Here is a 43,900-nt window from a genome sequence, read left to right on the forward strand (position 1 = left end):
ACACGGCCCGGCTCGCGTACGAAGGGGGGACGGCCGTCGCGCGCGGCCGTCGGCCGACGGGCCCACGCCGCCGAGACGGCCACCCTCGCCCGGTGCCGGGTCAGCTCCAATGCGTCCGCACAGTCGGCCGCGTCGATGCGCTGCGGTAGAGTCCGGAGCGAGCATGTGGCACACCGTGCGGCGTCGGCGCGGTCGAAAGCTCGGCCCGGCGGTCGAGGTGAGGATCGAAATCCCAGAGAACGGCATCCCGGTGCCCGCAACCGAGCGGGGCACCGGCCCCGTATCGATGCGATCAGGAGATCCCGTGACGCTCAACGACAGCCGTAACACCCCCGGATACGTCTGCGGACGCATCATCGCCGCGTACGAACTCATCGCCGCTCAGGTCGGCCAGAACCTGCCCCTGAACGACCTCAACCTGTCGGCCACGCACCCGGTGCACACCATCCCGCGCCTGCGAGCCGGGCAAATCCGCAAGGCACTCGCCCGGACACGCGAGCAGAATCCCGAAGGGGTCGCCCGGGTCGAGGCATATATCGCCGACCTGGTCGCCAGGCTGGATCACTTCCCTCAAAGTCTCGACTCGGAGCAGCGGGCCGAGTACGTCCTTGGAGAAGCGCACCAGAAGGTCGTCGGCCTGCCCTTCTGACCCTCCCGGCCCGCAGGGCAGACGGCTTTGTGGGCCCCGAAGCTGGATTCGGCGACGTCGAGATCCACCCCGGCGGCCGGCGGAGGCACGTCCACCTCGGCCAGCAGGTCCTCCGCCGCCGAGCGCACACGCCATGGCACCATCCGCAGGCCGATTGAACCCTCCCCGGTCACGGTCAGCGTGCGGACCGGGGGACGGCGGGCCGTGTCCGCACGGTCCCGCGCGAGCACGGCCTGGAGGGCCTCGGCGGCCGTGTAGGCGCCGATCTCTGCCATGCCGCCGATACTCAAGGCGGCACGAACTCAGTCCCCAGGAGTGAGTGCGATGAGGGCGGCGCAGGCTGGGCCCCCGGCTCTGAGATCGCGCATCAGGGCCCGCTTGGTCCGGTGGGCGGCGATGAACCCGGCGTAGCGTTCGGCGAAGGCGGCCGTGGCGTCATCTCTGTCGGCGAGGGCGGCAAGATCGCCCAGGAGGCGGACGACCTCCGGGTAGTGGCGGGTGCCGCGCCGTGTGAGGAGTTCTCCCACACGCTGCCAGGCGGCCCCGGGATCGTGCCGAAGGTCGGCCAGCCGCCGGTTCTGGGCTTCCTGCTGCGCCCTTGCTGCCCGCTCCCGTTCGTCGGCTTCCTGCTGTTCCTCACAGGCGATCCGCCGTGCCTTCTGGGCGGGGACCGCGGCGCGGAGCTCGGCGACCGTCCGGCGTGCGCAAGCGGGAGCAGCGGGCGTCTGGGTGTCCTGGAAGCGCCGGCGCAGCTCGTACAGGGGCTGGAGATCGCCGCTGTGCAGGAGCGTGGCCAGGACGGTGTCCTTGTCTCCCGCTTCGAGGGCGGCGATCCAGTCCCGGTGGGCAGCGAGCGGAGGGCGCGGGGCGGGGCGGGACGAACGCTGGGCCGCCGCTGCGATGAGGTCGTCGTCGATGCGCAGGAACTCGGCCAGGTCTGCCAGCGGCTCGGGGAGGTCACCCAGTCCCGGTGGGACGGGCGGCTCCAGTTCGTCGTCGTCGAGTTCGCCGCCTTGCGCGCACAGCAGCCACGCGAGATACGGCAGCCGTAGGTCTCCCTCGGCGACGTGCCGGCGGGCGCGGTTGATGGACGGCAGCCACTGCTCGTCCCGGTCCCCGTCGTCGCCGAAGAGGTCGTTGAAGTCCTCCGGGTCGTCCTCGTTGTCGGACTCCAGGGCGATCAGGACGTACTCGCCGCTCTCCCAGCTGTCTGCCGAGTCGCCGACGCAATACGTTTCCGCGGTGTCCAGGGAGAGAGCGGCGGCGGGCCACCGCAGGATAAGCCGCCGGGTGCCCCAGTTCGCGAAGTAGAGATGGGCGTCGTAGTGCGTCTCCACCAGCAGCTGCGCATCCCCCTTGAAGTCACCCCAGCCGTAGGTGTTCACGAAGCTGTGCCGGGTCAGGCGTGCCCTGGTCGTCAGCGCCCTGATCTCCGCCAGTTGCCCGTCGGTCAACGGGGCATCGACTGTGAACTGGTAGTGCTGATGTTCCGACATGGCCTGGTCCTCCTGTTCCCGGACAAAGTCGTAGCAGTTCCGCCGGATCGCTGTGGCGGGAACGGGCGCTGCCCGCACGGCACTTCGGCGGCTGTGGTCGCGGCGTGGCAGGCGGGTGGCCCAGGGCACGCGGGGCGGGTCCCGGGCAGCCGCCGCATGTAGGCCGGTAGCGTCCGAACACCGGTCTGTGAAGAACTGGACCATTCGTCGTCGCTGTCCCGGGCGCTCCGCATCGACAGAGAGTGTGGGACACCCACTCCATGTGCTCTTGGTTGTCCTCCATGACATGTATCGCGTGGTGACCCAGCTGGCTGGCCGGCGCCGAAGGACTCACTGTGCCCCGCCTCATCAGCTCTCGGCGCTCGCGGGTCAGCAGCTCGTACGCCAGCCGATCCCGGATCCTGCGGTGTCCTGCGGTGTCCTGCGCCAACAGTGCTCAAGGCCTGGCTGGTTCGGCTGGTTCCTGCCGGAGCAGATCGGGGCGAGCGTCGGCGAGATCGAAGGCCCGCTTCAGACCTTCCACGAGGACGGGCTCGATCCGGTAGGCGCGTATACGGTCATCGAGTTCGAGCACGTTGGTCTTGCTGCCCGGGCCGATCCTGCGCCGCACCGCCCGGATGCTCGTGAGTGTCCCGCCGATCCTCCCGCGCGGAATCGGCATGTCAGGGTGGTAGGCGAAGTGCTCCTGAACGTCGTCGTAGGAGGCAGTGCCGCCCAGCTCGACGAGGCGGCGCAGCACGGCGCGGGCACCGGGCATCACTGCGGCGATCGTCTGGAACAGCAACTGGTCCGTCCAACCCTCCCAGAGATCCTCACCACTCAGGTCCTCTGGACCCGGCCGGGGCTCCAAAGCGGGAGCCTCTGGCCAACTGCTCGCCACGGCAGCGGGTTTGAATCCGTAGGCGGCCTGCACCGCCGCGATCGCCTGCTCGTAGGTGTCGGTTTCGGTGTCAATGATCAGCTGCACATTCTCCCCTGGATCCCCACCTCGGCCCCGCCACTATCTCACCGGGCCGCACCGCAGGACGACACCCGCGTCCCGTGGGCTGGATCGTCGAGCTGGGCATCCGCGACGGGGCGCCGTGCGACCGCCGAGGGAGCGCGCGGTACTTGCCCGCGTAGTCCGCGCGGTCATACCGCAGTTGGAGAACCGCGGTCCCACCCGGGGTTGTGAGCAGCACCAGGCCGGGGCACTCTCAGGACAGAAGGGCGCAACACCCGGCAGCTCCGGGCCCGCCCTGAGGGCGAAGCGGATCACGCGTCCGCGCGCTGCACGGTGGCTGGTCCACTGGCTGTGGTGCGTTCCGGGAGGCACCGCTTCGGCTACATCGGTGAGCGTCAGGCAGGTCGGTCGGGCAGGGGTATGCGCCCGACGAGTTCGTGCCATCGCTCGATCGGCCACACCAGAATGCTGGCGCGGTCGGAGGACATACGCAGGAGGACCTCCTCGCCGCCCGGCAGCAGGGCGAATTCGGCGTGATCTTCGCCCCAGGTGCCGACCGGGTAGTACCAGTCGAGCCCATCGTCGTCCTTGACCGTGGCGGCAACACCGACTTGGACGGCCGCGGCCAGCGCCCGCGCGGCGGCTTTCGGGAACCTGACGATGGCTATCTCCGGTTCGGGTTTGTCCGTCAAATTACCCATTCCTTCCGTACGTCGTTGATGGCGGTCCGGTCCCCTCGGCCCACGCCTGACGGCCGTCTCGTCAGGGTCTGGCGGCATGTTCCTGCTGGACCTGATGGGCAAGGTCCAGGAGGGTGTCGAGCTGTATTTCGATCGTCTGCTGACAGGCGCTCCACTCCCCTGGGGCGAGCTGGGAGGGCGGGGTGCATCCCGTGGCGAGTGAGTGCAGCTCGGCGTGCAGCCGGACTGCAGCCTCCGTGACGGCTGGGACGTTGATGGCCTGGAGTGCGGGCAGGGCCCGGTCGAGCTGTTCCAGCGCCCTGCTCAGGACCTTCGGGTCCTCGTGGTGCGGGAGTGTCGATTCCGGCGTGTGCACTTTCCACGCCGTGGTGGCGGCATTTCGGACCGCGAGGGCCGCGGTGGTGAAGTCCACGAGCGGCGTACTGCGGGAAGCGGCGGCCCGCAGCCGTCCCTTGCGGGTGAGCGGGTAGGCCAGCTCCAGATCCGCGAGAACCAGCGCGGTGACCCACAGCGCGGCCGTCAGGCCAAGGCCGCCCCCCGCCGCTGCGGGAATCGCCAAGCCGACGGTCGCCAGAACAACGATCAGCACGGCGGCACACGCCACCATCACACCGGCCGACTTGACCAGTTGGCGTCTGTTGCCTCGCATTGCTTCCCATCTGTCCTGTCCCCGTAGGCCACTTCGAGGAACCTGTTGGCCTGGTGCAGAGCGGCCCATCGATCTGCACCAGGCGCTTGTGTCCGCGCGGTCTCGATCATCCTGCGAGTGGCGTGCCGACCGCCAGACCCACAGCCATGTGGATTGACCGAGGACCGCCCGACCTGCTCCGCCAGATGCTCGGGGCGCGGACCGTCGCGGGGTGGACCGGCCGTCTACCGGCGCACGCGGTCAGTCCCGGCCCGCGCACCGTTGTCGGTACTCGCCGAGGTCGATGACCGTGGCATCGAGCAACTGCGGGGTGTGCGGCCCGCCAGCACGGTGGAGGTCGACCGGATGCTGGTCAATGGCATGGCGGATCTGGGCGAGGGCCGCTCCGCTGGGATAGAAGGGTTCGATGAGCTGGCCGAGCTGGTCTTCCAACTCCGACAGTATGGCGCGCAGTTCGCGGTCATCGGATGTATCGGAAGCGTCCTGCGGGGCGCTGCTGGCGGTGGAGATCAATTTCAGGGTTCTCACGTCGGCACCTCTGTCCTTCATTCCGTGGCTCGGCTGGCCCCCTGTAGACCTGGTCGGGCGCCGAAACGTCTAGAGCGGCCCAGGAGGTATCGAGGCCGCTCCGATCCACGGACCGGAGGCCGGCCCGGAAGTGGGGGCCGTTGGTCGGTCCCGGTCTCAGCGAGCGGCCCGATTTCAGGTGCGGTCTCCAACAGCGCTGGGCTGAAGCTGGACCAGGGGTCCAGGCGCGGACTCAGCGCAGGATGACCGGCTGGTCCGGCATCCCGTGGTCGAGGAAGGTGGTGATCAGGTCGGCGAGACCGATGGGGTAGACCCTCTGGTGCGTGGTCCTCAGTTCCTTCCGCGTCCACCAACGGTGGGCCCGGATGTTGTCGGTCTGCGTGGCGCTGGCCGGGTTGATGGCGGCGGGCGTGAGGCGGGCGAGGAAGTACTGCTCGACTTGGCGGACGTCGTGGCCTGCGACGGCATGACTCTGGCTGCGTTCTGCGAGCTGGCCACTCAGTTTGACGTCCTTCTCCGCGATGCCGAGTTCTTCGTTGAGTTCACGTCGGGCGGCGGAGGCGTGGTCTTCGTCCTCTTCCAGGGAACCGCCGGGGGTGGCCCAGAAGCCACCGTTCTCGGCGTAGTGGAGCAGTAGTACACGCTGGTCGTCGTCGAGAATGATGACTCGGCCGGCTTCCCGAAGAGGTGCGGTGCTCATGCCTCCAGTGTGCTGATTCAGTCCTGTGTGACGTGCTGGTCCACGGATTGGCGGTCCCGCCCGTTTGAGATGCCGCTGGAAGCGAGGACCTCGCGGCCGCCGGGTCGGTGCCCGGCAGTCGGCCATCTTCTTGCAGGTCGTTTCGGTCTCGGCGGAAGCACTGTGGGGCGCTGGGGCTGGCGTTCTCTTCAGGCGCGGTCGATCTGGGTGAAGGGGCTGATGGTGCCGTTGGACAGGGGATAGGCGAGTCCGTACGCCACTGACAGGCGAGGGCCGGCGCTGCCGTGGTGGTGCGTGATGACGGCGCGGTCGAGGGTGCTGGTGGCGATGAAGAGTTGCTCGGCTTCCCCGTGGAGGAATGCTGCTGCCCAGGGCGGCAGGCCGATGCTGTCGCGGATGCGAGTGTCGAGTGAGTCGATCGCCTGGTACCAGGTGTCGAGCATGTCCAGGTGGGCGCGTACGAAGCCGTCGACGGCTGCCGCGGGGTCCAAGCCGTCGGTGCCGGGCTCGGCGAGTGCGAGAAGCGGCCTCTCGTCCAGTCCGCCGAAGCAGTCGGGGATTCCGGCAATGTCCGTGTAGTAGGTGACGACAAGGGTTCGGTCACCGTGCGGGACCGCGTCGAGCGGCGGCAGGCTCCAGTCGATCCAGCGTTCGATGTCGGCGGCAGTCGGTGGGCGCAGCTCGGCTTCCATGAACCGCATACTGCCGTGCGCTCGGCCTTCGAAGGCACGCACCCTCGCCCGCCACGGTTGCTGAAGCTCACTCAATCGCCCGCATGAACGAGGCCCGACATTGCTGGTGACCTGCGCAGCGGCACCTCGTTCGCATTACGGAAGGCTCGGGGCGCCATGCGCAGGCCGCCAGCCACTCCCTCTTGCACGGTCCGGGGGCAATGCCGGCCCGGCAGCCGGAGCGGTGGACCACATGCTGAGGCCCAGCACACCGTGTGTGCTGGGCCTCAGACGGGCAGGACGTGCGCCAACACGGCCTCCGGGGTGTCCTGATGCGGCGGAATCGCGACCCGTACAGCTCAGGAGCGCCGCCGACTGGAGCCGGTCGGCGGATGCCACGCATCATGAACCCGGCCCTCGTCCCGGGGCAAGCAGGTCTGGAACACGGATGACCATCGTCGTGGCTGACCGTAGCCGAAGTGGGGCCGGGGTTGCTGGTCGTGACGCGGCAGATCCGTATCAGGCCCTCCAGGACCGAAGCCCGGTGTCACTGCGTGATGTCCGTCGTTGGAACGGCCCTGACCAGCCATAGGACATTTAGGGCAATCAGGGGAGGCGGTGCGGCGCCGCGCCGTGGCATGCTCTGGCGCACCGGCCCCGCGTACGGCAGCGCCAACTGCCCGCGGATGCCGGTCCATTGCGACCCGTCCATCTTCGGCGGCCCGCTCCCCGCGTGCGGGCGGGCCTGCCTCATGCCCCAGGAGCACCCGCGTGCCTCATGTCGTTCCCGTTTCGCCTCCCGAACCTGCGCCTGACGGCCGTGTCCGTCCCAGCGCGGCGGCGCAGGTCGCCGGTGTCGTGGCCTTTCCCGTCATCGGCGGCGTGCTCGCCATGACCGGCATGCCGGTGGGCGACGTCCTCTCCCTTGTGTGCGGCTGCGGCGTGATCGGCGCCGGGTCCGTCGTCGCGTGCGTCCGCCTCACCGGCTGGCCCGTGGCCGGCCGCCTCGTCGGCGCGCTCGCGGCGGCCGCCGTCCGCGCGGCGCAGGAGTCCCGGACGTGAGCGTACGCAGCGGCAAGCCGCCCGCCCGGGAACGGACAGCCCTCGGCATCTACCTCAACTCACTGCACTGGATATACGGCCCGAGCTGGACCGAACTCTCCCGCCGCACGGGCCTGTCGGTGTCCACCCTGCAGCGCACCGCCCGCAAATCCGGCCCGGTGTCACGCGAGGAGAACGTGATCGCCTACGTCGAAGGGATCACCGACGACCCCCGGTCCGTCGCCGACGCGATGCGGCTGTGGCGCCGGGCGCGGATCGAGGAACGCAGCCGGCTACACAGCCTCAACGCACCCGCGCCCGCGTACGTACGCAACGAGGCCGACCTCCTGGCCGCGCTCGCCGCCGCCTACGAGAAGGACGGCGCCCCGCCCCTGCGGACCCTCCAACGCCGTGCCGGAAACGCCGGCAACGAGGTACTCGTCCTTCCGCTCGCCAACGCCTCCCGCATCGTCAACCGCGTACGCCTGCCCACCGACCAGCGCCAGTACGAGGCCTTCCTCACCGGCTGCGGCATTCCCGACCACGCCCTCGGCCCCTGGCTCGAGGCATGGCACCGCGCCCGGAGCGCACAGCCCGCCACCACCCGGCCCGCTCCGCAGCACCACGGGACCTGAACCGCTCTCCGCGCCGATCACGGCAGCACAGGGGCGAGCAGCAACACCACGATCGGCCTGGGGCGGGGCGCCACGAGACAACATGTCAGGCTGGCACCGAGGCCGCACTTCCAGTCCGGGGCGCGGCCAAGACCCGTACGGACGCGCGTGAGCTCGTCCGGCTCCTCGACGAGTCGAGCGGGCCTCGGCCTCTCCTGTTCGACCTGCCCAGCGACGACCTGTACCAGCCCCCTTGCCCCGCGGTCATCACTGGTATCGACTCGCCAGCCGATGCCGCCGGCCCCGCCGGGCCCCAAGGTCTTCGACGCGATCACGAGGGCCTTCGGCATGGGGGAGGACTCTGGCGCGGGCACGCCGCCGCACGAGTAGCGCAGCAGCGGCCCATCAGCCGGCCGCGGCGCGGGCCACCGGGTTGGCGGGGTTGTCTACCCGCGTCCGGCACCGGGGACTGCCGCTCGGGCTCTGCGGGCGGGCAGTCCACTGGCGGGAGAATGCTCGGGGCGGGTAAGGGTGCGCGACTGCCGGTTAGACGGCGAGCTTACGCATCAGCGCTTCTCTGATTTCTTGCCTGCACCAGGCGGTAGCGGGGACGAACACGATGCACGCACAGCCCCGTCTCACACGACACGCCTGCGGCGGGTAGTGGGGCACGCCTCCTTCAGGATCGGGCCGCACGTGCGATCCGAGGCCGTGACCGCACCGGCCGCACGTCCTCGCGAGCTTCGCCCGTACCCGCTCGACCACCACGCTCATACCGGTCCAACGCCCCTTCCTCGACATGTCATGGCCTTGTCCAGGCGCCGCCGACGCGGGCCCCCGAGCCGAGCCGACCGAGGTTCGGCGCCGGCCCGGTGCGCTACAGCCTCCGGACGGCACCGAAGCAGCCAGGCCGGTATAGAGCAGCGGCACCGTGACTCAGGCAGCGTTCGAGGCCTCCACCGGTACGTAGCCGTGGACGAGGGCATGCTCAAGGAAGGCGTCCAGCGCTGTCTCAAGGCAGCGCCCGTCGTCCGTATCGGGCATCTCTGGACGGCTCGTCCAGTCCCGCAGTACCGCCAGCTGGAGGCCGCCCAGGCGGCCCCCAGGATCCCATCCCCCGGAGGACCTCTCGGCGTTGGAGACCAGACTCCGCAGATCCTGACGCAGCCCCATGGGCAACTCCTCCGGTCGGTCCGTGAAGGCGCCAGCCGCTTCCACAAGGCGGGCCGTGGCCTGCCGGCCGTCCTCGTCCCCGAACGCGTGGCCCGGGTGGAATGGCGGTGTGGGTAGATCGGTCAGCCGGGCACGTGCCGCATCGACCTCGAAGGCCGCCTCGGCCACCGTGCCCACGTCCCGCTCAGCGACCTCGGCGCGCCAGCCTCCCCAGGTGCGCCTCAAGGTCACGGTCACATCGGCGTCGAGTTCGGTGAGCAGGTCGCTGTCGTCGGTGTCGAGGACGGTTAGTACCGCCACCTCGCGGGCCCGGGCGAGGTGGGTCAGGGCTTGCACGGTCTCGACGATTCCGGCCTGTCCGGACATCGGCCGGCGGGGGTCGCGGGTGGCGTGCAGCCGGTCGACGACGACCAGGGCAAGGCCGGGGACGTTCCCGGCGAGGCCCGCCAGCACGCCGGCGTCCAGGTTCGGTCCGTCGTCGATCCGCAGGAGTGCGGCTGCCGGCTGCGCGCTCAGCTCGGTCACCGCAGCGTGATCCGGTTCTTCCAACTTCCCGTCCCGCAGGGCGATGTAGTCGATGTCGAGGTGGGAGGCCATCACCCGGGCGGCGATGTCTTGGCGGGAGGGCCCGCACGCCCCGTACAGAACGCCCCGGCCGTCATCGAAGACCGCGGCGCGCGCGGCACCGGTGGGCAGCAGGCCCACGCCCGCTTCCTGATCGCCGACGACCAGGTACAGCCGGCCGGGATGAAGGCCTCCGCCGAGAGCGGCATCCAGCGCGCTCACCGACGTCGACAGACGTTCCTGTCCGGCGAGCACGGCCTGCACCGTCTCACCGAGCCCGGCCGTCTCGCGCGGCGGTGGACCGGCCTCGCCCCCATGAGAAGCGGGGGCATCGGGGTCGGGATTGGCGGAGGACGGCATGACGGCAAACACCTCGCGATTCAGCAGGCCGAAGGCATTCGCTCCAGGGCGGAGCGGGAGGTCGCGGGCGCCACGGTACTCAGGCCGGCAGACCCACGGGCGGAGAACGGGACGACGACCACACCTTCGTGTGCCGTGTCTCCGCACCGACCGGCACACCCGTCTCATCCCTCACCCGCACCCCCGGCTCCAGGGCCGCGCCGTGGACGGCAGACCGTCGTCCGGCCGCTGGGCAGCCAACCGCCGTTGTCGTCGCTCTCCTCCATCTCCCCCTCGACCTCCCGGGCCGTCTGCATCAGCGCCAGGGCCTCCCGACGCAGGTCGCTGGCGCGCTCGCGCAGCTGCTTCACACGCCGACGCTGCTGCTCGGGTCCGTACTCATTGACGTACTGTCCGCGCGGCCCCACCAACACCCCCTCGGTGACCAGCCGGCGCACCGCGGCCGCTGCCTCCTTCGTGCCGACCTGGAACGTGCGCGCGATCTCGTCACGGTTCATGAACCGCTCGCCCGGCAGGAAACTGCGGTGGATCGCGGTCCGAATGATCCGGTAGGTCCGCTCGGCCGGGGACATCGTGCCCACGCTGTAGAGGCGGTAGCCCTCGTGGAGGGTCACCAGCTCCTCGGCGGCGAGGCATTCCAGGGCCGAGCGGACAACGCCTGTCGGAAGTTGGAGCTGCTGCGAGATCGTGGCCAGAGCCGGCAGATGAGTACCCGGCTCAGTGCACGACAGCCGCACCCACCGGCGTACCGCCTCCACGTCCTCCTCGCCTGCCATCACCTCGTCCACAACCGCCATCCCCGCACACTCCCTGCCAACTTGTCCGATGTCGGCACCAGCCTGACGGGCCACGCGACACCGGCGCCACGAGGTTGCAGCGAATTGCGCGAACCAGCCCCGCACAGGCGGCATACGGGGGCATATGGGTTCCCCGCCCGCTGCCTCCCGACGTACTCACCAGGCCGGCAGCGTCCATCACCGGGGCCGCCGGAACGGCTGTGCCGGACGGCAGACAGTACGGGGAGAGCCTCTACGGCGAGCAGCCGATCAGAAGCCACCTATCGACGCCCCTGAGCAATGCTCTGGCCACGATAAAAGGCGGACGATGTAAACATTTTCCCACCACACCGGTCCGGGGGATCCCGCCGACTGGCGGCGGGGACGGAGCGGCAGGTGGTCCAACCGCCCCTGCAGCGGACGGGTTACCGCATCCGGACGGACGAAGCCCTTAGCCGCTGGCCACCAACAGATGCCGGACCGAAGGTGCCACGCCGCTGGCGTGCCACCTGGTTTCCGATGTCGGGCGGGCAGTGGCTGATAGCGCGCGTCACAGCGTTGGTCAGCGCACTCAGTCCCCCAACGGCTCCGTGATGCGCTCTACGGCATACAGGATGGACACCTTGCCGCTTTCGATCTCGGCGTCAGTTGCATGGATCTGCCCGGTATGAACGATGCGGAAGCCTCCCTCACTTGTGTGAAAGGTCGTTCCCACCGGGAGTGGCCGATCGAAGGGCTTGGGCACCGTGGCTACGTTGAAGATCGCCGTGTTGTACCCGTCCGATCCTTGTCGCTCCGACGGGGGGAGGATCGTGAGGCCTTCCAAGCACCTACTCCATTCAGGACCTGCGGCGAAATGAGACCCGAGTCCAGCGGCGCGGCAACGGCGGGCAGAGACCCCCGACCAACAGCTTGTCCCCGCGCAGCAACACCTCCCGCGACGCGCCCAGCGCCCGAGCCTCCGGTTCTGTGGTCAGGGCTGGTGCCGGTGCGAGAAGAGGGAGTTGAGGTAGGCGAGCACGCGAGAGCGGGCTTCGGCGTTCAGCGGGGCCAAGCCCACAACGCCGTCCGTCAGCTCCAGGGCCTCGGCCTCGCTCATCCACCGGGGGACGGGGATCACGAACCCCGTCTCCTCGGGCCCGGCGAAGTCCTGCCCGGCCTCGTCGGGCCATGCCCCCTCAATACGTCGAGCCGTCTTCAATGCCTCGGCGTACTCACCGCCTTGTCCGTGGTCGGGCTCGGACGGAACGTCAAGGTAGGCCTGGAGCCGGGCGCGGGAGTCCTCGCTAAGTGCGGCGTGCAGCTCGTCGAGCACCCGGTCCCGAGAGGCTTCGCCCAGGGTCGCCAGTCGCACAGCGTATCCGGCCAGCCGCCTCACTTCGTCCACGGCCGGCAGCCGCGCAGCCCGGGCCTCCGAGCCGCCGCCCTCAGGATCAGGCTCGGGAAGCCGGGCCGCCACGGCGGCGCCGAGGAGCTCGAACGCGTCGTTCGACGACGGCAGAACGGGCTTGCGGCGATGACGCGTGGTGACGTGATGGACCATGAACAGCACCCTAACCCCCGCCACCGACAACCAACCGCCAGCCGGTCGGGGCGCAGACGCTGCGGGCAACAAGAGGAAGCACCAGCAGCATGCGAGGTGCCCCGCGTCGCTTGGCGGAGTGGCGTGGGAACGGACTGCCGTCGGCCGGCTCGCACCTTCTGGGTGTCGAATGAGTCAGGTTGAAGTGTGTTACGAGGGTTGTGAAGTGGCGAAGGACCGTGGTCGATAGGGTGGTTCGCTGGTGGGCTTGGTGGGTTCTGTGGTTCACCGGATCTTCCAGGTGGGACGGGTCTTTGATGCTCAGTGGCCAGCGTGATCCCCGGCAGGTTGTTCGGGATCTTGTTCAGACGGTTGTCCCGTTCGATGAGCGGGAGGCCGCGGACCGGCGGTGGATGACCGACTGGATCGACTCGGGCAGTCAGCTTTTCCGCACAGCTAGACCGGCTACGCCCGATCAGCATTTGGCGGTTTACGCCGCGCTTGTCGACGAGGCGGCGGGGGCCATCATGCTCGTGGACCATGCCAAGGCCAAGGCGTGGTTGATGCCTGGGGGTCATGTGGATCCCGACGAGGACCCGCGAGTGACGGTCGTTCGGGAGCTGGATGAGGAACTGAAGGTTGATCCGCCGTTCCATTCCCGCTTCGGCTCCGATCCCTTCTTCTTGACTGTGACGGAAACCCGTCCGCCGCACGTGCACACCGATGTGACGATGTGGTTCGTGTTCGCCGCTGACCGTAACCAGAAGGTCGTCCCTGATCCTGCGGAGTTCTCGCAGTGCTGCTGGTTCTCTCTGGGCGACCCGACGGCGTGGGTGGGCAATTTCGACCCGCAGATGTCCCGGTTCATGGAGAAACTGTCTACTGTGCTGGGCCTGGTACCGGCCGGCTCGTCGGGCACGGCACTGCCTGCTGAAGGTCGTCCAGGAGTGGAAGATCGAGATCAGCGTGGGGGGCCGCCCAACGTGGCCGCCGGATCGGCTGGCGCCTCTGCCGCACCGGGAGTGGACAACAGGTCGTCCATGAGCATCAGGTAGCGCTCGAGATCTCCGGCCCAGCCGGGGACGACGAGGTATTGGACCGTGCTAAGCGCGATCGCGGCCTCGCCGAGCCGCCCGGCCGGCGCGACGCCTCCGACACGGACCCACTGGTCCCACATCGAATCGTCCATCAGCGTCGCCAGGATCTCCGGCTCGTCGCCGGCCCGTTCCATCAAGAGCTTCATCAAGGCTCCGCTCCCCTTGGTGCAGGCGCGTACCGCCGCACACAGCAGCCGGTCATCCGCCTTCTCAACCGCGTGGAGCAGTCCACGCAGGCCGTCGGCCAGGGGAGAGCGCGCATGCAGGTCAACGCCGGAGCGGTCGGCGGCGACGTGGACAGCGCGGATCCGTTCAATGTGCTCCGGCTCCCCGGCCCAGACGCTCTCCCACGCCTCGGTCAGCTCCTCCAGGCTGACGTCGTCCGCGCCGCCGACCATGAGGCGGGCCCCCACCTTGACCAGGGCTTGGTCGAAGGGATTGGACACCGTACGTAGGGCGGGCAGGTCGATGCCAGCGGCGGCCGCGTGCGTGCGCAGGATCCCGTCGAGGTCCCGTCCGATAGCGCGCCGCCCGATCAGGAGCTGGGCCGCCATCGCCTGCCGGGCCGCGAAGGCGTCGTCGTCATCCCCCTGGGGGATCTGCGTGACATCCACGCCCGCCCGCTGGAAGGGCCGTTGGAGCGTCTCGGTCAGAGCCTCGCGCAGCAGTCCGGCGGACTGCGGAGTGTCGTCGATCGCCCAGAACACCCAGCCGACCCAACTGATACTGCTGCCGGCCCTGGCCAAGGCCCCGAGCCAAGCGACCCGGTGGATCGCCGAAATGAACGCCATCGCCCTGGCATAGCGCATCGGGCTCTTCAGCCTGGATCGCGGCGCGTGCTGGACGTTGAGTCCTGACTCTCGGCAGGTCGGCGGCGGAGGCATCGTGGAGCGGGTACGGCACCACTGGACCGACTCGACGTCTGGGTCCGGAACCGCTCCGGGCCCCGCGTCCTCGCCGGTACGTTCTGGCTCATGAGCCTCTTGAGCATCGCAGGGCAGTACTTCGGGGAGCACGACTCGAATCGCCGTATGAACATCACCTCCGCCGAGAGCCTGTGGGAGTGGGTGAAAGGCGGTGCGGCAGACCGGCTCGCCTCACACAAGTGGCAGCTGACGCCCGGGGAGGACCTCTTCTTCCGCGGGCAGCCCAACATCGGATACGGCCTGTCCTCCAGCCTCTACCGTGTCTGCCGCGCGCGCCGCACCGACCCGGAGGCCGGCACTCCCAGACGCGTGGACGAGCTGGTGATGGCGCGAACCGAGCGCGCGATCATCCAGACCATGCGGGCCGAAGGCATCGGCCGGCGCATGACCGACGGGCAGCTCCTCGCCGTACTGCAACACCACGGCATCCCCACCCGGCTCATTGACGTCTCCGAGTCACCCCTCGAAGCCCTCTTCTTCGCCGTCGACCAGGAGCACGGCGTCGCCGGACGACTGTTCATGCTCCACCTCCACCACAATGCCTCCCAGCAGGTCAACACCATCGACTTCTCCCAGGAGTCACTGGGCTGGGCCGACGCCACACGTGGACGGCTGCAGGCCAAGGGCGAGTGGACACAGCAGGTCGCCCTCGTGGGCCAGGCACCGCTCGATCCCCGGATGCAGGCGCAGCGCGGGCGCTTCCTTGTCGGCGGCCTCAACCGCCGCTACCGCGGCCGGTCCTACCTGATCGACAACCGAAACGTCTCGGGCGAGCAGTTCACCGACATCTCAACCCTGGGGGTCAACTTCCTCAACAGCGCCACCGGCCAGCCGAACACACACTGGTCCGCAACCGGGTGGACCGTACGAATCGACGCAGTCTGGAAGCCGGAGCTGCTGCAGCGCCTCGCGGGAGAGGGCATCCACCACGATTCCATGTACCCGCCCCTCGGCGAGGTCCGCCGCCTTGCTCTCAAGGTGGCCGGGGACATCGTGGATCAACTCACCTGACCGATGGGCGCGGGATGCAGAGGAGCCGGTAGATGATGGCGTCCTCCAGCTCCGCGCAGACATCGCACTCCTGCTCGCCGGGCTTGGCGGGGCTTGCTCAAGTCGAGGCCGCGCCGGAGCCGGCCGGGGCCACGGCCGTACAGGTGAATGAGGGCGCCGCTCGGTGACGCTGGTGCCACCGAGCGGGAGCGGGGTCGGGACCTCGCCGCGGGCACCACATTCGACCCAAGGCCACGATTCCAGCGGCTAGGCGACGGAAAGGCGCCCAACAACAACCACGATCCTCGTCCAGCGAATTGGTCAACTGATCTACCGGGACAGCGTGTTCGTTCCGGCGGCGGTGCGGCGGGCATAGGCGGCAAGGCCCGGCAAGCCAGGCCGGTGCTCAGCGATCCGGACGGTGAGGGCGCGCACCGAAGGGCGGCAGGCTTCGGCGGGCGCGGCATCTTCGACCAAGCGCAGCTGGGCGAAGGCGCCGGTGGTGTCGCCGGCGTCCAGGAGGGTGCGGGCGGTGTCGGTGGCGGCACGGGCACGGCGTTCGGCGGTCGGCAGGCGGCCGGGGTTCAGGCGGCGGGCGTGGGCGAGGGCGGTGTCGATGTCACCGAGGTGGCGGTGGATCCCGATCCGGTACAAGGCGCACTGGTCAGCAGTCAGCTGGCACGACCGACCAGCGGGGTGCGGGAGGCGGGCGAGACGCAAGGCCGTGTGCTCGGCCTCGTCCGCGAAGTCGTGTGCCGCCGTGGCCAGATGGGCTTGCGCGGCGGTGTAGGAGGCGGTGAGGGCCGCCATCCCGGCCGCATCCAGCTCGGCCGCCCCGGGCCGGGGACCGGCTGTCAGGTGGGCGAGCGCCTCCTGGAGCAGGTCCAAGGCCTGTCCGGTACGACCGGTGCGGCGCAGCGGGGTCGCGGCGGCGCGGGCCGCGGCGGCGAGCACCAGTGCGTCGCCCGAGCGGCGGGCCGCAGCGCCGGCCTGGCCGACGTACGTACCGGCGGCCCCGGTTCGGCCCTGCTTGACGGCCAGTTGGGAGGCCAGCACCCACACTCCGGCGGCCCTGGCGGCGCCGCCAGGGCCCGTATCGACACCGCGCTCGGCACCGGCCAGGAGCAGTGGAAGCCGCCGGGCGAGCCGGTCGTAGGCACCGGCCTCGAACAGCGCGTGGGCCGCCGCAAGTTCGGCATCGGACGGTGGGCGCCCCGGTTCATCGGCTGCCCATGCCGCCTGCGGCCGTACGACCATCACGGCCCCCAGCACCGCACCCGCGCCCAACACGCTCCGCCGCTCCATCCCGCCCCCTACGACTTCTCGCACCCGGCCGAGCGTCGGGGCGCCAACTCGACTGTACGGCTGACCACGCGAGTGAGGCAGAGCGCACAGCGCCCTCAGCCGTGCGCCCCGGGCACGCCGAAGGGCCGCCAGGCGGGCCCCGAAGCGGTACTCGAACAGCACTCGCCGGTGCGAGCCAGCCCACCGGGTGCAGCACCGGTGGCCCCTCACATCCCACAGACCTCATCCGTGGAGAACACGCGTGAGCAACGACCAGCAGGCAATCACCGAAGATCAGTGGCGTCAGGCCCGGCTGATCTGGGACTACCACCCGGCGGCAACAGCCCCACCACCGCCACAGTCTTCCCGCGCGGCGAGGCCGTCCACTTCCGCGAGCACGCCATCGGCCTCGGCGTCCCCGCCGAGGCCATCCTGCTGGAGCCGAAGGCGGGCAACACCGGCCAGAACATCATGTTCTCCCGTGAGGTGCTCGCTGCCGTCGGGATCCGTCCGGTCGGTGCTGCTTGTCTCCAAGCCCCACATGGAACGGAGGTCGTTCGCGACCGCCCGCAAGCTGTGGCCGACGTCGAGATCCTCTGCGCATCGAAGCCGCTGGAGTTCGACGACTACCTGAAGTCCATCGGCAACGAGAAGCTCGTCCTGGACATGCTCGTCGGCGACCTCCAGCGGGTGATCGAGTACCCGAAGCTCGGATTCGCCATCGAGCAGGAGATCCCGGAGGACGTGCACGCAGCATGCGAATCCCTCATCAATGACGGCTTCACCAGCCGTCTCATCGGCTCGTGACTTTGAGCAGAGATCACGTTCTCCCCGCCTCGGCTGCTGGCGTTTCCCGCGGAGACACAGGGATAGGGTTCCTGGCATGTGTCCGGTCGAACGGTCCAGTCAGCGCCTGCGCCTTCGCGAACTCACCATCGACGACGTCGAGGGCGTCTTCGCCCTCTACGGAAACGAAGAGGTGACGGAGCACCTGTCGTTCGAGCCGCGCACCCGCGATCAGGTCGGCCAGATCGTCGCCCGGTCCGTGGCCTCCGCCTCCGCGGATCCGCGAAGCGAGTACGCGCTCGCGGTCGTGGCGCGGGACACGGGCCAGCTGATCGGGTTTGGCCGGATTGCCATGGATCCCCATCAGCAGCGCGCGGCCACCTTCGGCTTCGCGTTGCGCCCTGATGCTTGGGGCGTCGGCTACGGCCTGGAGACCGTACGCCTCCTCCTTGGTCTTGGGTTCGAGGAGATTGGCCTGCACCGGATGTGGGGCGCGCGTGCTCCGTTGAACGAGGCCTCGGCGAAAACGATGGCGGCGGCGGGGATGGTGGAAGAAGGCACAATCCGAGGCCATATCGAGAAGTCTGGTCGATGGCGTGACTCGGTCGTGCACTCGATCCTCGATGAGGACTGGAGGCCCTAGTGTCGGTCGCCTCGAGCCGCTTGGCTGGCTTCTCGCAAGGTCCCAACGCGCTCTTCTGTTACGGCACTCTTCGGTTCGGTGACGTGCTCGAGGCCCTGTTGGGCCGGATACCGGATCAGGTGCCGGCGTCTGCTCCCGGCTATCGCGCGGCCGCACTGCACGGCCGTGTCTATCCGGGCCTCGTCGTCTGTGGGTTCGGGGGCTCGGCACCCGGTGTGGCACTGACCGGTCTCCGCAGCGAGGAGTGGCGCATCCTCGACGCGTTCGAGGACGAGCGGTACGAACTTCGGGAAGTCGCGTTGTCCACAGGCGGATCGGGATTGGCGTACATCTGGCCGGGCGGAGACGTCCGGACCGAAGACTGGGACGCCGCAGAGTTCGAGGAGCACCACTTGGCGGCGTATGCGGCTCGGTGTGCTCGGATCGCTCCCAGGCTGGCAGCGGGCGAGCCGAAGGGCGAGTAGACCGGCGACACCCGAGCACGGCACCTGTTTTCGGATGCCTCGTCCGTCTTCCGCAGCGGCCGCGACGTCGAACACCAGCTTCTGCCGGATGGATTCGTTCTTCCACCCGTAGAGGACTCACATACGGCGTCCGAGGGACGCGGAAGCCAGACCACCGGGGCGAGGCTCTGACTGCGGGCTCATGGAGCTCGACGGGGTCAGCCCACGTCGGCGAGGATGGTTTGCATGGCGTCGTAACTCGCCCGCACGCCCGCATGGTTGCCGAGACGGTGCCGCTCCAGCCGGACGGCGCCAAGGTGCCGGGCCTCGTAGATTTTCTGGCGCCACACCGCGCCCTCCGACTGCTTCACGGACCCGTAGGTATCCCAGAAGGCCTGCCGCTCGCCGGACTTGGCCGTAATCATTCGGATGGTCCAGTCCGCCAATGGATCGCCCCAAGTTGCCCTATCGAGGTCGTAGACGCCACTGATCGTCGGCTCCGGCGCATCGTAATCAAGAAGGATGTTGGGGAGCCACAAGTCTCCGACCAGCAGACGTGGTGCGGTGATCTCATCAAGGACTTCGCGGTGTCGGAGCGCTGCTGAGACGACCTTGCGCACGTCGTCGCTGTCAAGGCCGACACCGTCCAGATCAGTAGCAATGGCGTCCAAGGACGCGGCCAGGGCCTCGCTCCACGTACCGTACGTCGGTCCTGTCACCGGGCCGAAGCCTGGGCCGCGGACCGTGTGTACTCGGTGCGCGATCTCTCCGAGCTGGCGATAGAAGGTCGGCCATGTCGACCGCGGATACGTGTGTAGATGTTCTGCCGCCGGGACGCCGTCGAGCAGTGATTGCACCATGTAGTCGCGGCCGATCACCTCGTGCGACCAATCTGCGCCGATCACCTTCGGCATCAGCAACGCGATCGGCGCGAGCCACGGCAGGGATGCGTACTCGTTGCGCATCAACGCCCGCTCCGACGTGAACTGGCGGGCCGGCTCCGGGGCGATGCGCACGATCACCGGCTTTTCCTGGCCGACGACGGCAACGCGGAGAGTGGTGTTGTACATCCCGGTGCCGAGCTCGGTCGCCGCGATCACCTTCGTGCGCGCCCCGAAGGTCCGGCAGCAGATCGCCTCGATCTCGTCAGCGGTCACAGGCTGCTGAAACGCCTCGGGCACACGCGGGATCGGTCGGAACTCCACGATCCGTCCTTCCTTGGCATCACCTGCTCGGCACCGTATCTCGAACGCCAGCGTCGGCCGGCCAAGCCGCATCCTTCCTCCACCAGAGGATTCTGGATTGCCACCGCCACCGCGCGATCCATACCATGCACGGCAACGCGTTGACGGAGACGAGTAGCCACGGATCGCACGAGCCGAGAGAGCCGCCGGAAGCTGGGAAGGCGGTCTCGCGCCCCGTGGTGAAGACCCTCCCGAGCGCGGGGAGAAACGACCCCAGCTTGTGGTCCAATGCCCCGCCGGCCGGCCCCCGTCACCGGGCCGTGAACGAGGCCGCCACCTTGTGGCGGCGAAAGTGCGGTGGCACCGCGAGTTGCCCTTCTCGCCCGCACTCCCAAGGGATCATGACGACGTCCTTCGGAGGACCGAATGATCCACAGCCGCGTACACGTCTCCGACCTGCGAGAACACGTCGGCCATACCGTTTCCGTCTGCGGATGGGTGAACACCCTCCGCCTGCAGCGCAAGATGCAGTTCGTCATCGTGCGGGACAGCACCGGCATGGTGCAGGTGACCCACAAGCGAGACGACGGGCCGCTGGAGGCCCAGCTCGAAGCCCTCACATCCGAGTCCGCCGTCAGGATCACCGGCCGCGTCGTCGACGCGGCCCAGGTCAAGCTCGGCGGCCTGGAGATCCTTCCCGAGGCGGTCGAGGTCCTGAACCCGGCCGCTAGGCCGCTGCCGATCGACGACCACACCGGCTTGGAGCAGCGGATGGACTGGCGCTTCCTGGACGTGCGCCGCCGTCCCGCCACCCAGCTGATGTTCGCCGTGCAGACGACCCTGGAACAGGGCATGCGCGAGTACGCCTACGCGCATGGCGCCACCGAGATGCACACCCCCAAGCTCATGGGCACCGCCTCGGAGTCCGGCGCGGAGGTCTTCAAGCTCGGCTACTTCGGCCGCGACGCCTATCTGGCGCAATCACCGCAGTTCTTCAAGCAGATGGCGATCGCGGCCGGCGTGGACAAGGTCTTCGAGATCGGGCCGGTCTTCCGCGCCGAGCCGTCGTTCACCTCCCGGCACGCCACCGAGTTCACGGGCGTCGACGTGGAATTGGCCTGGATCGACGGGGTCGAGGACGTGATGGCGTTCGAGGAGCAGATGCTCACTCACGCGATCGGCAAGGTCGCCGACGCGCACGGTGAGGCGATCGCCGAGCACTTCGGCGTCGAGGTCACCGTGCCCACGACGCCCTTCCCGCGCCTCGCCATGGCCGAGGCGCACGAGATCCTGCGCGAGGGCGGCTGGGATCCGGCAGGGGTCAAGGACGATCTGGACCCGGAGGGCGAGCGGGGTATCTCGGCCCACATCAAGGCGGCCACCGGGCATGAGTTCGTGTTCATCACCCACTACCCGGTCGGCATCCGACCCTTCTACCACATGCGGCCTGCCGATGACCCGAGCGTGACCCTGAGCTTCGACCTGCTGTGGAAGGGCCTGGAGGTCACCACGGGCGCACAGCGTGAGCACCGGTACGACGTGCTCCTGAAGCAGGCCGCCGAGAAGGGCATGGGCACCGAGCCGATGCGAGACTATTTGAACGCGTTCCGGTACGGGTGCCCGCCGCACGGGGGCCTCGGTATGGGACTTGGCCGGGTGCTGATGGTGCTGCTCGGTCTGGACTCGATTCGCGAGGCGACCTTCTTGTTCCGCGGGCCGAATCGGCTCACCCCGTAGTCGTCCTCGGCGGACCCTCAAATCGGCGACGCTGTGCGGGTGCTGGGCACGAGCTCGCGCCTCGCGTGACGACCCGCTGTCACCGGAGTGCCTGGCACCCCCCGGGGCAGCCTCGGCGCGGGTCCGCGGGGTGTCCTGACCTCGGCGGGTACGGCTCCGCCTCGGAAATAGTGCGACGCGCCCGTTGAACAGGCAGGAAATGGCACGACGCGGTAGAGGTCCCATGCAAGCTGTCCGGTCGTCCGGCTGATTCATCTCCACGATCACACCGAAGAACACCGGTTGGATGGATCGGGATCGGGACCTCTACTGCGCGCGACGCAATCAGACAGGTTCAGCGGGGCGGAAGGAGGTCCCGAGTCTCGTAGTAAGCGTGCAGCGCGGCTTCGCTTCCCGAGCCTAAGGCGGTCATGATCCGCTGGAAGCCGGCCGAGCGTAGATCACCCGCGATGATGACTCGAGGGTGCTGGTCGGCGGGGGGACAGTAGCCTTCCGCGTCACGGACGAGGTCGCCCGAAGGGGCGGTAGGGGAAGTGCCGATGCTGAGATAGGTGAAGTCGGCCGTCACCATCTGACGCTCGCCGTCGCGGCCCAGTATGTCGGCCGTCGACGCCTCCCCCTTCGGGTGCAAGGTCACGTGATCGGCGGGAAGGAGGGTCACCCGGGGCTCATCGCGGATCTCATCGATCTTGTAGTCGTCAGTGCGGGGGTAGGTCACCAGCAGACGTGTGTCGGTGGTCGGGTGGGCTCGCAGGAAAGTTCCGATCGGTCGGTCGCCGCCGAGGATGAGCAGCGTACGGCCTTCAGCAGTATCGCCTTCCGCCTGCCACAGGGGCGCGAGGATGAGGTCGGAGGGAGCAGTGATCCACGCGGCATCGCTCGGCTGAAGAGGGCCGACACCGGTGGCAACGATGACGTGCGGAGCGAGCAGCTGAGTGCCCGTGTCCAAGGTGACCGTCACAAGGTCGTCGGCCGTACGGAGGCTGATGGCACGGCGGCCGAGTTCAATGCGGCACAGCCCGGTGTTCTTGACTTCTTCCGTGATGGAATCGGCCAGTTCAGGGCCGCTGGTGTAACCGCCCAGGACGTTGTTCAGGGCCGGGATGCGGTACAGGTTGCGGCACAGGGCGTCCGGTTCGATCAGTACGGAGCGCATGCCGACGCTGGCGGCCATGCGAGCAGCGGCGCAGCCGGCCGGGCCTGCGCCGATGATGATCAGGTCGGCGTCGGGGGTTGCGGGTGTTCCGGGGCGAGGCGAGGTGGCGGCCATGGGGCTATTCCAGCACCACGGCCGGGTCGTACGAGGCGAGTTGCCGGATCACCTGGCTCGTTGTGATGAGCTGCCCGGGGCCGATGAGGCGGCGGGCGACGGTCAGGCCGGCGTCGTGGACGTCCCCTCCGGCGTCACTGGCGCAGGCGTCGGTGACGATCCAGGGCGCGTAGCCGTGTTCGAAGGCGTCGGCGGCGGATTTGAGGACGCAGCTTTCGGTGGCCACTCCGCAGAAGACCAGGTCACTCCAGCCGGCCTTTTGGATCAGTTCGGTGGCTTCCGGGGTGAAGAGGGTGTACCCGGTCTTGTCGAGGACGGCGCGGGCGCCGGCGGCGTGGTCGGCGAGTTCGGGCACGATGTCGGTCTCGGGCGGCCCCTGAAGTCGGCGCCACTGGAAGAACTTCTCGTAGGGGCTGTCGGGGTAGTTGAAGTAGCGGGTGAAGATCACCGGCCTGCCCGCTGCAGCCCAGGTGGCGGCCAGGTCGGCGACGGCGGGAACGGCATGCAGGCTGTGGCGGTTGACGAAGCCGTTCTGCATGTCGATCACGACCAGTGCCGCATTGCCGATGTCCATCCCGAGTCTCTCCTCGCTCGCTGTCAGCTGACGCCTTCGCGCAGCGCGTCCTGCGCGGCACGCAGACGCTCGTCCAAGCCGCTGGTCTTCATGATGGCCTCCCTCATGAGGACGTGCTGAGCGGTCTCCTGGGCGCGGGCCGTGGTGAGCCGCGAGTGTGCGGCACGCAGGAAGCGCCAGCCGTACTCGCTCGGCATGGAGGGGTCCTGGCCGTCCTCGATCATCTGCTGGATCTGGCCGGTGAAGCACCACAGGGCCTGCACCGTCAGTTCGCAGGCCACCAGCTCGTCCACGGTGAGGGCGCGCTCGGGCGCGACGGCCGCGTAGGCGACGCCGGACCAGCCCGCGTATCCGGCGGAGATTCCGCGTACGCCGAAAGACACGATGTCGGGGTGGTCGAATCCTGTGGCCAGGAGCTTTTCCTCCACCTCACCGTCCAGTGGTGCGGGCCCGCCGGCGGCGCCGCGGTCGACGAGGACGGACGGGGTGGACAGCAGGCGGAGCGCGGTGTCGTACTGGCTGCCGGTCCAAGGGCCGGAGGCGAGCCAGTACAGGGACAGGACGTATTCGGGGTTCGGCAGCCCTGTGTGGTCCTCACCGAGGAGGTCGCGGATCTTCGCCTTCGCCCAGGGAAGGTCGGCGGCGTAGGAGCGGTAGCGCCACACCGCGAGCTCGGTGAGCGACGCGGGTGTGTGGGGCTCGACGAGGTGGAATACGGCGACGCCGCAGGCGAAGACATGGAGGGTGCACTCGGCGGCGGCGTGTTCCACCTGGGCCGCCGAGGAGTGCAGCCAGGCGTCCTCGGTGTGGTGGGTCATGTCGGCGCGGAGCCGCTGGGCGCACTCGGCGCCGATGAAGACCGGCAGGAACTTGTGGGAGTCGACTTCGATTCCCACGGCGGTGGTCAGCGCGGTGCTGTGGAGTCCGAGGGCTTCGGCGAACCGCGTCTTGGCGTCGTCGGGGGCCTGGGCCAGTGCGGTGTCGAGGATTGCCTGGATTTCGGGGCTCGGAACTTTTGCCTCACCGCCTGCCTCCCAGTTGGACACTGCGCGGTCGCTGATGCCCAGTTGGTCGGCGAACTTGCGGATACTCAGGCGCAGGGCGTCTGTGCGGAGCAGCCGGACACTGTGGCCGGTCCACTGCCTCACCGTGACCACTGCCGTACCCCCGTCCACTCTCGTCCGACCGCTGAAGTCCCAACGTCGCGAGGCATGTTCAGCATTCGTGCAGCACTGGTTCAGCATCCGTGCATCACACCTGGGTCCTGGTGTGCTCCATCCTGAATCCGCGAGGCTGGAGATCCTCACCGCGATGCGGCGCTCCGCCTCGACTGTGTGACGTACCGCAACCAGAAGGAAATCTACGCGATGACCGCAGTCGTCAAGCGCAGTGCCCGCGCCATCCTCCTCGACGGTGACGAACTTGTCCTGATCAAGCGCACGAAGCCGGATCGGGCCCCCTACTGGGTAACGGTCGGCGGCGGCGTGGAGGCGGACGACGAGTCCGTCGAAGCGGCCCTGCACCGTGAGGTGTTCGAGGAACTCGGCGGCACGGTGGAAGGTGCCGAACTCGTCTACCTGATCACCGACGAGCTGGACGGCGGCATCGGCATCCAGCACATCTTCGCCGCACGCCTGGTGTCGATGGACCTGGCCGCCCGCACCGGCAGCGAGTTCAGCAAGCCGGAGCGGGGCGGCTACGAGGTGGTCCGAGTGCCGTTCACCGCCGCAGCGGTGCGTGAACTTGACCTGATGCCGCCCCAGTTGGGGGAATTCATCGCCGCCAATACCGGGGCGATCTCCTCCGTCCTGGACACGCCGGTCCGTAAGGCGTGAGCGCCGATGCCCACCGCGTGGCCGGGCTTCGTCAGCCTCAACGGTCCTGACAACGTCGGCAAGACGACACAGCTGCGGCTGCTGGCCCGGCACCGCAGCGGATGCCAGCCGCTGGGCGCGATCCATGACCACGACCCCGAGCCGTGGGAACGGGTGGCGGCCGGCGACTACGCGGCGTGGTGGTTCGAGACGTCCACCACCCTCGAGTTGACCGGGATGCTGCTGGCCGGCCACGCCAAGCGGGCCGCCGCCCGGGAGCCGGGCCGCACGGGTCTGCTCGACCGCGGTCTGCCCATGCTCCTCGCGGTGGCCGCCGCGACCTGCGCGGTCAAGGAGCGAGTGCCCGTCCAGCAGGCCCTGGACACCGTGGCCGACATCGCCGGTGCATACCCCAGTCCACCGGAGACTGCTGTTCTCCTGGTTCCCGCGCTGGATGCCGAACGCAGTTACGCGATCACCAGTGCCCGGGAGGGCCGTCCCTGGACCGGTGTCTACCCCTCCTACCAGAAGACACTGCACGCGGTCCTGCTCCAGCAGGCCGACCACGGCTCCTACGCCGCGGTGGTGACCTGCGAGGACCGCTCGCCCGACGACGTCCACGCTGAGATAGCCGCTTTCCTCGACAGCTCCCTGCCGGCTCTGCCGCTCATGGACGGGAACCCCCGATGACCGTATACGCGCCCCTGGTGATTCCGCCTGGACTGGCCCACGCCGTCCACGCTCTGCCGGAGAAGGACCGCCGGCGGCTGGACGACGCCGTCACCCGGCTGCACACCGTCAACGGCCGCTTGTGGGACGCCGAGGACCTCGTGCGCGGCGCCGCGCTGGGGGCCGGACACGTGGCCGACGGCAAGCGGGAGATCGACCAGCTCAACGCCGAGCGCAACCAACTGGCCGAGCGCGCTGACGAGATCCTCGGCACCCTTGCCGGGCCCGACCGCGCCGATGTTCCGCTGCACACCGAGACCCTCGCCTCGGTCGTGGACCGGCTCTCGGTCCTCACCTTGAGGATCTGGCACAGCGAACGCGTGGCGAAGCGGGACGAGCTGATGCGCCGTCGCATCCCCGCCCTGCACCGGCAGCGCGAGGAGCTGTGCTCCGCGCTCGATTCCCTGGTCCGTGCTGTCGTGGCCGGGAAGCGGCGCCTGCCTTCACCGGCTCGCTACAAGCTGTACGGTCAGGACGAGGCGGCAGTGGAGGTCCAGCCGAGTACTCGCCTGCGGCGGGTCCTTGCCTTCGGCGGCCTCAGTGAGTGCGGCAAGAGCACCAGCGCGGAATTCGTCCGGGACACCTGCGGCGCCCAGCGCCTGAAGATCGGGTACCTGTTGCGGCAGGCCGCGCACCGCCGCAGCCTCGCCGACCCCTACACGCTCTCCGCGCGCCGCCAGGCCGAGTTGCTGCTCGACGAGCTGAACCGCTTCGCCGAAGGCAACCCGGACACGCGGCTGTTCACCATCGAGTCCGTACACGACGACGCTTCGATCGCCGAGCTCAAGGACCTTCTGGGCGACCGGCTGCAGATCGTGTATCTGGACGCCGATTTCACGGTGCGGGTCACGCGGTCCGGTACGGCGCCGCAGGCCGTGGCCGCCAAGGACGAGGTCAAGATGAGCCGCGGTGCCCACCGCGTGGCCGCGCTCGCCGACCATGTGATCGACAACTCCGGCAGCATCGCTTCCTTGCGTGCCCAGCTGCGACGCATCGCCCTCCCGCCCGCCTCCACAACCCTGCGGGTCGCCACTCCGTACGGGCTCGGCCTGCCAGCCGTCGTCGCCTCGGCCACCGCCGACTTCACCGACGCCCTCCGCGCGCACGCCGGTGTGCGGCTCGCCGCGCTGACCGGCAGCCCGGGCGAGGGCGGCTGGATCGCTGGCTGGTCGGACCTGGACCTCCTCGTGATCGCCGAGCACGAGGCCACCTTCCACATCCATGAAGCCCTCGCGCACTACCGCGCCGCGCTAGCGGGCGTCACGTCTCTCGGCCCGTCCCTCATGACGCCGGGCGAACTGACCGCGCGGCACCTCACCCCGCGCCTCGCCTTCGCGCTGCACCAACTGCAGCAGGGCCATCCCGTCCTGCACGCCGCGCCCGGCATCGAGCTGCCCGCCGTCAGCCGCGCCGAGCTCGACCTGGCCGCGGTCCGCGAACTGCCCCAGGTCATCCTCACCCTGCGCCGCCTGCGCGCCGACGCCGGACCCGACAGCATCCGTCAGCTGTACAAGCACCTCGTCCTGGCCTGCCGCCTGCTGCTGCGCGAGCACAACCAGTGGGAGACCGGAGCCGACCGTATCCTCGCCGCCGCCTCCCGGCTGCCCGCACTGCCCGCGTTCAGCTTGCCGCCGCTGGCCGAGGTCTCCGCTGTCTGGCGCGACGGCAACCGCGAGAGCACGCTCAAGCCCCTCACCGTCGCCGTCGACGGCTTCCTGGACTGGTACGCCGCGCAAGTCGCCGCCTGACGTCCCGCCGCCCGGTCCGCCCTCCTCCTCTTCGTCCGCAGGAGCTTCGCCATGCCCGAAACCCGTGTCGTGCCGCTGTTCTCGGCGCGTGTCGTCGAACGCCTCAGCGCCGGTGCAACCAGCCGCCCCGAACGCGTCATCCACTCCCTGGACGGCATCGAAGACCCCGTCCAGCCCGAGGCACTGGCCGCCACCGGACAGTCGTTGTGGAAGCACGTGGAGGCGCAGCTGTCGTACGCCGACAGCACTGCGGACTTCCTGCTCGGACTGGATGCCGGCGGCATCCTGCCCACCGTCGCGCTCGCCACCGCCTCCCACCTGCCCTACAAGATCGCCTGGAAGCTCCACCTGCCGCTCGACGGCGCGGTCCGCTTCCGCGAGCCGCACGCGATGCGCACCGACGTCTTCGCCTACGGCATCGCCCCCGGACAACGGATCGTCCTCGTGGACGACGAGATCACCACCGGCCAGACCCTCGCCGACCTCACCGTCCGGCTCCGTGAGGCCGGGGCCGAACCGCTGGCCGCCGCCTGTCTCGTGGAGGACACCACCCGCGGGGCCCGCGCGCTCCTCGACTCCCTCGGCCTCCCCCTGATCTCCCTCACCACGATCGGGGCCGCCCCGTGACCACGCTCACCCCCGTTGGCATCGCGTTCCGCCCGGGAACACAGATCCACTCCGCCCACACCGTGCACACCACACCCCTCGGATACGACCGCGCGAGCATCCCCGTCGGCTCGCCGCTGCCGGTTCCCGCCTCCTCCGAACTCGTCGACCGGCTCAACACCTGCGACGAGATCGAGGTCAGCTTCCACGGCAAACTCGGCGACACCCTCCTCGCCCTCGCCGCTGTCCGCGTCCTGACCGAGTGGCGCTCACTGCGTGCGCTGTCCACCACCGTCCGGGCCACCGGACCGTACACACAACTGATCGCCCGCTCCGGACTGCTCACCCACACCTCGCCGCCCGACGACGACGCCCGAGCGGGCGTCGGCCGGCGGGCCGTGATCGGAGACCGGGCCGGCATCGAGACACGCGGGCCGCAGGCCGCAGTGAGCGTCGTGTGCGACCCGGCCGCGCCGCCCGGCTGGTCCAGCGACGACCGCGCCCACCTCGACCTTCCCACCCGCCACTACCTCGCCCTCGAACGGCGCCTGGGCATCCGCCTGCCCGCCACCGCACCCTTCACCCCGCTCCTGGTGAGCCAGGCAGGCGAGTTCACCGAGAAACTGCGCGCGGCCGGATGGCTGGACGGCCTCACCATCGCCGCCATCACCGCGACCAGCTGGCCGGAGCTCAAGGACTACACCCCCCGCCGGTACATCAACATCGCCAGGCAGATCGCCGACGCCTACAACACCCGGGTCAACCTGCTCGTCATCGGCGGCGATCCGGGCACCGGGATGAACATCTCCTCGCAGACCGCGCGCGGCAACGTGGAGATCCTGTATCTGGACGGGATCCCGGCCGACGACCTCGCCGACCTGTTCCCCCACTGCCGACTGGTGATCGGCAACGACACCGGCCTCACCCACCTCGCCGCCATGACCCGTATGCCCAACGGCGGCGGCCCGCCCGTCGTCGGCCTGTACGCACGGCACAGCCACAGCAAGTGGCGCACCGGCCTGCCGCACCATCACGCGATGGCCGCCGCCCTGTCCGAGCGTATGCACCAGGGCGACCTGTGCCCTGTACGCGATGTGATCGCCCCGTCCCCGGACATGGATCTCCACATGGACGTCTTCGACCCCGCCGCCCTGGCCGAGCTCTGCCTCGACCTGCTGAACGGGGTCCGCTGATGCCCGGCCGGCACCGCCTGCGGGTCGGACCAGTGCAGCGCTTCACCCGCAACCTGGTGTGCCCCGTCGATATCCCCGGCCGCCGCCTGCTGGTGAAGTACACCCGCGACCCGGCCGAGGCCCGTCAGGAGATCCACGGCCACGCCCGCCTGGCCGGCCACTACCGGGTCCCGGCCCTCCACGCCCGCCTGCGCGTGCCGGGCGGATACGTCCTGGTGTACGAGCGCCTACCCTCCGGCACGGACCGCGGGCTGCTGCTCGACCTGCTCAACACAACCGAGCCCACCGACGAGTTGTACGCCTACATGTCCCAGCTCACGGCCGCCTACCGGGACGTCATGCTCGCCACCGCGCAACTGGCCTGTCCCGAACGCGTCGTGGGCAAGCTGTACCGGGACCGGGCAGCGCCGGGCGGCCGCCTCGACACGTACTACGCCGGAGCGGACTTCCCCGTCGCCGACGGCCTCGTCGACATCCCCATCTCCCGCCTCGGCGACTACACGCTGCACATCAACGGCCAACCCCACTGCCTGGACTGGGCCGCCACCCTGGAACAGCTTCGTGCGGACTTCGCTACGGCGGAGCCGGTGTGGGCGGCCCTGACCCAGGGCGATCCCACCGACGTCAACCTCGCCCACCCCCTGGCCTGGTTCGACTACGACACCGCCGGGCTGAACAGCATCGTCGGCGAATTGGCGAACTTCCTCTGGTACATCTGTGCCCTCGGCGGATGGCTCGTCCCCACCTACAACGTGCCCGCATTCACCGACCACCCGGCCACTTTCGACCACGTCCCGGCCAACACCCCCGAGATCCACCGGGCCGAGGTCGACCACGCCGCCCGGACCGTCCGCATCGACTACACGCTGCGCCTTGCCGGACCGCGCCGATCCGCCGTCACCGCGTACTGGAACGACCTGGTCCGTCCCGTCGCCGAACGGCTCTGGCCCGGCGGCAGCCTCGCCGAGCTGCTGCGCCCGTACGTGGCGATGCGCATCCTCGGCGTCTACAACCTCGGCGAGCTGGCCCCGCGCGACCGGCTAGTCCTCCTCGCACGGCTCGCCGAGCTCCTGAGTCCCGCCTTCGACCCCACCACCTACTTCTTCTGCCCCCAGGAGGCGTCGTGCCCGGCTCCCTGAACGGACACACCGCGCTGATCACCGGGGCCACCGGTGGCATCGGCGCGGCCATCGCCGAACGCCTGGCCGCCGACGGGGCCGCAGTCGTCCTCGCCCACCTCGACGACCACGAGGCCGCCGACGCGCTCACCCGCCGCTTCACCCAGGCCTCCATGACCGCCTTGCCCGTGGCCGCCGATCTCCGCGACCCGGATTCCGTCCACGCACTCTGCCAGCAGGCCCACGAACGCCTCGGACCGATCGACATCCTCGTCAGCAACGCCGGCGCCTACCCCCGCATCCCCTGGGCGCAGACCACCCCCGGCCGCTGGCGCGAAGCCCTGGACACCAACCTGACCAGCCACTACCTCCTCGCCCACGAACTCACGCCCTCCATGACCGACCGCGAGTGGGGACGCGTCATCACCATGGGCTCCGTCCTCGCCACCGCCGGCCGCCACGACCTTGTCGGCTACATCAGCGCCAAAGCCGGACTTGAAGGACTCACCCGCGCCCTCGCCCGCGAACTCGGCCCGTCCGGCATCACCGCCAACTGCGTGGCCCCCGGCTCCATCCGCGTCCCCGCCGAGGACGCCGTCGTCGACGACCCCGAAGCCATGACCGTCCGCCAGCTCGCCCGCCAGTGCATCCAACGCCGCGGTACCCCCTACGACGTAGCGGCCGCCGTAGCCTTCCTCGCCTCCGAACAGGCCGGATTCATCACCGGGCAGACCCTCCGCGTCGACGGAGGCTGGGTTCTTGGCTGACATCTGGCTCATGCGCCACGGAACCTACGAAGGCCACCGCCCCGGCTACCACGCCCCACTCGACGCACCCCTCACCGCCGAGGGACGCGCCGAGGCACGCCGCTCCCTGCCCCTCCCAGAGGGCGTCACCGCCATCGTCACCAGCCCAGTCCTCCGCGCCCGCCAGACCGCCGCCGAGCTCGCGCGCCTCACCGGCCTGCCGATCATCGCCACCTCGCCCCTCCTGGCCGAGTGGCGTGCCCCGAGCATCGTCCTGGGCCACACCCCCGACACCTATCCGCCCGCGTACCGCGCGTGGCGAGAACACCGCCTCGCCCACCCGTCACTACGCTGCGGTGACGGCGAAAGCCTCACCGACCTCTACAGCCGCGCCACCCGCTGCGCCGCGTTCCTCCGCCACACCGCCGACGAGCACGGCTCTCTCTTGGTCGTCTCCCACACGCTGCTCCTCGGTGTTCTCACCCAGCTCCCGGAAGGGCCAACGGCCTTCACCACCGCGGCAAGAAGCCCGTGGCAATTCGCCGAGCGCCGCCTGCTGACCATCAGCTGAGCCACCACTGTGCTGCCTCCACCAAACCTGCGGCAGACGAGAGTTGGTGTCATCGGGCTGTGCCGACCTCTCCTGACCATCCGCTGGAGAGGACCTCAGCTTCGGCAAGACTGGACCCTGAACACCCCCGCCCTGACCGGATATGAGCAGGAGTTCCACGTGACCGCCTCGGTGACCCCAACTGTCCGCAACGCCGCCAAGGCCGTCATCATCCGCGACGGCCACGTCCTGCTCCAGCGCGCTGTGTGGGAGGAACAGCAGTGCTACTTCCTTCCCGGCGGCGGCCAGCACCCTGGCGAAGCCCTCGACAACACGGTGCGCCGTGAGGTCCTTGAGGAGACCGGACTCAAGGTCGGCGTCGAGCGCATGCTGTGGCTACGCGAGTACATCGGTGTCCATCACGGCGGCGCACCGGATGACCACCGAGTCGAAGTCGTTTTTCTCTGCCGGCCAGAAGGCGATACGGAGCGGCTCGGCGGCCACGCCGAAGACGACGCGCAGACCGGTCTGGAGTGGGTCAAGTTGGAAGGGATCCCTGGCCGCAACCTGTTCCCCCTCGGGCTGCGCAGCCTGATCGCCGCCTTCGCCCACGGCGAGCCTCCCGCCGGATACCTCGGCGACATCGCCTGAGGCAAAGCGGATCGACGGCCGCATGCCGGCCGTCCCCGAACAAGGAGCGTCCCCGGCCGGTCCGACGGGTACCGCCTTCGACGTGCTCAGCCAGCTCGCACCTCGCGCACGAGGTCTTTCTCTCGCCTCCGGCAGCCGTCGCAAGCGGCCATATGGGTGAAACGGTCAGTGCCGCGTCGCACCGTGCGAGAAGATCTGGATGTCCGGCTGTGTAAGGGGAGTTGATCCGGGTGCGACCCAGCGAGCAGATGCGCGACCTCGGCATCGTCCAGTACGGCGCTCCCCTCCTGGCCGAGCGCGCCCGCCCCTTCACACTCCCCGACGAACGGGAGACTGCAGACGCGGTCATCGCGCGACTCCTGGACGCCGTGGAACACATCCGTCGCGCGCACGACTTCTCCGGCAAGGGCCTGGGCGTGGCCGCCCCGCAGATCGGCATCGGCCGGGCCGCAGCAGTCGTCCAGCCGCCCGCAGCTGAGCCGTTTGTGCTGCTCAATCCCCGCATCACCGCGGCCTTGGACGAGTTGGACGAGAAATTCGAAGGGTGTTTGTCGCTCTTCGACGTAAGGGTCCCTGTCCTCAGACCATTGCGGATCACGGTCGAGACGGCGACGCCCGAGGGCAGCACCGTGACCACGGTCTTCGAACGGGGTAACGCGAGGCTGGTCGCACACGAGATCGACCACCTCGAGGGCGTTCTGATTGTGGACCGGATGCGGCCCGGCGGGACTCCGGTGTCCGTCGAGGAATACCGGAAGACAACCGAGGCGACGGGCCGGGCGTGGTCGTACGAGTAGGGAGTTCCACACAGCGCAATGCCCGGCGCCCCGGCGCGCGCCACGTCGCTCCTGCACACCGTCGCCAGGCCGGAACTCTGCCGTACCGGGCGCGCCGCGGGGTCTCGGCGACAGCTGGCAACACGGTCAGGGCTGGGACGCACAGGGTCCAGGCTCGGGCAGCGGGTTGCCCTCCCAGTCGGCCTTGGCCGCGTTCCACTCCATTCGAAACCGTGCGGGTAGTTCCCTACGCTCGATGACACAGGCCGCAAGGGGGTTGAGGCGGACCCCTGCGGGTCCGACCCGTTCGACGTAGCCCCGGGCCGCGAGACGGTCCACAGCTTCGAAGACCTCCTCGCGCGACAGGAAGTCGAGTGGCATGAGGAAGAGCCCGATCCCGAGGTTCTTGATTTCCAGTTTCTCGGCCCGGTCTGCTCCCGCTTGTTCCAGCACGAGCCACATCAACACCGCGGCCTCGTACTGTGAACGGGCTACGTCCCGTGCAACGTCCTTGTGCAGCGAGACAACCAGGGTGTCGGCGTTGTCGGGGTCCAGTTCCATGAAGTGACGGTCGGCGTCCGGCGGCAGGATCCGGTACAGGGGCGCTTCCATGGCCTGCTCGGCGTCCCGAATGCGGCCTCGGTGCAGCTGAGAGCGGCCGGCTCGGTCCGCCGCGCATTTCTCCCCGGGCTCGGCCCGGCAGTCCGGACACGTACGGCCTCGGGCCCTTTCGCGTACAGCCACTGGCACTGCTCGACGGCTCATGATCTCCTCTCACCTCGGCAGCGGTTCCCCGGTGCGCCGGCCCGCGATTCCCGGGGACGGAGGATCATCGTGCACCGGACGAGGGCGCCGTTACGCCTGAGCGTAGCGGGAGTTCAGGTCACCACAACTTCCGCCGAGAGGGTGGCAGCACGGACTCCTGCTGCCGCCGAGCTCTTGGGCGGCGTCCCTGGTTCGTCTCCTTCTCCTTCGCCGGAGAGCTTTCACGGTGCAGGGGCGCACCGCTCGCACCGGTGGTAGTGGCGGCCTCCTCTGGGTCCGGTGTTCCGCTCCATCCAGGAGCGGGTTTCCCCGGCGGTCATGGCGTGGAACGGAATGGAGTAGGTCAGCGGCAGGAGGTCCATCGGGGGCTGGTCGTAGGCGTCTGCGCGGTGGGCGAACGCGCGCAGCGCCTCGGCGTTGTCGGCGGCAGGCGGATTGAACTGCTGGGGCATGTCCCGGCGCAGGACAGGGCAGCCGACTTCATGAAGGCCGTTGGCGCTGCCTGCGGCATACGGGTAGTGCTCGGGAAGTGTCCAGCGGCGCCACCGTTCGGCGGCCTGGGTCAGGGAGTTGGCGAAGGCCGTGTGGTGGCGGGCGCAGGTCTGGCAGGTGCCGTCGCGTCGGCACCAGGCGAGTTTGTCCTCGTCGTCCTCGTAACGCCAGCAGTCGGCCCGCGCGTACATGGCGCCGACCGCGCGCAGCAGGACGTCTCGCAGGTCCCCGGCCTTGAGCTCGCCGTTGTCGATAGCGGTAAGCAGATCGAGTACGGCCGGGAGTTCGATCTCGAACCCGAACCCCTCCTTGATCATCCGCTCGCGGGAGCCGGGGAACGAGCTGCCGAAGGTGAATTCGACCTCGGGGAGCTCGGTGCCGGGAACGGGCCGCAGAGTGACCTTGTGCGAGGACGGCATGGTGCGTCTCCATGGAAGAGAACTGGACTGGCAGGGACGGCCGTACGGGCTGCGCACCCGGCCCCGCGCCGGACCGGCGGGCGGCTGTCGTGCCGCCGCAGGATCGCTACACGGCCAGGGCGGCCCGGCCCGCCTCTGTGGGTTCGACCATGTCACCGCGTTCTCCATTGGCGGGGATGACGACGCGGACGAGATCTTGCTGCGATAGCCCGACCGAGACTCCGTACCACTCCATCTGGCGCAGCAGCCACGCCTCGTGCCCGGGATGGTGTTCGTTCATACCCGCCTCGGCCGGATGCAGCTCATGGAAGAAGTCGGACATCACCACCGGCTCAGGGGACTTGGCGATCAAGGTGAGGAGGTCACGTTCATCGGTGCTCAAGGCCATGTGCTCAGGCTAGAACCGCCTTGGCCAGCACCACCGAACATGCAGGATCAGGTCGGCTGCGTGTCTTCCTGCAGCACCTGACGGCGTATTACACGATTCCGTACCGGCGAACGGCGTCCACCGGTACCGTCGCACCGAACCATGCCGTGAGCAGCCCGTCACATGAGGTCGCAGTCCGGGAGAGGTCGAACGTAGTGAACGCTGGGATGTACCGGCTGTGGCAGCAGCTCGCCGTCACCGAGGGACTGCCGGACGAGGCGCTGCCCGCGGTGATCGCGGCGTTGTGCACGCCGTCCCAAGTCTTCTACGGCGTCGACAACCGCGGCGAGGAGTGGCGCAAAAAGGCCCTCGCGAAAGCGTTGCCCGTACTCCTGCCGCGCGCGACCGAGCCGACACTGCGCGGCCCTCTGCTGCAGCAGGCCGACGACACGCAGCTTGCCGAACTGGCCGGCCTGGGCGTGGTCACGGCCGCCGACCTTCCAGCGATCCTGGCCGACCGCCGCCCGACACCTGAACTGGTCGTCGGTCTGGCCCGGCACCCCGACCAGGTCGACGCGGCGATCGGCCTGCTCGCCTTCTTCCAGGACACCGACCTGGAGGATGTCCTCAGTGCGTGGAATCGACACCGCTACCGCTCGGACTCCGAGCCGGTTCCACCCCTGCCGTCGGCCCTTCTCGACGCGGTGCTGGAGCAGGCTCTCACCCCATTTGCCCGTCTGCTCCAGAATCCAGGCCGGCACGAGGGGTGGGACATCTGCGCCCATCCGGAGTTGGGGCTGCCCCACGACTTCGGCGAGGGCGCGCCCTGGCGCATCCTCCACGCCTGCCCCGACCAGTGGCCCGACCTGGCCGAGCACCCCGTCCTCGGCTCGGCCGTCCAGCACCTGCTGCTGGACCACGCCGAAGTGGAGGCCCGTCGCAGCCGGGCCTCGGCGACGGGCTCCTCGTTGGCCCGCAGCGGGGAGGACGAACCGGCCGATGAGCCGGAACCGGCTCCAACGCTCAGTGCCGATCTGCTCGGGGCATGTCTGCCCGCCCTGTGTCTGCCGGAGATGGCCGACCTGCCCAAACCGAGTGTGAGCGCCCGCCATCGTCTCCACCGCGTCGCCGACCGGGTGCGCTCCAACCCTCGTCTCCTGACCATCGCGGGCGAGCAGCTGCACACCGTGGCCGACGAATGCGTGCGCCGCGGCCGCCTGCTTGCCCTGCCGCGCAAACAGGACGACGCCCCCGCCCACAAGTCGCTCACGGTGGCCCAGGACCTGGCCCTGCTCAGCACCAACTCCCAGCACCTGGCCAAGGCGTGTTCTCTGCTCGCGGGACTGGAACAGCCCACCGTCGTGACCAGCCCGCCCGGCGCCCAGCTGGCCCGCATCACGGCCGGGACCGATCTGCTCAGTCCGGTCCGGCTCCTGGAGTCCCGCTGCCAGCATCAAAGGGCCGCCGTGCTGGTCGCCCTCGCCGCCAACCCCCATACCCCGCGCATCGCGGTCACCGAGGCACTCCCCCGGCTCCACCCTCTCGAACTCGCCTGGATCTGCGCCCAGCCGGACAAGATCCCGGACTGGCTGGGCGCGGCTGCCGCCGCTCTCACCCCGGCCGACGCGAGCGAGGCGGTGCTGCGCCTGGTGACCGACGAGGAACTCGACCGCCATCTCGATCCGGGCGCCGTCTTGCAGTCCTGGCTGGACACCCCGGAAACCGACGGCCCCTGGTCGCGCCACAGCATCTACCGCGCCATCCTCGGCTCCAGCCACCACACCCTTGACCACCTGCGCCAGCTGCCCGCAGACGAAGTCCTCACCTGCAACGACCCCGATCTCGCCCTGCCCTACCTCCTCGCCGGGTGCGGCGCCCGACCTGAGTCCTGGAACGCCCTCCTCAAGGCCCTCGACTACGGCCCCGCCGACGAGAAGATCAGCTTCGGACAGCTCCTCGACATCCTCCGAGCCCCCTCCCCCGCCAGTACAGCCCGATGAATGGCTGCCTCGGGCGACTCCCTACACGCCCCGCCGAGGCCCATGCGCCCTCCATCGGGAGGCTCGGCGGAGCGTGGACGAACGCGGCGCCTGGAGGGAACATCACGCTCCCTCGGCAAGGAACTGGCGGGCGCCGCGCAGCGTGGTGCGCAGCCTGCGCTGGGTCGCACTGCTGTCGAGCCGTACGTCGAGTGCGCCGGGAAGCGCGCTGTGGGCGCGCAAACCCGACGGGAGCCGGGAGGCGTCGAGCCCGTCCCGCTCGGCGATGAAGACGCCCAGGTCATGACGGCTCACGGCATCGGCTCCGGCGAGATGCTGAACTCCGTGGGCGTCGCCGAAGCCGAGTTCCAGCAGGGCTGCGGCCAGGTCAGCGACATGCACCGGGCAGCGGATGTCATCGGTGAACAGCACCCCGCTGCGGGTGCCGGCGGCGAGTTCGTGCACCGCCCGCACGTGCTCGGACCGTTGGTCGCCGATGATCAGCGAAGTGCGTGCGACGACGGCGTCCGGGGCAACGAATCCGATGGCCGTCTCGGCCGCGGCCTTCGCCGCGCCGTAGGGCGTGACCGGGTCGGGAAGGTCGGTCTCGTCGTAGTGGATTCGGTCGCCGGAGAACACCGCGTCGCTGGACACGTGGACCAGGCGGCTGCCGTGCTGTGCTGTAGCCATCGCCAGCCGGACCGGGCCTTCAGCCGTGACCGCCCAGTCCGCATGGCCGCTTGTGGCGTTGACGACGAGATGCGGGGCCGTCTCAGCGACGAGTGCGTCAACGCGCTCCGTGTCCCGAAGGTCGAGGGCGTGCCATATGGCACCCGGTGTGCTGGCGGGCCTGGTCGCAAAGGTAGCGGCTGTCGTATGGCCGGCCGCTACCGCCTGGCGCACCAGCTCCGTGCCCAAGAATCCGCTGCCGCCGATGATCAGGACCGTCATGGCGGGACACGGTAGAGCATCTGCGCGTCGCTCGGCCTCGTTTCCCTTCGAGCTGTGCGGCGGTCGGAGGGACGAGGCGAACCTGACCTCCCGCCTGGCCCGGCCTCTGATCGCCGCCACCACCGGCCACGACGTCCCCCAGCCACTCGTCGGCGACCTCGCCCTCTCCGCCTTCGCCGTCCGCACCGTGCGGACCGCTGCCGACACGCTGGACTCCCAACTCCACCCAGCTGTCGACGGATAGGGCATCGATGTGTTCCTCCTGCTGACCGCCGGCCGCCTCACCGCCATCACCGTGCAGAACCCGAAAGCGCACGCCGCATCGTTCCCGCACCTGCCACAGATCTACGACCAGGCCGTGCCGGTCCTCCTGGCCCTCACCGCCAGATGGCCCCCACAGCCCGTACCGGGAACGAGTGCACCGCCCTACCGCCCCCCGCAGCGAACCCTGGCCCCCGGTCGCCACGCCGCCATGCTGGCCACGCTCGAAGAACTCGCACCCCTGGACCCCCCGATACGATGCCTGTCCATGGTCGGTAGCCGTAGCCGACGCGTGGCAGGTCGTCAGAAACGGCGCCGCCCCTCACCAGGCGGCCCACGGATTGTGGCCGCACTACGTCCACCGCGTCCGCACCTGGCTCACCGCCGCGACACCGCTGAACGAGAAAGCGGCGCAGCTCGCCGCCGCCCACACCCGGCTGTTCGGCGCCCTGACCGCACGGAGCCACATTTCATGAGCACCACGATCAGCGCCTTCTCCGCCTTCGCCCTGGAGCCCTTCCCCACCATCGCACGCGGCGATGACCTCGCTGCCGTGATCACTGGCGTCCTGTCCGCCCTGGCCACGGATCTGCAGGACGGCGATGTGATCGTCGTCGCCTCGAAGGTCGTCTCGATCGCCGAGAAACAGTTCGTCGATCTCGCGGGCGTGACCCCCAGCCCGGCCGCCCTCGCCCTGTCCGCGCGCACCGGCAAACCGGCCGAGATCGTGGAGCTGATCCTCTGTGAATCCAGCGAGCACTTCGTGGCCGGGGAACGCGGACCGATCATCGCCCGGCACCGCCTCGGATACCAGCTGACGTCGGCAGGCATCGACCGCGCCGGGGCCGACGGGGCATGGCTGCTGCCCAAGGATCCCGACGCCTCCGCCCGCGCGCTGCGCGACGCGATCACGGCATCCAGCGGCGTCACCGTCGCCGTGGTGATCGCCGACTCCGACGGACGCGCGGACCGGCGCGGCGCCACCGTCATCAGCATCGGCGCCGCGGGCATCGCGCCGCTGCGCGTCACCGAGCACGCCGAGCCCGGCCAGCAGACCAAACGTCAGGAGGAGACCCTCACCGACCTGGTGGCGGCAGCAGCCGGCCTGATCCTCGGACAGCGCGGACGCGGTGCCCCCGTCGCCGTTCTGCGGGGCATCGCCTACGAGGCCAGCGACGATGGAGTGGCCTCGATGCTCCACCAAGCGCCGTGACACGGCTGGCCCTGCTCGGGTCGCCCGTTGACAGCGCGCTGTCGCCCGTTCTGCACCGAGCGGCCTATGCAGCGATGGGCTTGCCCTGGACGTACCACGCGATCGACTGCCAACCACGGGATCTGGCGGGCTTCCTGGACTCCCTCGACGGCAGTTGGCGCGGATTCTCCCTGACCATGCGGCTCAAGCGGACCGTCTGCCCGCTCCTGAACGAGGCATCAGAGACGGTCTCGCGGATCGGCGCGGCGAACACCATCGTCGTGACACCCAGCGGCCGGCTCGTCGGGGAGAACACCGACCTCTACGGGATAGTGCGGGCCCTGCGCGAAGCGGGCGTGGCTACCGTCTCCGTGCTCGGTACCGGAGCGTCACGCCCCACAGGGGCGTGAACGCGGTAATCCACTCGAACGGAAGGCCGTGTGGTAGGGCCCGCCGGAGGCGCACGGGCCGTCCCGTACCGGGAGTCCGCCTCGCGGAGAAGAGGGTCTACCGAATGCCCTGCAGCAGCCCTGCCGTACGGGCCCAGCCGAGCAGAAGCCGGAGTCCCGGCAGTTCGGCGCTGGATCCTGGTCCGGCTGCGCGCCGCGCCGAAAACAGACTCGTCGCGGGGGTGGGGGGGCGTCGGATGGTGCCCGCACCAGCCATGTCCCCCGATCGGGCCCATTCTCCTGGACTCCGCACGGGGCGAAGGCGCGGGGCGACAGACTGACCCGGTATGTGCCCGTGGGGCAAAGGCTCGGTTCTGAAGGGATGTTGGGCGTTCGGTGAGCCGCTACCGTCTGATCGACTATCCAGCCGCCTTCGATCCCGCCGACCCCTCGCGGGAGGGGCGGATGGTGTTCTGGCGGCCCACGGGGATCATGAGATCGGCGGACAAGCTGGCGGTGCCCTCCGATGCTGTCCTCGGGGAAGGGGAGGTCTCCGTCGTCCGTACGCAGCGCAACGGCATCCGGACCGCGCGGGCCCCGTACTGGTGGATGCCGGTCGAGGCAGCGCTGCCGGTACTGGCCCGCAGCCGTCTCGAAGACGACGGTGACACGGCGTGCCAGTTCTGGGGAGCGGCGTCGTTGTTCGCGCTGCATTTACTCGCGCGCGGCCGCATCCGGCCGGGGGTGACGGACACGGGGTTCGACACGTGGCGGGTGTCGCCGCAACTGGCAGAGGAGCACGCGCACTTCGACGAGCTCGTCGCCGCGATGCCGCCGTACGCTCACGCCGTGCCGTTCGGCTTCAACTCTCTGTTGCTGCCTGAGCCGGCGTTCTTGCTGTCGGCGTTCCTCGACGCGGTCGCCGACTCCATGCCGCGCACCCCGGGGGCGGTGTATCTCACCGGAGCGGGAGCCTTCGCGGACCGGAGGCCGCAGCATGTCCCCCATCTGGTGCTGGGTTCCGGCGACGGGCCGTCCAGCCAGCCTCCGGTCGGGGTGCGGGTCTCGCTGCGGGTGCAGCTCTCGGAGGACGGGGCGAGCGGGGTGCGGGCGGTCGTGATGGTCCGCGACATCGATCCCCCGCACGACCTGATGGACGCGGCCCATCTGTGGAGCCGGCCCGCCCCGCCGGGATCGAGGGATTCCGCACGCCAGGCGGGGACGCTGGTCGCGTTGCGCGGTGGCGCCCGCGTGTGGCCGCCTCTGGCCCGCCTGCTCGACGAGACCGCCGTGCCCGACGCGTTGGAGCTGGAGGTGGAGGAGGTCGGGGAGCTGCTGGGCGATGCCGTGCCCCGGCTGGTCAAGGCGGGATGCGAGGTGCACTGGCCCCGCGACCTGGTCCGGTCGTTGACCGTGCGGGCCGTGCTGGCCCCCCGCCAGAGTGCCTCCTCCTCGGGGCTCTTGGGCCCCGACACGCTGCTCAACTTCCGTTGGCAGGCCGCGCTCGGCGACGGCGTCGACCTCACGGACGCGGAGATGGACCGACTGGCGGAGGCCAAGCGTCCTTTCGTCAGGCTTCGGGACCGTTGGGTCCTGGTCGACGAGGCGCTCCTGCGCAAGGCTCGCCGACGGCACATCACGGACCTGTCCGGTGTCGACGCCGTCGCTGCGGTCCTCACCGGCGACGCCGAGGTCCGCGGTGAGGTGATTCCCGTCGCTCCGGGCGGGTGGCTCGCCGAGCTGCACACCGCTCTCACGAGCCCGGCCCCTGACCTTCCGGTGCCCGAGCGGCTCGCCGGCACCCTGCGGCACTACCAGCACCAGGCCCTGTCCTGGATGCGTCAGCTCACCTCGCGTGGGCTGGGCTGCTGCCTGGCCGACGACATGGGCCTGGGCAAGACCATCACGCTGATCGCGCTCCATCTTGCCCGTGCTCAGGAGGCGGCCACCCGCGGACCGACGCTCGTGGTGTGCCCCGCTACCCTTCTGAGCAACTGGCAGCGGGAGATCGGCCGCTTCGCCCCCGGAACCAGCGTGCGCCGCTTCCACGGGCCCCGCCGCAACCTGGACGGTCTCACCGACGACACGGTCGTGCTGACCACCTACGGCACCGCCCGGCTCAGCGTGGACGAACTCGCCGCACATGACTGGTCGTTGGTCACGCTCGACGAGGCCCAGCACGTCAAGAATGCCGCCTCCTCCACCGCCCGCGCCCTGCGCGCGATTCCTTCCCGGGCCCGGGTCGCGCTCACCGGCACGCCCGTCGAGAACAACCTGTCGGAGCTGTGGGCCGTACTGGACTGGGCGATTCCGGGGCTGCTCGGCCCTCTGGAGGCTTTCAAGAGGCGGTTGGCCACGCCGATCGAAGTGCACCGCGATCCTGCGGCGACCGCGCGGCTCGCCGCACTCGTGCGGCCGTTCGTCCTGCGGCGCCGCAAGACCGACCCGGGCATCGCCCCCGAGCTCCCGGCCAAGACCGACACCACCGAGTACACCCCGCTGAGCAAGGAGCAGGCGGTCCTGTACGAGGCGGTGGTCCGCGAGACGATGCACCAGATCTGCTCCAGCGAGGGCATCGCCCGGCGCGGCCTGGTGCTCAAGCTCCTCACCAGCCTGCGCCAGATCTGTAACCATCCGGCCCAGTTTCTCAAGGAACAGCATCCGCGGCTGGCCGGCCGATCCGGAAAGCTCGACCTGCTCGACGACCTGCTCAACGTCATCCTCGCCGAAGGGCAGTCGGCCCTGGTGTTTACGCAGTATGTACAGATGGGGCGGCTCGTCGCGGCGCGTCTCGCGGAGCGGTCCATCGGCCACCGAATGCTCCACGGCGCCACTCCCATCGCCCAGCGTCACTGCCTCGTGGACGACTTCCAGCAGGGCAGCTTCCCGGTGTTCCTGCTCTCGCTGCGGGCCGCGGGCACCGGCCTGACCCTCACCCGCGCCAGCCATGTCGTCTTCGTCGACCAGTGGTGGAACCCCGCCGTGATGGAGCAGGCCGCCGACCGCGCCTACCGCATCGGCACCCCCCATCCCGTCCAGGTCCACCGCTTGATCAGCGAAGGCACTCTCGAAGAGCGGATCGCCGACCTTCTGATCGCCAAGAAGGATCTGGCCGACTCCGTACTCGCCGCCACGGCAGAGGGGTTGACGGAGCTGTCCGACGAACAGATTGCCGACTTCGTCTCGCTGAGGAGCCTGCGATGACCCTGCCGGACAAAGGCCCGAACCTGATGTGGTTCCCGCCCGCCCCGCCTCTGCCGGGCGACCTTATGGCGGAACGCGCCGGCGGCCGGGCCTGGCTGCTCGCGCTCGTCTCCCGCGGCCAGGCCGGCGCCGCCGCGTTCACCCGCGCCCGCGCCTACGCGCGCACCGCACCCGTCGCCCACCTCACTCTCGAGCCGGGCACCGTCCGCTGCTGGAGCAACGAGAATCCCGGACCCCGCAACGACCCCTATGCCTACGTCCCCCAGCCCCACCCGACCATCCGCATCCCGGTCCTGGACGCGTCGCAGTGGCGCGATCTCGCCCTGATCACCCGCCATCTGGCAGGCCGCTGGGCGCATCAGCCCGCAGACGACGTCCTCATCGAGATCACCGAGGCGGGCGCCCGCAACGGAATCCATCTGGTGCCCACCCTCGACCGGTGCGAGGCCTCCTGCCCCTGCGCCAGCCGGGCCGACCTGTGCAAACACGCCGCCACGGCCCTCTACCAGGTCGCCCGCGCCGTCGACGCACAGCCGCTGGCCCTCCTCCTGCTCGCGGGGCGGGCCCCGACGGACTTCTTCGCCGCGCTGAAGGACCCCGACCACCCCAGCCTCCAGCCCCGCTACTGC

Annotated in this window: 46 protein-coding genes and 3 pseudogenes; 26 read left to right on the top strand and 23 right to left on the bottom strand. The window is 69.6% G+C overall.

All coding sequences use genetic code 11. The annotated features are described in order from the left end of the window. Nucleotides 1-304 precede the first annotated feature (304 nt). Nucleotides 305-649 carry a type I-C CRISPR-associated protein Cas8c/Csd1 gene (locus AOK08_RS46190; RefSeq protein ID WP_055534634.1) on the top strand — a complete coding sequence of 115 codons (345 nt, stop codon included), beginning with the start codon at nucleotides 305-307 and terminating at the stop codon, nucleotides 647-649. Nucleotides 650-951: 302 nt separating this feature from the next. Here AOK08_RS46190 and AOK08_RS38105 read toward each other — a convergent pair whose 3' ends face one another. The 7 genes from AOK08_RS38105 to AOK08_RS38135 form a co-directional block, all read right to left on the bottom strand. Then, nucleotides 952-2,145, bottom strand: coding sequence for a hypothetical protein (locus AOK08_RS38105; RefSeq protein WP_055534636.1), 1,194 nt, complete (start codon nucleotides 2,143-2,145; stop codon nucleotides 952-954). 436 nt (nucleotides 2,146-2,581) lie between these two features. After that, complete coding sequence (locus AOK08_RS38110) at nucleotides 2,582-3,112, bottom strand: hypothetical protein (protein ID WP_055534638.1); 531 nt, start codon at nucleotides 3,110-3,112, stop codon at nucleotides 2,582-2,584. A 371-nt stretch (nucleotides 3,113-3,483) separates the two neighbouring features. Continuing rightward, nucleotides 3,484-3,780: a hypothetical protein gene (locus tag AOK08_RS38115; RefSeq protein ID WP_241827274.1), complete on the bottom strand. Its 297-nt coding sequence runs from the start codon at nucleotides 3,778-3,780 to the stop codon at nucleotides 3,484-3,486. A 70-nt stretch (nucleotides 3,781-3,850) separates the two neighbouring features. Beyond that, nucleotides 3,851-4,438, bottom strand: coding sequence for a hypothetical protein (locus tag AOK08_RS38120; protein WP_055534642.1), 588 nt, complete (start codon nucleotides 4,436-4,438; stop codon nucleotides 3,851-3,853). A gap of 240 nt (nucleotides 4,439-4,678) precedes the next feature. Continuing rightward, nucleotides 4,679-4,966 (bottom strand): hypothetical protein, encoded by a 288-nt coding sequence (locus tag AOK08_RS38125; protein ID WP_157876966.1) that lies wholly within the window; start codon nucleotides 4,964-4,966, stop codon nucleotides 4,679-4,681. A 232-nt stretch (nucleotides 4,967-5,198) separates the two neighbouring features. Continuing rightward, complete coding sequence (locus AOK08_RS38130; protein WP_063794213.1) at nucleotides 5,199-5,666, bottom strand: NUDIX hydrolase; 468 nt, start codon at nucleotides 5,664-5,666, stop codon at nucleotides 5,199-5,201. Between the two features lie 188 nt (nucleotides 5,667-5,854). Continuing rightward, nucleotides 5,855-6,358, bottom strand: a complete 504-nt coding sequence (locus tag AOK08_RS38135; protein WP_157876967.1) for a hypothetical protein — start codon at nucleotides 6,356-6,358, stop codon at nucleotides 5,855-5,857. Nucleotides 6,359-7,195: 837 nt separating this feature from the next. On the opposite strand from AOK08_RS38135, the gene AOK08_RS38145 reads away from it, so the two are divergent. Both AOK08_RS38145 and AOK08_RS38150 read left to right on the top strand, forming a co-directional pair. Continuing rightward, nucleotides 7,196-7,399, top strand: a complete 204-nt coding sequence (locus AOK08_RS38145) for a hypothetical protein (protein WP_055534647.1) — start codon at nucleotides 7,196-7,198, stop codon at nucleotides 7,397-7,399. Beyond that, on the top strand, nucleotides 7,396-8,013 hold the full coding sequence (locus AOK08_RS38150; protein ID WP_055534648.1) for a hypothetical protein: 618 nt from the start codon (nucleotides 7,396-7,398) through the stop codon (nucleotides 8,011-8,013). Before AOK08_RS38145 ends, AOK08_RS38150 begins: the two co-directional genes overlap by 4 nt. Before the next feature lie 17 nt (nucleotides 8,014-8,030). On the opposite strand, the gene AOK08_RS38155 is transcribed toward AOK08_RS38150, so the two are convergent. From AOK08_RS38155 to AOK08_RS38175, 5 genes are all read right to left on the bottom strand, one after another. Continuing rightward, on the bottom strand, nucleotides 8,031-8,342 hold the full coding sequence (locus tag AOK08_RS38155; RefSeq protein ID WP_055534649.1) for a hypothetical protein: 312 nt from the start codon (nucleotides 8,340-8,342) through the stop codon (nucleotides 8,031-8,033). A 586-nt stretch (nucleotides 8,343-8,928) separates the two neighbouring features. Then, nucleotides 8,929-10,089 carry a DnaB-like helicase C-terminal domain-containing protein gene (locus AOK08_RS38160; RefSeq protein ID WP_157876968.1) on the bottom strand — a complete coding sequence of 387 codons (1,161 nt, stop codon included), beginning with the start codon at nucleotides 10,087-10,089 and terminating at the stop codon, nucleotides 8,929-8,931. Between the two features lie 164 nt (nucleotides 10,090-10,253). Further along, a complete protein-coding gene (locus AOK08_RS48585; protein WP_063794214.1) occupies nucleotides 10,254-10,886 on the bottom strand; it encodes a GntR family transcriptional regulator in 633 nt (210 codons plus the stop codon). A gap of 550 nt (nucleotides 10,887-11,436) precedes the next feature. Continuing rightward, entirely contained in the window at nucleotides 11,437-11,691 is a 255-nt protein-coding gene (locus AOK08_RS38170; RefSeq protein ID WP_055534651.1) for a hypothetical protein, read from the bottom strand. 147 nt (nucleotides 11,692-11,838) lie between these two features. Then, nucleotides 11,839-12,408, bottom strand: a complete 570-nt coding sequence (locus tag AOK08_RS38175; protein WP_157876969.1) for a hypothetical protein — start codon at nucleotides 12,406-12,408, stop codon at nucleotides 11,839-11,841. 392 nt (nucleotides 12,409-12,800) lie between these two features. On the opposite strand from AOK08_RS38175, the gene AOK08_RS44150 reads away from it, so the two are divergent. Then, nucleotides 12,801-13,442 (top strand): NUDIX hydrolase, encoded by a 642-nt coding sequence (locus AOK08_RS44150; protein WP_157876970.1) that lies wholly within the window; start codon nucleotides 12,801-12,803, stop codon nucleotides 13,440-13,442. On the opposite strand, the gene AOK08_RS46195 is transcribed toward AOK08_RS44150, so the two are convergent. After that, on the bottom strand, nucleotides 13,349-14,275 hold the full coding sequence (locus tag AOK08_RS46195) for a hypothetical protein (RefSeq protein WP_157876971.1): 927 nt from the start codon (nucleotides 14,273-14,275) through the stop codon (nucleotides 13,349-13,351). The genes AOK08_RS44150 and AOK08_RS46195 overlap by 94 nt on opposite strands. Before the next feature lie 183 nt (nucleotides 14,276-14,458). On the opposite strand from AOK08_RS46195, the gene AOK08_RS38185 reads away from it, so the two are divergent. Continuing rightward, on the top strand, nucleotides 14,459-15,421 hold the full coding sequence (locus tag AOK08_RS38185; protein WP_079054522.1) for an FRG domain-containing protein: 963 nt from the start codon (nucleotides 14,459-14,461) through the stop codon (nucleotides 15,419-15,421). A 309-nt stretch (nucleotides 15,422-15,730) separates the two neighbouring features. Here AOK08_RS38185 and AOK08_RS38190 read toward each other — a convergent pair whose 3' ends face one another. Further along, nucleotides 15,731-16,729 carry a transcriptional regulator gene (locus AOK08_RS38190; RefSeq protein ID WP_241827275.1) on the bottom strand — a complete coding sequence of 333 codons (999 nt, stop codon included), beginning with the start codon at nucleotides 16,727-16,729 and terminating at the stop codon, nucleotides 15,731-15,733. A 217-nt stretch (nucleotides 16,730-16,946) separates the two neighbouring features. On the opposite strand from AOK08_RS38190, the pseudogene AOK08_RS38195 reads away from it, so the two are divergent. From AOK08_RS38195 to AOK08_RS38205, 3 genes and pseudogenes are all read left to right on the top strand, one after another. Then, nucleotides 16,947-17,491, top strand: a pseudogene (locus AOK08_RS38195) (YdcF family protein). 76 nt (nucleotides 17,492-17,567) lie between these two features. Continuing rightward, a complete protein-coding gene (locus AOK08_RS38200) occupies nucleotides 17,568-18,113 on the top strand; it encodes a GNAT family N-acetyltransferase (RefSeq protein ID WP_055534661.1) in 546 nt (181 codons plus the stop codon). Next, nucleotides 18,113-18,577, top strand: a complete 465-nt coding sequence (locus AOK08_RS38205) for a gamma-glutamylcyclotransferase family protein (protein WP_079054523.1) — start codon at nucleotides 18,113-18,115, stop codon at nucleotides 18,575-18,577. Before AOK08_RS38200 ends, AOK08_RS38205 begins: the two co-directional genes overlap by 1 nt. 197 nt (nucleotides 18,578-18,774) lie before the next feature. Here the strand turns inward: AOK08_RS38205 and AOK08_RS38210 are convergent, their stop codons facing one another. After that, nucleotides 18,775-19,833, bottom strand: a complete 1,059-nt coding sequence (locus AOK08_RS38210) for a phosphotransferase family protein (protein WP_198539515.1) — start codon at nucleotides 19,831-19,833, stop codon at nucleotides 18,775-18,777. Nucleotides 19,834-20,166: 333 nt separating this feature from the next. On the opposite strand from AOK08_RS38210, the gene aspS reads away from it, so the two are divergent. Continuing rightward, nucleotides 20,167-21,477 (top strand): aspartate--tRNA(Asn) ligase, encoded by a 1,311-nt coding sequence (gene aspS / locus AOK08_RS38215; protein WP_055534665.1) that lies wholly within the window; start codon nucleotides 20,167-20,169, stop codon nucleotides 21,475-21,477. Between the two features lie 334 nt (nucleotides 21,478-21,811). Here the strand turns inward: aspS and AOK08_RS38220 are convergent, their stop codons facing one another. The 3 genes from AOK08_RS38220 to AOK08_RS38230 are packed head-to-tail and all read right to left on the bottom strand — an operon-like array spanning nucleotide 21,812 to nucleotide 24,469. After that, nucleotides 21,812-22,747 (bottom strand): FAD-dependent oxidoreductase, encoded by a 936-nt coding sequence (locus tag AOK08_RS38220; RefSeq protein ID WP_055534666.1) that lies wholly within the window; start codon nucleotides 22,745-22,747, stop codon nucleotides 21,812-21,814. Between the two features lie 4 nt (nucleotides 22,748-22,751). Next, nucleotides 22,752-23,321 carry a cysteine hydrolase family protein gene (locus tag AOK08_RS38225; protein WP_055534669.1) on the bottom strand — a complete coding sequence of 190 codons (570 nt, stop codon included), beginning with the start codon at nucleotides 23,319-23,321 and terminating at the stop codon, nucleotides 22,752-22,754. Nucleotides 23,322-23,344: 23 nt separating this feature from the next. Further along, nucleotides 23,345-24,469 (bottom strand): helix-turn-helix domain-containing protein, encoded by a 1,125-nt coding sequence (locus tag AOK08_RS38230; protein ID WP_241827276.1) that lies wholly within the window; start codon nucleotides 24,467-24,469, stop codon nucleotides 23,345-23,347. A gap of 219 nt (nucleotides 24,470-24,688) precedes the next feature. Between AOK08_RS38230 and AOK08_RS38235 the strand changes: the two genes are divergently transcribed. The 10 genes from AOK08_RS38235 (at nucleotide 24,689) to AOK08_RS38280 (ending at nucleotide 33,273) form a co-directional block, all read left to right on the top strand. Beyond that, nucleotides 24,689-25,156 carry an NUDIX hydrolase gene (locus AOK08_RS38235; protein ID WP_055534671.1) on the top strand — a complete coding sequence of 156 codons (468 nt, stop codon included), beginning with the start codon at nucleotides 24,689-24,691 and terminating at the stop codon, nucleotides 25,154-25,156. Nucleotides 25,157-25,162: 6 nt separating this feature from the next. After that, a complete protein-coding gene (locus AOK08_RS38240; RefSeq protein ID WP_055534673.1) occupies nucleotides 25,163-25,825 on the top strand; it encodes a hypothetical protein in 663 nt (220 codons plus the stop codon). Then, nucleotides 25,822-27,612, top strand: coding sequence for a DUF4254 domain-containing protein (locus AOK08_RS38245; protein ID WP_055534675.1), 1,791 nt, complete (start codon nucleotides 25,822-25,824; stop codon nucleotides 27,610-27,612). Before AOK08_RS38240 ends, AOK08_RS38245 begins: the two co-directional genes overlap by 4 nt. Before the next feature lie 51 nt (nucleotides 27,613-27,663). Then, nucleotides 27,664-28,239, top strand: a complete 576-nt coding sequence (locus tag AOK08_RS38250; RefSeq protein ID WP_055534677.1) for a phosphoribosyltransferase family protein — start codon at nucleotides 27,664-27,666, stop codon at nucleotides 28,237-28,239. Next, a complete protein-coding gene (locus AOK08_RS38255; RefSeq protein ID WP_055534679.1) occupies nucleotides 28,236-29,411 on the top strand; it encodes a glycosyltransferase family 9 protein in 1,176 nt (391 codons plus the stop codon). The genes AOK08_RS38250 and AOK08_RS38255 overlap by 4 nt, the downstream gene beginning before the upstream one ends. Continuing rightward, a complete protein-coding gene (locus AOK08_RS38260) occupies nucleotides 29,411-30,550 on the top strand; it encodes a hypothetical protein (protein ID WP_055534681.1) in 1,140 nt (379 codons plus the stop codon). The genes AOK08_RS38255 and AOK08_RS38260 overlap by 1 nt, the downstream gene beginning before the upstream one ends. Next, nucleotides 30,535-31,296 (top strand): SDR family NAD(P)-dependent oxidoreductase, encoded by a 762-nt coding sequence (locus AOK08_RS38265; RefSeq protein WP_055534683.1) that lies wholly within the window; start codon nucleotides 30,535-30,537, stop codon nucleotides 31,294-31,296. The genes AOK08_RS38260 and AOK08_RS38265 overlap by 16 nt, the downstream gene beginning before the upstream one ends. A gap of 10 nt (nucleotides 31,297-31,306) precedes the next feature. After that, nucleotides 31,307-31,846, top strand: a complete 540-nt coding sequence (locus AOK08_RS38270) for a histidine phosphatase family protein (RefSeq protein ID WP_241827277.1) — start codon at nucleotides 31,307-31,309, stop codon at nucleotides 31,844-31,846. Nucleotides 31,847-32,005: 159 nt separating this feature from the next. Continuing rightward, nucleotides 32,006-32,476 carry an NUDIX domain-containing protein gene (locus AOK08_RS38275; RefSeq protein WP_055534687.1) on the top strand — a complete coding sequence of 157 codons (471 nt, stop codon included), beginning with the start codon at nucleotides 32,006-32,008 and terminating at the stop codon, nucleotides 32,474-32,476. Nucleotides 32,477-32,706: 230 nt separating this feature from the next. Further along, entirely contained in the window at nucleotides 32,707-33,273 is a 567-nt protein-coding gene (locus tag AOK08_RS38280; RefSeq protein WP_241827278.1) for a peptide deformylase, read from the top strand. A gap of 126 nt (nucleotides 33,274-33,399) precedes the next feature. Here AOK08_RS38280 and AOK08_RS38285 read toward each other — a convergent pair whose 3' ends face one another. The 4 genes and pseudogenes from AOK08_RS38285 to AOK08_RS38295 form a co-directional block, all read right to left on the bottom strand. Further along, the gene (locus tag AOK08_RS38285) at nucleotides 33,400-33,813 is read right to left on the bottom strand and encodes a hypothetical protein (RefSeq protein ID WP_157876973.1); all 414 of its coding nucleotides are present in this window, start codon (nucleotides 33,811-33,813) and stop codon (nucleotides 33,400-33,402) included. A 63-nt stretch (nucleotides 33,814-33,876) separates the two neighbouring features. Further along, nucleotides 33,877-34,017, bottom strand: a pseudogene (locus AOK08_RS49025) (zinc finger domain-containing protein); the annotation flags it as partial. A 221-nt stretch (nucleotides 34,018-34,238) separates the two neighbouring features. Beyond that, on the bottom strand, nucleotides 34,239-34,928 hold the full coding sequence (locus AOK08_RS38290) for a hypothetical protein (RefSeq protein ID WP_055534691.1): 690 nt from the start codon (nucleotides 34,926-34,928) through the stop codon (nucleotides 34,239-34,241). 106 nt (nucleotides 34,929-35,034) lie between these two features. Then, entirely contained in the window at nucleotides 35,035-35,316 is a 282-nt protein-coding gene (locus AOK08_RS38295) for a hypothetical protein (protein ID WP_055534693.1), read from the bottom strand. A gap of 194 nt (nucleotides 35,317-35,510) precedes the next feature. Here AOK08_RS38295 and AOK08_RS38300 point away from each other — a divergent pair, with 194 nt between their 5' ends. After that, on the top strand, nucleotides 35,511-37,295 hold the full coding sequence (locus AOK08_RS38300) for a hypothetical protein (protein WP_241827279.1): 1,785 nt from the start codon (nucleotides 35,511-35,513) through the stop codon (nucleotides 37,293-37,295). A gap of 102 nt (nucleotides 37,296-37,397) precedes the next feature. Here the strand turns inward: AOK08_RS38300 and AOK08_RS38305 are convergent, their stop codons facing one another. After that, the gene (locus AOK08_RS38305) at nucleotides 37,398-38,225 is read right to left on the bottom strand and encodes an SDR family oxidoreductase (RefSeq protein ID WP_055534696.1); all 828 of its coding nucleotides are present in this window, start codon (nucleotides 38,223-38,225) and stop codon (nucleotides 37,398-37,400) included. Between AOK08_RS38305 and AOK08_RS38310 the strand changes: the two genes are divergently transcribed. From AOK08_RS38310 to AOK08_RS38330, 6 genes and pseudogenes are all read left to right on the top strand, one after another. Next, nucleotides 38,224-38,469, top strand: a complete 246-nt coding sequence (locus AOK08_RS38310) for a hypothetical protein (protein ID WP_055534698.1) — start codon at nucleotides 38,224-38,226, stop codon at nucleotides 38,467-38,469. The genes AOK08_RS38305 and AOK08_RS38310 overlap by 2 nt on opposite strands. Nucleotides 38,470-38,827: 358 nt before the next feature. Beyond that, a complete protein-coding gene (locus AOK08_RS48590) occupies nucleotides 38,828-38,962 on the top strand; it encodes a hypothetical protein (RefSeq protein WP_277816060.1) in 135 nt (44 codons plus the stop codon). Beyond that, a complete protein-coding gene (locus AOK08_RS38315; protein ID WP_055534700.1) occupies nucleotides 38,959-39,699 on the top strand; it encodes a coenzyme F420-0:L-glutamate ligase in 741 nt (246 codons plus the stop codon). The genes AOK08_RS48590 and AOK08_RS38315 overlap by 4 nt, the downstream gene beginning before the upstream one ends. Beyond that, nucleotides 39,696-40,088, top strand: coding sequence for a shikimate dehydrogenase family protein (locus tag AOK08_RS38320; RefSeq protein ID WP_055534702.1), 393 nt, complete (start codon nucleotides 39,696-39,698; stop codon nucleotides 40,086-40,088). The genes AOK08_RS38315 and AOK08_RS38320 overlap by 4 nt, the downstream gene beginning before the upstream one ends. A 375-nt stretch (nucleotides 40,089-40,463) precedes the next feature. Beyond that, nucleotides 40,464-43,271, top strand: coding sequence for a DEAD/DEAH box helicase (locus AOK08_RS38325; RefSeq protein ID WP_241827280.1), 2,808 nt, complete (start codon nucleotides 40,464-40,466; stop codon nucleotides 43,269-43,271). Further along, nucleotides 43,268-43,900: pseudogene (locus AOK08_RS38330) on the top strand (SWIM zinc finger family protein); the annotation flags it as partial. The gene AOK08_RS38325 and the pseudogene AOK08_RS38330, both read left to right, overlap by 4 nt.

The sequence above is a fragment of the Streptomyces graminilatus genome (genome assembly GCF_001418565.1).
Taxonomy (GTDB): Bacteria; Actinomycetota; Actinomycetes; order Streptomycetales; family Streptomycetaceae; genus Streptomyces; species Streptomyces graminilatus.

What these genes read in the sequence shown, in the direction of transcription:
- AOK08_RS46195 (WP_157876971.1), bottom strand. Translation starts at nt 14,275, where the DNA reads ATGGCGTTCATTTCGGCGATCCACCGGGTCGCTTGGCTCGGGGCCTTG.
- AOK08_RS38185 (WP_079054522.1), top strand. Translation starts at nt 14,459, where the DNA reads ATGAGCCTCTTGAGCATCGCAGGGCAGTACTTCGGGGAGCACGACTCG.
- AOK08_RS38130 (WP_063794213.1), bottom strand. Translation starts at nt 5,666, where the DNA reads ATGAGCACCGCACCTCTTCGGGAAGCCGGCCGAGTCATCATTCTCGAC.
- AOK08_RS38290 (WP_055534691.1), bottom strand. Translation starts at nt 34,928, where the DNA reads ATGCCGTCCTCGCACAAGGTCACTCTGCGGCCCGTTCCCGGCACCGAG.
- AOK08_RS38175 (WP_157876969.1), bottom strand. Translation starts at nt 12,408, where the DNA reads ATGGTCCATCACGTCACCACGCGTCATCGCCGCAAGCCCGTTCTGCCG.
- aspS (WP_055534665.1), top strand. Translation starts at nt 20,167, where the DNA reads ATGATCCACAGCCGCGTACACGTCTCCGACCTGCGAGAACACGTCGGC.
- AOK08_RS38220 (WP_055534666.1), bottom strand. Translation starts at nt 22,747, where the DNA reads ATGGCCGCCACCTCGCCTCGCCCCGGAACACCCGCAACCCCCGACGCC.
- AOK08_RS38310 (WP_055534698.1), top strand. Translation starts at nt 38,224, where the DNA reads ATGGCGGGACACGGTAGAGCATCTGCGCGTCGCTCGGCCTCGTTTCCC.
- AOK08_RS38285 (WP_157876973.1), bottom strand. Translation starts at nt 33,813, where the DNA reads ATGGAACTGGACCCCGACAACGCCGACACCCTGGTTGTCTCGCTGCAC.
- AOK08_RS38135 (WP_157876967.1), bottom strand. Translation starts at nt 6,358, where the DNA reads ATGGAAGCCGAGCTGCGCCCACCGACTGCCGCCGACATCGAACGCTGG.
- AOK08_RS38245 (WP_055534675.1), top strand. Translation starts at nt 25,822, where the DNA reads ATGACCGTATACGCGCCCCTGGTGATTCCGCCTGGACTGGCCCACGCC.
- AOK08_RS44150 (WP_157876970.1), top strand. Translation starts at nt 12,801, where the DNA reads ATGACCGACTGGATCGACTCGGGCAGTCAGCTTTTCCGCACAGCTAGA.
- AOK08_RS38155 (WP_055534649.1), bottom strand. Translation starts at nt 8,342, where the DNA reads ATGCCGAAGGCCCTCGTGATCGCGTCGAAGACCTTGGGGCCCGGCGGG.
- AOK08_RS38225 (WP_055534669.1), bottom strand. Translation starts at nt 23,321, where the DNA reads ATGGACATCGGCAATGCGGCACTGGTCGTGATCGACATGCAGAACGGC.
- AOK08_RS38295 (WP_055534693.1), bottom strand. Translation starts at nt 35,316, where the DNA reads ATGGCCTTGAGCACCGATGAACGTGACCTCCTCACCTTGATCGCCAAG.
- AOK08_RS38210 (WP_198539515.1), bottom strand. Translation starts at nt 19,833, where the DNA reads ATGCGGCTTGGCCGGCCGACGCTGGCGTTCGAGATACGGTGCCGAGCA.
- AOK08_RS38235 (WP_055534671.1), top strand. Translation starts at nt 24,689, where the DNA reads ATGACCGCAGTCGTCAAGCGCAGTGCCCGCGCCATCCTCCTCGACGGT.
- AOK08_RS38260 (WP_055534681.1), top strand. Translation starts at nt 29,411, where the DNA reads ATGCCCGGCCGGCACCGCCTGCGGGTCGGACCAGTGCAGCGCTTCACC.
- AOK08_RS38240 (WP_055534673.1), top strand. Translation starts at nt 25,163, where the DNA reads ATGCCCACCGCGTGGCCGGGCTTCGTCAGCCTCAACGGTCCTGACAAC.
- AOK08_RS38200 (WP_055534661.1), top strand. Translation starts at nt 17,568, where the DNA reads ATGTGTCCGGTCGAACGGTCCAGTCAGCGCCTGCGCCTTCGCGAACTC.
- AOK08_RS38160 (WP_157876968.1), bottom strand. Translation starts at nt 10,089, where the DNA reads ATGCCGTCCTCCGCCAATCCCGACCCCGATGCCCCCGCTTCTCATGGG.
- AOK08_RS38250 (WP_055534677.1), top strand. Translation starts at nt 27,664, where the DNA reads ATGCCCGAAACCCGTGTCGTGCCGCTGTTCTCGGCGCGTGTCGTCGAA.
- AOK08_RS38315 (WP_055534700.1), top strand. Translation starts at nt 38,959, where the DNA reads ATGAGCACCACGATCAGCGCCTTCTCCGCCTTCGCCCTGGAGCCCTTC.
- AOK08_RS48585 (WP_063794214.1), bottom strand. Translation starts at nt 10,886, where the DNA reads ATGGCGGTTGTGGACGAGGTGATGGCAGGCGAGGAGGACGTGGAGGCG.
- AOK08_RS38120 (WP_055534642.1), bottom strand. Translation starts at nt 4,438, where the DNA reads ATGCGAGGCAACAGACGCCAACTGGTCAAGTCGGCCGGTGTGATGGTG.
- AOK08_RS38305 (WP_055534696.1), bottom strand. Translation starts at nt 38,225, where the DNA reads ATGACGGTCCTGATCATCGGCGGCAGCGGATTCTTGGGCACGGAGCTG.
- AOK08_RS38105 (WP_055534636.1), bottom strand. Translation starts at nt 2,145, where the DNA reads ATGTCGGAACATCAGCACTACCAGTTCACAGTCGATGCCCCGTTGACC.
- AOK08_RS38270 (WP_241827277.1), top strand. Translation starts at nt 31,307, where the DNA reads ATGCGCCACGGAACCTACGAAGGCCACCGCCCCGGCTACCACGCCCCA.